The organism is Cellulophaga fucicola, assembly GCF_900119145.1.
GTDB lineage: Bacteria > Bacteroidota > Bacteroidia > Flavobacteriales > Flavobacteriaceae > Cellulophaga > Cellulophaga fucicola.
In genome coordinates this window covers 450,656-508,326 of the sequence record NZ_FPIY01000003.1, presented here as the reverse complement: position 1 = coordinate 508,326, position 57,671 = coordinate 450,656, and the positions used below count along the sequence as shown (strand labels likewise).

General features: G+C 32.8%; 55 protein-coding genes (2 of these 55 running past the window's edge). 35 read left to right on the top strand and 20 right to left on the bottom strand.

What is annotated here, in order from left to right:
- From BT107_RS12885 to BT107_RS12840, 10 genes are all read left to right on the top strand, one after another.
- Nucleotides 1–34, top strand: partial view of an NAD(P)H-dependent oxidoreductase gene (locus BT107_RS12885; protein WP_072304220.1) — the final stretch only. Its footprint begins 545 nt before the window's first position; only the last 34 of its 579 coding nucleotides appear in the window; its start codon lies beyond the left edge, outside the window; its stop codon occupies nucleotides 32–34.
- Nucleotides 35–392: 358 nt separating this feature from the next.
- Nucleotides 393–1,373 carry a hypothetical protein gene (locus BT107_RS12880; protein WP_072304219.1) on the top strand — a complete coding sequence of 327 codons (981 nt, stop codon included), beginning with the start codon at nucleotides 393–395 and terminating at the stop codon, nucleotides 1,371–1,373.
- 119 nt (nucleotides 1,374–1,492) lie between these two features.
- Nucleotides 1,493–1,993: a hypothetical protein gene (locus BT107_RS12875; RefSeq protein WP_072304218.1), complete on the top strand. Its 501-nt coding sequence runs from the start codon at nucleotides 1,493–1,495 to the stop codon at nucleotides 1,991–1,993.
- Nucleotides 1,994–2,249: 256 nt separating this feature from the next.
- A complete protein-coding gene (locus tag BT107_RS12870; protein ID WP_072304217.1) occupies nucleotides 2,250–2,903 on the top strand; it encodes a sterol desaturase family protein in 654 nt (217 codons plus the stop codon).
- Nucleotides 2,904–3,076: 173 nt separating this feature from the next.
- On the top strand, nucleotides 3,077–3,610 hold the full coding sequence (locus BT107_RS12865) for a hypothetical protein (RefSeq protein WP_072304216.1): 534 nt from the start codon (nucleotides 3,077–3,079) through the stop codon (nucleotides 3,608–3,610).
- 18 nt (nucleotides 3,611–3,628) lie between these two features.
- Complete coding sequence (locus BT107_RS12860) at nucleotides 3,629–4,462, top strand: helix-turn-helix domain-containing protein (RefSeq protein ID WP_072304215.1); 834 nt, start codon at nucleotides 3,629–3,631, stop codon at nucleotides 4,460–4,462.
- A gap of 189 nt (nucleotides 4,463–4,651) precedes the next feature.
- A complete protein-coding gene (locus BT107_RS12855) occupies nucleotides 4,652–6,154 on the top strand; it encodes an aldehyde dehydrogenase family protein (protein WP_072304214.1) in 1,503 nt (500 codons plus the stop codon).
- A 195-nt stretch (nucleotides 6,155–6,349) separates the two neighbouring features.
- Nucleotides 6,350–7,114 carry a hypothetical protein gene (locus BT107_RS12850; protein WP_072304213.1) on the top strand — a complete coding sequence of 255 codons (765 nt, stop codon included), beginning with the start codon at nucleotides 6,350–6,352 and terminating at the stop codon, nucleotides 7,112–7,114.
- 22 nt (nucleotides 7,115–7,136) lie between these two features.
- On the top strand, nucleotides 7,137–8,351 hold the full coding sequence (locus BT107_RS12845) for an SH3 domain-containing protein (protein WP_072304212.1): 1,215 nt from the start codon (nucleotides 7,137–7,139) through the stop codon (nucleotides 8,349–8,351).
- Between the two features lie 51 nt (nucleotides 8,352–8,402).
- A complete protein-coding gene (locus BT107_RS12840; protein WP_072304211.1) occupies nucleotides 8,403–8,909 on the top strand; it encodes a GNAT family N-acetyltransferase in 507 nt (168 codons plus the stop codon).
- Nucleotides 8,910–8,913: 4 nt separating this feature from the next.
- Here BT107_RS12840 and BT107_RS12835 read toward each other — a convergent pair whose 3' ends face one another.
- The 5 genes from BT107_RS12835 to BT107_RS12815 form a co-directional block, all read right to left on the bottom strand.
- On the bottom strand, nucleotides 8,914–9,669 hold the full coding sequence (locus BT107_RS12835) for a LytR/AlgR family response regulator transcription factor (RefSeq protein ID WP_072304210.1): 756 nt from the start codon (nucleotides 9,667–9,669) through the stop codon (nucleotides 8,914–8,916).
- Nucleotides 9,670–9,755: 86 nt separating this feature from the next.
- Nucleotides 9,756–11,072 (bottom strand): RagB/SusD family nutrient uptake outer membrane protein, encoded by a 1,317-nt coding sequence (locus tag BT107_RS12830; RefSeq protein ID WP_084639233.1) that lies wholly within the window; start codon nucleotides 11,070–11,072, stop codon nucleotides 9,756–9,758.
- Between the two features lie 12 nt (nucleotides 11,073–11,084).
- The gene (locus BT107_RS12825) at nucleotides 11,085–14,423 is read right to left on the bottom strand and encodes a SusC/RagA family TonB-linked outer membrane protein (protein ID WP_072304209.1); all 3,339 of its coding nucleotides are present in this window, start codon (nucleotides 14,421–14,423) and stop codon (nucleotides 11,085–11,087) included.
- Nucleotides 14,424–14,444: 21 nt separating this feature from the next.
- Nucleotides 14,445–17,021 carry a zinc-dependent metalloprotease gene (locus tag BT107_RS12820; protein WP_072304208.1) on the bottom strand — a complete coding sequence of 859 codons (2,577 nt, stop codon included), beginning with the start codon at nucleotides 17,019–17,021 and terminating at the stop codon, nucleotides 14,445–14,447.
- A 91-nt stretch (nucleotides 17,022–17,112) separates the two neighbouring features.
- The gene (locus BT107_RS12815) at nucleotides 17,113–18,684 is read right to left on the bottom strand and encodes a histidine kinase (RefSeq protein WP_072304207.1); all 1,572 of its coding nucleotides are present in this window, start codon (nucleotides 18,682–18,684) and stop codon (nucleotides 17,113–17,115) included.
- A 236-nt stretch (nucleotides 18,685–18,920) separates the two neighbouring features.
- On the opposite strand from BT107_RS12815, the gene BT107_RS12810 reads away from it, so the two are divergent.
- From BT107_RS12810 to BT107_RS12800, 3 genes are all read left to right on the top strand, one after another.
- Nucleotides 18,921–19,640: a 3-ketoacyl-ACP reductase gene (locus tag BT107_RS12810; RefSeq protein ID WP_072304206.1), complete on the top strand. Its 720-nt coding sequence runs from the start codon at nucleotides 18,921–18,923 to the stop codon at nucleotides 19,638–19,640.
- Between the two features lie 98 nt (nucleotides 19,641–19,738).
- Nucleotides 19,739–20,110 carry a hypothetical protein gene (locus BT107_RS12805; protein WP_072304205.1) on the top strand — a complete coding sequence of 124 codons (372 nt, stop codon included), beginning with the start codon at nucleotides 19,739–19,741 and terminating at the stop codon, nucleotides 20,108–20,110.
- A gap of 3 nt (nucleotides 20,111–20,113) precedes the next feature.
- Nucleotides 20,114–20,506, top strand: coding sequence for a VOC family protein (locus BT107_RS12800; protein ID WP_072304204.1), 393 nt, complete (start codon nucleotides 20,114–20,116; stop codon nucleotides 20,504–20,506).
- 5 nt (nucleotides 20,507–20,511) lie between these two features.
- On the opposite strand, the gene BT107_RS12795 is transcribed toward BT107_RS12800, so the two are convergent.
- On the bottom strand, nucleotides 20,512–20,874 hold the full coding sequence (locus BT107_RS12795) for a DUF983 domain-containing protein (RefSeq protein ID WP_072304203.1): 363 nt from the start codon (nucleotides 20,872–20,874) through the stop codon (nucleotides 20,512–20,514).
- A gap of 95 nt (nucleotides 20,875–20,969) precedes the next feature.
- Here BT107_RS12795 and BT107_RS12790 point away from each other — a divergent pair, with 95 nt between their 5' ends.
- The 3 genes from BT107_RS12790 to BT107_RS12780 all read left to right on the top strand — a co-directional run bounded on the left by BT107_RS12790 (nucleotide 20,970) and on the right by BT107_RS12780 (nucleotide 23,751).
- Nucleotides 20,970–21,845: an AraC family transcriptional regulator gene (locus BT107_RS12790; protein WP_072304202.1), complete on the top strand. Its 876-nt coding sequence runs from the start codon at nucleotides 20,970–20,972 to the stop codon at nucleotides 21,843–21,845.
- A gap of 21 nt (nucleotides 21,846–21,866) precedes the next feature.
- Nucleotides 21,867–22,751, top strand: a complete 885-nt coding sequence (locus tag BT107_RS12785; protein WP_072304201.1) for a LysR family transcriptional regulator — start codon at nucleotides 21,867–21,869, stop codon at nucleotides 22,749–22,751.
- Nucleotides 22,752–22,827: 76 nt separating this feature from the next.
- Nucleotides 22,828–23,751, top strand: a complete 924-nt coding sequence (locus tag BT107_RS12780) for a YeiH family protein (RefSeq protein ID WP_072304200.1) — start codon at nucleotides 22,828–22,830, stop codon at nucleotides 23,749–23,751.
- A gap of 28 nt (nucleotides 23,752–23,779) precedes the next feature.
- On the opposite strand, the gene BT107_RS12775 is transcribed toward BT107_RS12780, so the two are convergent.
- Nucleotides 23,780–24,676 (bottom strand): LysR family transcriptional regulator, encoded by an 897-nt coding sequence (locus BT107_RS12775; protein ID WP_072304199.1) that lies wholly within the window; start codon nucleotides 24,674–24,676, stop codon nucleotides 23,780–23,782.
- Between the two features lie 100 nt (nucleotides 24,677–24,776).
- On the opposite strand from BT107_RS12775, the gene BT107_RS12770 reads away from it, so the two are divergent.
- The 4 genes from BT107_RS12770 (at nucleotide 24,777) to BT107_RS12755 (ending at nucleotide 27,181) form a co-directional block, all read left to right on the top strand.
- The gene (locus BT107_RS12770) at nucleotides 24,777–25,370 is read left to right on the top strand and encodes an NAD(P)H-dependent oxidoreductase (protein ID WP_072304198.1); all 594 of its coding nucleotides are present in this window, start codon (nucleotides 24,777–24,779) and stop codon (nucleotides 25,368–25,370) included.
- Between the two features lie 4 nt (nucleotides 25,371–25,374).
- Nucleotides 25,375–25,662 (top strand): putative quinol monooxygenase, encoded by a 288-nt coding sequence (locus BT107_RS12765; protein ID WP_072304197.1) that lies wholly within the window; start codon nucleotides 25,375–25,377, stop codon nucleotides 25,660–25,662.
- A gap of 147 nt (nucleotides 25,663–25,809) precedes the next feature.
- Nucleotides 25,810–26,373, top strand: coding sequence for a TetR/AcrR family transcriptional regulator (locus BT107_RS12760; RefSeq protein ID WP_072304196.1), 564 nt, complete (start codon nucleotides 25,810–25,812; stop codon nucleotides 26,371–26,373).
- A gap of 61 nt (nucleotides 26,374–26,434) precedes the next feature.
- A complete protein-coding gene (locus BT107_RS12755) occupies nucleotides 26,435–27,181 on the top strand; it encodes an SDR family NAD(P)-dependent oxidoreductase (protein WP_072304195.1) in 747 nt (248 codons plus the stop codon).
- A 124-nt stretch (nucleotides 27,182–27,305) separates the two neighbouring features.
- On the opposite strand, the gene BT107_RS12750 is transcribed toward BT107_RS12755, so the two are convergent.
- Entirely contained in the window at nucleotides 27,306–27,815 is a 510-nt protein-coding gene (locus BT107_RS12750; protein ID WP_072304194.1) for an acyl-CoA thioesterase, read from the bottom strand.
- 60 nt (nucleotides 27,816–27,875) lie between these two features.
- A complete protein-coding gene (locus tag BT107_RS12745) occupies nucleotides 27,876–28,823 on the bottom strand; it encodes an HU domain-containing protein (protein ID WP_072304193.1) in 948 nt (315 codons plus the stop codon).
- Between the two features lie 104 nt (nucleotides 28,824–28,927).
- Here BT107_RS12745 and dprA point away from each other — a divergent pair, with 104 nt between their 5' ends.
- Both dprA and bamJ read left to right on the top strand, forming a co-directional pair.
- Nucleotides 28,928–30,031 (top strand): DNA-processing protein DprA, encoded by a 1,104-nt coding sequence (gene dprA / locus BT107_RS12740; protein WP_072304192.1) that lies wholly within the window; start codon nucleotides 28,928–28,930, stop codon nucleotides 30,029–30,031.
- A gap of 280 nt (nucleotides 30,032–30,311) precedes the next feature.
- A complete protein-coding gene (bamJ, locus tag BT107_RS12735; protein ID WP_084639232.1) occupies nucleotides 30,312–31,067 on the top strand; it encodes a BamJ family beta-barrel-assembly machinery protein in 756 nt (251 codons plus the stop codon).
- A 32-nt stretch (nucleotides 31,068–31,099) separates the two neighbouring features.
- On the opposite strand, the gene trpS is transcribed toward bamJ, so the two are convergent.
- Nucleotides 31,100–32,068 (bottom strand): tryptophan--tRNA ligase, encoded by a 969-nt coding sequence (trpS, locus tag BT107_RS12730; RefSeq protein ID WP_072304191.1) that lies wholly within the window; start codon nucleotides 32,066–32,068, stop codon nucleotides 31,100–31,102.
- A 144-nt stretch (nucleotides 32,069–32,212) separates the two neighbouring features.
- Between trpS and BT107_RS12725 the strand changes: the two genes are divergently transcribed.
- A complete protein-coding gene (locus tag BT107_RS12725) occupies nucleotides 32,213–32,971 on the top strand; it encodes a lysophospholipid acyltransferase family protein (protein WP_072304190.1) in 759 nt (252 codons plus the stop codon).
- Between the two features lie 74 nt (nucleotides 32,972–33,045).
- Here the strand turns inward: BT107_RS12725 and BT107_RS12720 are convergent, their stop codons facing one another.
- The 5 genes from BT107_RS12720 to recA all read right to left on the bottom strand — a co-directional run bounded on the left by BT107_RS12720 (nucleotide 33,046) and on the right by recA (nucleotide 37,477).
- The gene (locus BT107_RS12720; RefSeq protein ID WP_072304189.1) at nucleotides 33,046–33,633 is read right to left on the bottom strand and encodes a hypothetical protein; all 588 of its coding nucleotides are present in this window, start codon (nucleotides 33,631–33,633) and stop codon (nucleotides 33,046–33,048) included.
- A 97-nt stretch (nucleotides 33,634–33,730) separates the two neighbouring features.
- Nucleotides 33,731–35,269 (bottom strand): outer membrane beta-barrel protein, encoded by a 1,539-nt coding sequence (locus BT107_RS12715; RefSeq protein ID WP_072304188.1) that lies wholly within the window; start codon nucleotides 35,267–35,269, stop codon nucleotides 33,731–33,733.
- A gap of 27 nt (nucleotides 35,270–35,296) precedes the next feature.
- Complete coding sequence (locus tag BT107_RS12710) at nucleotides 35,297–35,866, bottom strand: RNA polymerase sigma factor (RefSeq protein WP_072304187.1); 570 nt, start codon at nucleotides 35,864–35,866, stop codon at nucleotides 35,297–35,299.
- A gap of 35 nt (nucleotides 35,867–35,901) precedes the next feature.
- Nucleotides 35,902–36,327 (bottom strand): hypothetical protein, encoded by a 426-nt coding sequence (locus tag BT107_RS12705; RefSeq protein WP_072304186.1) that lies wholly within the window; start codon nucleotides 36,325–36,327, stop codon nucleotides 35,902–35,904.
- Nucleotides 36,328–36,469: 142 nt separating this feature from the next.
- Nucleotides 36,470–37,477: a recombinase RecA gene (recA, locus tag BT107_RS12700; RefSeq protein ID WP_072304256.1), complete on the bottom strand. Its 1,008-nt coding sequence runs from the start codon at nucleotides 37,475–37,477 to the stop codon at nucleotides 36,470–36,472.
- Between the two features lie 292 nt (nucleotides 37,478–37,769).
- On the opposite strand from recA, the gene trhO reads away from it, so the two are divergent.
- The 8 genes from trhO to BT107_RS12660 all read left to right on the top strand — a co-directional run bounded on the left by trhO (nucleotide 37,770) and on the right by BT107_RS12660 (nucleotide 45,970).
- On the top strand, nucleotides 37,770–38,801 hold the full coding sequence (trhO, locus tag BT107_RS12695; RefSeq protein WP_072304185.1) for an oxygen-dependent tRNA uridine(34) hydroxylase TrhO: 1,032 nt from the start codon (nucleotides 37,770–37,772) through the stop codon (nucleotides 38,799–38,801).
- A gap of 284 nt (nucleotides 38,802–39,085) precedes the next feature.
- Nucleotides 39,086–40,318: a PSP1 domain-containing protein gene (locus BT107_RS12690; RefSeq protein ID WP_072304184.1), complete on the top strand. Its 1,233-nt coding sequence runs from the start codon at nucleotides 39,086–39,088 to the stop codon at nucleotides 40,316–40,318.
- Entirely contained in the window at nucleotides 40,305–40,784 is a 480-nt protein-coding gene (locus tag BT107_RS12685) for a gliding motility lipoprotein GldH (protein ID WP_072304183.1), read from the top strand. Before BT107_RS12690 ends, BT107_RS12685 begins: the two co-directional genes overlap by 14 nt.
- Nucleotides 40,785–40,792: 8 nt before the next feature.
- The gene (locus tag BT107_RS12680; RefSeq protein ID WP_072304182.1) at nucleotides 40,793–43,135 is read left to right on the top strand and encodes a penicillin-binding protein 1A; all 2,343 of its coding nucleotides are present in this window, start codon (nucleotides 40,793–40,795) and stop codon (nucleotides 43,133–43,135) included.
- Nucleotides 43,136–43,151: 16 nt separating this feature from the next.
- Complete coding sequence (locus tag BT107_RS12675) at nucleotides 43,152–43,853, top strand: CoA transferase subunit A (RefSeq protein ID WP_072304181.1); 702 nt, start codon at nucleotides 43,152–43,154, stop codon at nucleotides 43,851–43,853.
- An 18-nt stretch (nucleotides 43,854–43,871) separates the two neighbouring features.
- Nucleotides 43,872–44,210 carry a hypothetical protein gene (locus BT107_RS12670; protein ID WP_072304180.1) on the top strand — a complete coding sequence of 113 codons (339 nt, stop codon included), beginning with the start codon at nucleotides 43,872–43,874 and terminating at the stop codon, nucleotides 44,208–44,210.
- Between the two features lie 61 nt (nucleotides 44,211–44,271).
- Entirely contained in the window at nucleotides 44,272–44,925 is a 654-nt protein-coding gene (locus tag BT107_RS12665) for a CoA transferase subunit B (RefSeq protein WP_072304179.1), read from the top strand.
- Nucleotides 44,926–45,427: 502 nt separating this feature from the next.
- Nucleotides 45,428–45,970 (top strand): thioredoxin family protein, encoded by a 543-nt coding sequence (locus BT107_RS12660; RefSeq protein WP_072304178.1) that lies wholly within the window; start codon nucleotides 45,428–45,430, stop codon nucleotides 45,968–45,970.
- A gap of 81 nt (nucleotides 45,971–46,051) precedes the next feature.
- On the opposite strand, the gene BT107_RS12655 is transcribed toward BT107_RS12660, so the two are convergent.
- From BT107_RS12655 to BT107_RS12645, 3 genes are read right to left on the bottom strand one after another with little or no spacing between them, the layout of a single operon-like run.
- Nucleotides 46,052–46,798, bottom strand: a complete 747-nt coding sequence (locus BT107_RS12655; protein WP_072304177.1) for a succinate dehydrogenase/fumarate reductase iron-sulfur subunit — start codon at nucleotides 46,796–46,798, stop codon at nucleotides 46,052–46,054.
- 10 nt (nucleotides 46,799–46,808) lie between these two features.
- Entirely contained in the window at nucleotides 46,809–48,824 is a 2,016-nt protein-coding gene (locus BT107_RS12650; RefSeq protein ID WP_072304176.1) for a fumarate reductase/succinate dehydrogenase flavoprotein subunit, read from the bottom strand.
- A gap of 14 nt (nucleotides 48,825–48,838) precedes the next feature.
- Nucleotides 48,839–49,516 carry a succinate dehydrogenase cytochrome b subunit gene (locus BT107_RS12645; RefSeq protein WP_072304175.1) on the bottom strand — a complete coding sequence of 226 codons (678 nt, stop codon included), beginning with the start codon at nucleotides 49,514–49,516 and terminating at the stop codon, nucleotides 48,839–48,841.
- A 164-nt stretch (nucleotides 49,517–49,680) separates the two neighbouring features.
- Here BT107_RS12645 and BT107_RS12640 point away from each other — a divergent pair, with 164 nt between their 5' ends.
- The 4 genes from BT107_RS12640 (at nucleotide 49,681) to BT107_RS12625 (ending at nucleotide 55,363) form a co-directional block, all read left to right on the top strand.
- Complete coding sequence (locus tag BT107_RS12640) at nucleotides 49,681–50,571, top strand: RimK family alpha-L-glutamate ligase (protein ID WP_072304174.1); 891 nt, start codon at nucleotides 49,681–49,683, stop codon at nucleotides 50,569–50,571.
- Nucleotides 50,549–51,520 (top strand): succinylglutamate desuccinylase/aspartoacylase family protein, encoded by a 972-nt coding sequence (locus tag BT107_RS12635; RefSeq protein ID WP_072304173.1) that lies wholly within the window; start codon nucleotides 50,549–50,551, stop codon nucleotides 51,518–51,520. The genes BT107_RS12640 and BT107_RS12635 overlap by 23 nt, the downstream gene beginning before the upstream one ends.
- Before the next feature lie 366 nt (nucleotides 51,521–51,886).
- Complete coding sequence (locus BT107_RS12630; RefSeq protein WP_072304172.1) at nucleotides 51,887–53,461, top strand: hypothetical protein; 1,575 nt, start codon at nucleotides 51,887–51,889, stop codon at nucleotides 53,459–53,461.
- Nucleotides 53,462–53,539: 78 nt separating this feature from the next.
- Nucleotides 53,540–55,363: a cytochrome-c peroxidase gene (locus tag BT107_RS12625; protein ID WP_072304171.1), complete on the top strand. Its 1,824-nt coding sequence runs from the start codon at nucleotides 53,540–53,542 to the stop codon at nucleotides 55,361–55,363.
- Between the two features lie 14 nt (nucleotides 55,364–55,377).
- Here BT107_RS12625 and BT107_RS12620 read toward each other — a convergent pair whose 3' ends face one another.
- Together BT107_RS12620 and BT107_RS12615 are read right to left on the bottom strand one after the other, a co-directional pair.
- Nucleotides 55,378–56,220 (bottom strand): hypothetical protein, encoded by an 843-nt coding sequence (locus tag BT107_RS12620; protein WP_072304170.1) that lies wholly within the window; start codon nucleotides 56,218–56,220, stop codon nucleotides 55,378–55,380.
- 145 nt (nucleotides 56,221–56,365) lie between these two features.
- A protein-coding gene (locus tag BT107_RS12615; RefSeq protein ID WP_072304169.1) for a VPS10 domain-containing protein crosses the window boundary here: on the bottom strand, nucleotides 56,366–57,671 show its 3' end. 1,547 nt of this gene lie beyond the right edge of the window; 1,306 of the gene's 2,853 nt are visible here — the last part of the coding sequence; the start codon falls outside the window, past its right edge; its stop codon occupies nucleotides 56,366–56,368.

Here is a 57,671-nt window from a genome sequence, read left to right as displayed (position 1 = left end):
AAAGGTATCTGTTTTAGGAGAAGCATTAAAATAACTACTACCAATACAGAACTCAAAATAAAAAATTAATAAATTATTCCTTAATTTGGGGTATTATTACAGCTAGTTCTTAGGTTGTAAAAACTAGTTTTTTACTTGCTATGTTTAAACATAAAACCACAGGCTACAATACACACAAATGAACAAATTAAAATTACTGTTAATCTGAATTGTATTAATTTCTTGCAATAATCAAAAAAGGAAAAAACTAGATAAAGGAACTTTAATTAACGGAAACAGAACTATGAAAGTTTATGATATTCACAGTAAACTTGAAGAGGTTTTAAAATTTATAAACAGAGAATATATTGAATACCATTAGCTAACAAATAGCTAAGATAAAGCAACCACAAATGAAAACACCTATTAAGCTATTCTTGTTACTGCTTTTTACTCTTTCTAGTATAAATTGTCTTTCTCAGAAAATAATTGACTATTATGAGCCTGTAAAAAATGACAGTCTAAGAGTTGGCCCTGGAGAAAATGATTTTTTACCTTTTATTCAGAAAGGTTATACGCTAATGCTTCCTGAAAATAAAGAAATTAAAGGTGTACTTATTTTCCTAGAGGACTCTATGTACGACAAGAAAAATAGGAGTTCAAAACAAATGTATAATCAAGCATATAAAAAAAACTTTGCAGTACTATCTGTTTCAACCGAAATTCCTCTTGACTTTTATTTTTCTAAATCATCTATGGTTTCTGCGCATAAGCTAATACATAAAGCCTTTACCACGTACAATTTGCCAAATAAAAATGTTTTCTTCTTGGGAGCTAGTTTAGTTGGGCATAGAGCTATGCGGTATATTAAATTTATGAAAGAGAGTCAATCTCAATTTCAACTTAACATAAAAGGTATTGTCATTTGCAATTTTACGTTAGATTTTACAAGAAAATGGCACCAACATAAGCGTGATATTAGAATTAACAGAATTGACCTTTGGGAACCAAAATTTATAAATTATTTGTTAGAAACACATTTAAAAGGCACACCCAAAACCAATCCAGAGAGTTATAAAAATTTCTCATCATACAGTTACTTTGATGAAAAAAACAAAAATGTAACCATTTATAAAAATTACGCTATTAGAGCCTATATAGAACCTTCTATAAAATATAAGTTAACAAAGCAGCTAAGAACCTTGTACGAGAATAACGCTACAGATATAGTTAGTTTTTTAGCTGAGTTAGAACTACAGGGAAATAAAAACACCGAATTAATTGTTTTACAACCTGAAGATAATACATCGTTAAAAAAGAATACCCAGTCTACCTGGGATGCTTTAAATAAAGATGAACTTATAGATTGGGTTTTAAAGCAAACGGAAAAGTAACTATAAAACAATGGTTATAATCAACACAAAAAGATAAAACAAAATTCTTATAAATTATTAATTCATAGTTTGTTACCTTTAATTATACCATTAACCGTTGCCATGAGCTTGTACTAATTATGAAAAACTTAATATACATTTTAGCTTTAGTCCTGTGTTTTTCTTCTAAAGCGCAGAACAAAGATTTAAAAACAGAAAAAAATAATGGCTTAGAAATTGACGGTAAATTGCTCTACAAAAATATTTTAGGAAACAACCAAGTTGCAAATTTTACAGGTATTGGAGCAAAAGACAATAAGACTTTAACAAATGCTTTATTAATAAAATCTATAGATAGCAGCTCTATTGAGTACCGAATTGAAACCTTAGTAGACTGGAAGTCACAAAAAGATAAAAAAGGAATTGCTGTTTTAGATACGTCATCACTTAACAGCGAAAAGTGGAAAATTAAAAACAAAGATGGAGGTTTAGAACCTGTCTTTAGATTTGTAGATAAAAGAAGTAATTGTATAATAGAGATTTTAATATCAAAAAAAGATTACAAAAACTCAATCTCAATAGTAAACCAAATTTGTAACGGTAAATCTACCTTACTAACCGCGAAAATGAGGTATAAATAAAAAGCTTGGTCCAAGTTATTAATTCATAGCTTATTACCTTTAATTTATGAAACTAACCATTGCCGTAACCTTGTACTAATTATGAAAAACTCTATTTCCAGAAGTCTAAACAATGGAATTTAGCTTTATTTAAAGATCAAAATAATAACATTGGTTATATAGATCGTAACGGAAATAAATAGTACAAATAACCTGCTAAGACTTATAAAAAAGCGTTCTTAGCAAACAATTTATAAGCTATAGAATTAAAATAGTGATGAATTTAAAAGAACCTTATACCTTTTTCTCTTTAGTAGTGTTCCTAAATATAGTTGCCTATCTAGCAAACATAGGTATTAGCTATTTTTGGAATAAAGCTTTTAAACACCAAACAACTATTAATAAAAAAGAAGTTTTATCTTCTTTACTTACCCTATTTATAAATATTGCAATTGCTATTCCTGGTTATATATTATGGACAAAGAATATAATTACATTTTCTAGCTTAAATATGTGGCTAACTTTTATACTACTTTTTATTGTTATGGATCTTTTAATGTATCTTTTGCATTGGGCTTCTCATAACATACCTATTTTAAAAAAAATTCATTTAAAACACCATGAACATACAGAGAGTTTTAATTGTGTAAGCTTGTATTATATGTCTCCTTGGGAGTCTGTTTTGTTTGGTGTATTGATAACCGTAATTGCAATTGTATTGCCAGTATCTATTTATGGCTTTATAATATTTCTTATTTTCAATTGGTTTTATGGCGTTGTAACACATTTAAATAACAGTGCTAACAATCCGTATTTCTTAATTTTTACAACTAATAATTTTCATAAAAATCATCACCATTTATTTTTTAAAAATTATGGCTTCTATACTTTTTTTTGGGATAAACTGTTTAAGACAGAAAAGAAAGATTAATATCTAAAAATAAGAGATGATTAAACTGTTTTCTAATATCTTAAAATGGATTTTGATTATACTATTTTTTCCGTTGTCATTAATTTTTATAGCATATTATAAGCAGAAAAAAGAAAAGAGTACTTATTGGGAAAAAGAAGAACCTAAATAAAATATAACCTACTACTATTAATATGAAAATTTTTAAAATACTATTACTTATTTTAGTCACATTCTCTAGTAGTTGTATTTCTATAAAATCTACTGCAACTGAAGATGTAATAGAACTTAATAATGCTACTATTAATAAAATTAACGGGACTTACTCTAATGTAGCAAAAAATAAATTAGAAACTGAATACACTTCTTTATGGAAACAAATGAAGTTTTTAAAAAAAGATACCATACCCAACTGGGAAGATCATAAAGTAGAATTAAAAGCAAAGAACAAACATAGAATAGAAGCCAAATTATGGTATAAAAATGTTCTAGTTTCCCAAAGAATGTTAAGAGGCAGAATTAGAGACAATCATTTCTCTGTAAAAAGACAAATTAAAATAGTTGGTGTTCCTTTTATATTCTTTTTTACAAAAGATAATAAGTACAAGATAGGACTTACAAAAGACAACCAATTATTACTAAACAGAGCAACAGATGATATAGGGATGATATTTCTTATGTCTGCCGGAAAATCTGAGCAATTTAACGCTCTCTACACTAAAGAATAATACAAAATAGATTATTAAATGCCTATAGATAACATACCTGAAATTTACTTTGATACACCATTAAAAAGCAAAGACATTTTTGTGTACGATTTTAAAATGACTAACGATGTTGTAAAAAGCAAGGTCAATTTAAGTATGAATATGTTTAGCTTTCTCCAAGTAGGAAAAAAACAAGTGCATTTTGCTAATACCTCTAAAGCAGTTAATAGCGAACAGTCTTTACTTTTAAAAAAAGGGAACTGGCTTTGGACAGAGTTACTAGATACAGAAACTATTTACTATTGCAAATTGTTTTTTTTCTCTGAAAAAAAACTAACCGATTTTTTAAGCAAATACACCAAAGACGTTAAGCCGTACCAAGAAAAAGTGCCTTATTTTGTGATTGAAAACGATGATTATATTGCATCATTTATAAGCTCTTTATCTTCTAAATCTTTTGAAGATAGTAGGTATTGCGACGCAATGCTAGCTTTAAAATTTGAAGAAATACTACTTTATTTACTAGATAAATATGGTAGTGTGTTTGAGCATTACTTGCACGCCTTAATATCTAAAGAGGTTTCACCATTTAAAAGTATTGTAGAAGACAATGTACACTCTAACTTAAAGCTAGAAGAGATTGCATTCTTGTGTAATATGAGCTTATCTACCTTTAAAAGACATTTTACTGCAGAGTACAAAGAAGCCCCAGGAAAGTGGTTAAAAGATAAGCGCCTGCAGAAAGCAAAAGAACTTTTACAAAGTGGCGACTTAAAGGCTTCAGATATTTATTTAGATATTGGCTATAACAACCTGTCTAACTTTAGTATAGCCTTTAAAAACAAGTTCGGAATTAGTCCAACAGATATTTAAAAAATTACAAATACACGTAAATACCTGATTATCATTAATCTAAAATAAGTTAGAAATTAAAAAGAGTTATTTTGAGCTTTTTTCATAAGTTTTTGAGCCATATCAATAAATAAGAAGCTTCTACTCCATTATACATTTGCATCATAATTACAAACGCTTGTTTTATCAGGCATTTAAAAAAATATATTTATGGCAAATGTAACTAAACCCGAATTTAAAGCGAAGTATGGTAACTTTATCGGAGGTAAATTTGTTGACCCAATAAAAGGGCAATATTTTGAAAACAGATCTCCAGTAGATGGTAAAGTATTTACCCAAGCTGCCCGCTCTACACAAGAAGATATAGACCTTGCTTTAGATGCAGCACATGAGGCGTTCCCTGCTTGGAGCAATTCTTCTGCAACAGAACGTAGCAATGCGTTATTAAAAATTGCTCAGGTTATGGAAGATAACCTTGAGTATTTGGCTACTCTAGAAACTATAGACAATGGTAAACCAATTCGTGAAGCCCGTGCAGCAGATATTCCTTACTGTATAGATCACTTCCGTTATTTTGCAGGTGTTATACGTGCAGATGAAGGTAGTATTTCTGAACATGATAAAGATACTGTTAGTATTGTATTACACGAGCCTGTTGGGGTTGTTGGTGAAATTATTCCTTGGAATTTTCCAATGCTAATGTTAGCTTGGAAAATAGCACCTGCATTAGCTGCTGGTTGTACAGCTGTTGTTAAACCCGCAGAACAAACTCCTACAAGTGTTATGATGTTAATGGAACTAATTGGTGATATTTTACCAGCTGGTGTATTAAATATTGTAACTGGTTTTGGTAAAGAAGCTGGTGCTGCTTTAGCAACGTCTAAACGTATTGCAAAATTATCGTTTACAGGTTCTACAGAAACAGGCCGTACGGTATTACACAATGCAGCAGAAAACATTATTCCAGTAACTATGGAATTAGGTGGTAAATCTCCTAACATTTTTCTTCCGTCTGTAGCAGACAAAGATGATGAATTCTTTAGCAAAGCAATAGAAGGTGCATTAATGTTTGCCTTAAATCAAGGTGAAATATGCACGTCTCCTTCACGTATTTTAGTACACGAAGATATTGCAGATCGTTTTGTAGAAAAAATGCAAGAACGTTTAAAATTAGTTAAAGCCGGAAACCCGCTAGATCCAGAAACAATGATTGGTTCTCAAGTATCTAAGGCACAATACGAAAAAATACTTAACTATATTAAAATTGGTATAGAAGAAGGTGCAACTGTATTGGCTGGTGGCGATGCTGGTAATTATGAAGGTGAATTATCTGAAGGTTACTACGTACAACCAACAGTTTTAAAGGGTGATAACAAAATGCGTGTTTTCCAAGAAGAAATTTTTGGCCCTGTTGTAGCATTAACAACTTTTAAAACTACGGAAGAAGCTATTGCTATTGCAAACGACACACCTTACGGTTTAGGTGCTGGTGTTTGGTCTAGAGATGCACATGAATTATACCAAGTACCACGTGCTATACAAGCAGGTAGAGTTTGGGTAAACCAATACAACACCTATCCTGCACACGCTCCTTTTGGTGGTGTTAAGGAATCTGGTTTTGGTCGTGAAAACCATAAAATGGCATTAGATCATTACCGTGTTGTAAAAAACATGCTAATCTCTTATAATAAAAAACCAATGGGTTTCTTTTAATTAAACTTTTTTAATTAATAAATATAAGGCAGGTTTCAGTTTTTACTGAGACCTGCCTTTTTTAATACGACATCAAAATAAAACCAGAAGGTCATAAATTTTTCTTCACGAATATACATTCCCACCTTTAAAATATACAATGCCAAATACAGATGAAGTCAAGTATTTCTATCTTAGTGAAAATAAAGATTTTTTATGAGGATGAATAAAATTTTAACGACTCTAGTTTTGGCCATCTTATGTACAGCCTGCACAAAAAAAATAGGAAAAGACAAATTAGATTTAGAAAACTTTAGCCTAAGCTTTAATGTAGATGATTTTTATGCTGATGAAATAGCAAAAGAAAAAACGTACGAGTCACAAATAGTTCAAATTTATAACGATAAAAAAAAAGAAGAAGACTTTGGAGATGACTTAGTAACTATGTGGGATTTTTTTTCAATAACTACGGATACAATTCATATAGGTCATTTTTATGACGATGAAAAAAATGATATTGTTGGTATAGATTATACTATGGGATCTTGGCGTGTTAACGATAGCCTAGCCTATTACAATAAAATGTATTTTGAAAAAATTAATATAATGAAAACTTCTGATGATGATTTTATTGCTTTAGCTGCTACAAATGAAAGTTATGGCGTTGAAAATTTTGAAAACTTATTACACTATATAACCAGTAAGCACGGAGAACCTAAAATAACTGAAGATAAATTTTATGACGATTATTATTTGTACTCTTGGTTAATAGATAACAATTTAGTGGCTATAACATCTACACACGATAATAAAAATAATACATTAAACCTGGATCTTATCATAAACAAAGGTAATGCTAACCCTGACACGGTAAAAAAACCAACAGTGAATACAAGATTGTTTGTAGTAAATAAAAAATACAAAGACTCTATTACTGGACAACAATGGAGTGGAGATTGGATCTATCTAAAGCTAAAATAACCAATACGCAACTCTAATAAATATGAAAAACAGAATAAAGATACTACTGTTAATATTACCTTATTTTCTATTTAGTTTTTCTACACAAGAAGACGTGTTAAGCTATTTTGTCACTGCTAAATCCGGACTTAATTACCGAGATGCTGCAAACGGAAAAATACTAGGCAAACTACCTTATTTAGCAGAAGTAAAAATTGTTGCTTATACAGGTATTTTTGATGAAATTAAAGATGAAAACAAGCTCATAAAAGGAGAATGGGTTGGTGTACAGCAAAACAACAAAACCGTTTATGTTTTTAATGCATTTTTATCTACATCTAAAATAGAGGTTACCCAAGAACAAAACACTATACTAAACAAAGATCAAGAAAATTTATATGCAGGGTTTAAGGTGTTTGATCTAACTAATAATAGTGATATAGAAAACTCACCAGGCTTTGTAAATCTATCAGAATTATTAGATTACGAAGAAGAACAAGGTGTGTCTATGGTTCCTGAAAAATATTTAGAGAGCATTAGTATAGAAGAATCTAGAAGTTATTTAAAAATAGAAGACACTTACAGAGATTACTTTTTTAAAAACACAAAAATATCTAAAACTGATAAATTGTTTATTTACAATTATAAGTTAGATGTACTTTTAACGTTTAATCTAAAAGATTTAGATGTTGTAATTTATTTAAGCCCGTACGAAGGTCACACTAGCGGAATTACCGATAGTGATTACATGTATGGTTTTAAAATTGATGCAAAACACATTAAAAACTGGGGAAAGTATAGCCTTAATTCTTTTGTATATTTAGGTAAAGAAAACCCATTTACAAGAGGCAAAATGAAACCTATGATTTGGACTAAAATTCCTCCAAGTCAATTTCCTTTAGATTTAAAAAGCTATAGCGTTACCATAGACCAAAAACTTAAAGGTTTATATACATTTAAAAATGATGATTTAACGTATTACTATTCAGATTATGGGCATTTAGTTGTTTTAGATGCTGAAAAAAAAGTGAAACTTAACGAAATTCTATACCAAGGAGAGTCTGCTAGTTTAGCTCCAATTTCTATAGTAGGAGAAGAAAATTCTGAAACAGAAAAGGAACAATGGGCAGGCACATTATTTAAAGACAAATCCTCTGTGTTATTTGGTTTTCATTACGTATCGTTTGGTTGCCCGCATATAAAGGTTATAAGTAATGAATTTAATTATATTCCGATTCTTTGCGATAACAGACATTAGCAATACCCTTACACAAATTACAGTTTAAAAATAAAGTTGTATTTTACTAGAATGTTACAAAGTCAAAGAATACAATTTAAGCCCTTAAGTATAACCTACAAAAAACCATTAGAAGACTTGTTTTGCAAAAATCCACTTGTAATGCAAAATACGCTAAAAGGGCGCGTTTTAACTGCTAACGAACTACAAAAAATAGTTGAAGATGATTTTATTACCTCAACAGATGAAACTGTTGGTTTCTGGTGCTTAACCAATAAAGAAGACAATACATTTATTGGGGTTTCGGGCTTATTAAAATGCGATTATTTAGGTAAAGAAAGTTATGAATTTGGTTTTATATTAGACGATAATTTTTGGGGAAAAGGCATTGCTACAGAAATAGGAGAATTCTGGATAGACTATGCCAAAAACCAACTTAAACTAGATGAAATCTTGGCTACGGCTAGCCCAGAAAATCACGCATCTAGGAGAGTATTAGAAAAGTTAAATTTACATATGGTACGCCAGTTTACATCAAAAGAGCGTGGAGCTAGACTATTGTATAGTAAAAAACTATAGAACCTTATTTATTTAACCACGTTTTAAAACTTTTAAGAGCAAACTTACTAACGAGTATGGGTTTTGTGCTTGCGTGGGCAACCTTTAAATGCAGTTCTATTTTTTGCGGACTGTGTTTTACTATTTCCTTAATGGCACTTATGTGTATAATATAGTTTCGGTTTACCTTAAAAAAAGTTTCTGTATTTAGTTTTTCAGAAATATCACGCAAGGTGTCTTTATACAAGTAGTTTTCTGAATTAGTTGTAAACAGAAATAAATTTTTTCCTTCGCTATAAAAAAAAGCTACATCTACACTTTCTATAGATTTTAAATGATGTCCAGAATTTACCAAAAAGCGTTCTTGCAGCGTTTTACTCTCTAATGCCTCTATTGACTTTGCCGTATTGTAAAATGAAAAATTCTCTTTTATCTGTGTATACTTTTGTAAAGCCATAATTACATCTTGAGACTCAAAAGGCTTTAATAAATAGTCTATTGTAAAGTGTTTAAAGACCCGTATGGCATAATCATCATAAGCAGTAGTAAATACTATAGGAGCTGTAATATTTGTTTGTGTAAAGGCCTCTAAACTTTTGCCATCACCCAAATGAATATCCATAAAAATTAAACTTGGTTGTGTGCTACTAAAAAAAGAAATCATTTCTTGTACAGATGTTAAATGCTTTATTTCTGTGATAGGAACAACGGTCTGCTTTTTTAATAAACCAATTAGATATTCTGCTGCCAAATCTTCATCTTCTACAACAACTACAAGCATATTCTTTTTTTATCAAAAATAAAAAAACCCGATAGAACTATCGGGTTTAATTGGGCAAATATTGCCCGTCGACTAACTCGTGAATACTATAATTCCGGGTTATTAAATCTTGCTGCCTCTGGAAAAGGCAATGTATATCTTGGATCGTTTTCTATAAGTATAAAATCTTCTCCGCTTATTGTATGTGTTATTGTTTTTTGATTGCTTCTCCTTAGATCAAACCAACGGTGACCTTCTAATGCCAATTCTCTTCTTCGTTCTTTATACAATTCTGATAAAAACGCTGTAGCAGACATACCACTTATAGATGCTGTTAAGCTAGCCATATAAGAGGTTTGGTATCTGTTTTTAACAAAACCTAACAATGTAGTTTTGGCAGCGTCTAAGTTGTTTAATTTAGCTTCTGCTTCTGCTTTTAACAATAGTAATTCTGACACTCTAAACGAGCATTTAAATTCTTGCTCACCACCTTTAGCTGCTTTGTAACTACTACCATCTGCTGTAAAATACAATCCAAATCTTAAATCGTTTGTAGTATCATAAACAGCCAATAAATCTTCAGAAATAGTAGAGCTGTTTCTAACTCTAGAGTCAAACACATCTTCTAATGCCATAATAGACTCCACAGATGTGTATAAATTTGGTAGTTCTGGTGTCTCATTTAAATTTACAATAGAATTGTTTAGTGCTAAAGCAGCATTAATAGCTGTTAAAGCAGCCTCGCTGTTATTCATATACGTATGCACCCTAGCTTCTAAAGCTAAAATTGCTGTTTTAGTAAATCTGTAATTTAAACCAGCATCAAACTTTGTAACGTTTAAAAGTATTTTTGCCTTTTCTATATCCTTTAATACTTGGTCATAAACCGCTTGTACAGAAACTGGTATAAAAACCTGTTCTAAATCTATTTCTAAAGCCAAAGGCACAGCTATGTCTGTAGTTGCTGTTGCCGCATTGTATGGTTTACCGTAAAGGTTAACAAGATCAAAATGTGCATAAGCACGTAATGCATAAGCCTCACCAATTAACTGATTTTTTTCTTGTGATGCTTCAATTTTTTCTGCACCATCTTCTATAACGTGGTTGGCATAGAAAATAGAATTATACATTTGTATGTAAGGATAAGGTGTTGTTTGCGGATCTGGATTCGCATCTTTCCAAGAATAAATATCCTTGTAATCAGAAAAATTGAAGCTATTCTCATCTAAAACCAACTCGTCTGCTCTATAGGTAACTACAGATTTTTGTTCAGGAAAAACTCTATATCCGGTTGTCAAAACAGCTCTAAATTCTTCTAAGGTTTCTGGTATAACTTTTCCTTCTGGTTCTATTTCCAAATAGTCATCACAACCTACCACAAAAAGGGTAAGTAAAGCCAGTATATATGTTTGTATGTCTTTCATAATTTAATTTTTTTAAAAAGTTACATTTAAACCTAAGGCAACTGTTTTTGAAATAGGCTGCGCGTAGATATTTCCGTAAGTTTCAGGGTCAAAATAGCCATCATAATCAGATCCAAACACCAGTAAATTTCTTCCTTCAAGACTTAAACGAAAACTGTTAATGTTCAACTTAGAAGTTAAAGATTTAGGGAAACTGTAGCCTACGCGCATACTATTAATTCTTACATAACTCATTTCTTTTACCCAAGTATCTAGTAATGGCATTGTTTCTATTGGGTTTATACCTCCAAACCATTTGTATGCCATCCAAGAATCTCCTGTTCCAGAAGTTTCACCTACAACAGCTGGTAAATTACTAGCAGTATTTGTTGGCGACCAAGCATCTAAAATTCTTGCAGAGTAATTTTGTCCACGATCTGTTTGCGTACCATTGTATGGCTGGCGCTCTACAACAGTTTGCTTTAAGTTAAAGTTGGCTGCAACTGTAAAGTCTAAGTTTTTAAACTTAAATGTGTTTATTACACCACCACTAAACTTAGGATCTCTATCGCCTACATATGTGAACAAGTCTCTAAACTCCTCATTAGTTAGCTCAGACTCTGTTAAAAATCCAGGGAAAAAATCTGCCCAAGGATCTTTTAATTTAAAAAGCTCTACAGCAGAAACTACCTCATCTCCACGTTTAAATAATGGGTAGCCATTTTCATCTATACCAGCTGTTTTTAAAGCAAACACAGAGTTAACAGGCAAACCTTCTCTAGATGGTAAAAAACTATTTTCTCTAACTTGTATATTATCTACAGTACTCTTATTATGAGAGATATTAATGTTTGTAGTCCAAGAAAAATCTTTGGTTACAATGTTTCTGGTAGACAGGCTAATCTCGTACCCTTTATTAGTAACCTCTGCCCAGTTAAGGTTGGTAAACTCAAAACCATTTTCTAATGGCACAGAACGTAAACCAATTAAATCTGTACTGTTACGCCTATATAGATCTGCAGCAATATTAATTCTGCCATGAAACAAACCTAAATCCATACCTACATTGGTATTGGTTGTTTTCTCCCAACGCAATTTTGCGTTTGGCGGAGACGTTACCACAATTGTTTCTTCAGATGTTCCTGGTAAAATGCTAGTTTTATCGTACTCACCAACAACAAACGGAGATGTATTACGGTCTATATTACCTTGCAAACCATAAGATGCTCTAAAACGCAAGTTAGATACAACATCACTAGTCTTTAAAAAATCTTCCTCACTAGCCAACCAAGATCCAGAAACAGACCATAATGGCAAGTATTTGTATTTAGGATCTACACCAAATAAGTTAGACCCATCATAACGTACACTACCAAAAAACGTGTATTTACGATCGTACGTATAAGAACCTGTAGCGTAAAAAGATGCATATGCATTCTCTGCTGTAGATTTTTCATACATTTTATATGTACTCTCATTAGCAACACTTTCGTTAGGAAAAATAATAGGTGTAGTAGTTAAGGTGTTGCTATTATACCCAAAACCACGACTCATAATACTAGTATATTTAGAACGTCTAAATTCAGACCCTAACAAACCTTCAATTTCGTGCTTACCAAAACTAGTGTCATAGGTTAGCAATGATTTCCAGTTGTACTGAAAAAAGTCATCATTCCAGTTTTGTATAATTCCACCTTCTGGCAAAAAGTAATAATAGTCGCTTATACTAGAATCGTACAGTCTACTCTTCTCGCGTTCTTTTCTAGAAAAATAAGTTTCTTCTGCAGCATATTTCTCTGTGCTTGTTTTATCAAACTGTAACCCTAATTGTGTAGAAAGTGTTAGGTCGTTTGTAATTTTATAAGCACCATCAAAAATAGCTTTTATAGCCTGATTTTTTAAATCGTAAGACGTGTTTTGACGCTCTTCTAAAAAGTTAAATGGCACATATCTACCATCTGTACCTTCTATATCTTGATCGTAATTAAAAGAGCCATCTTCTGCATATGGCATAAAATAAGGATTTACATTTCTACTATAATTTGCAGGATTTGTAAATGCATCTGTACCCGTTAAGTACGACTCTTTTTTAGACTGAGAAAGAAAGATAGAAGCACCAGCGCTTAAACGATCGCTGATATCAAAATTGTTTTTTAGGGTGATGTTGTAACGCTCTAAACCAGTACCAATAGTAGTACCCTCTTCATCATAATACCCAAAAGAAAAGTAATAATCAGATGTGTCTGTGCCACCAGAGATCCCTAAACTATATTGTTTGTTTGCACTAGATTGATATAATAAATCTCCCCAATTAGCATTGTTATTCTTAAGCGAATTTATAGCTGTTTGTGTACCTGCACTTAATGAAGAAAAACCGTTAGTCTGGTAAGTTCCTAATTCACCTGAAGCATTTAAAATACGTGCAACTTCTCCTTTATTAGTTCTGTAATCTAAATCTGTACGTGCAGCCAAGCCTAGCTCAAAATCTACTTTCTGCTGAGCATTCATTAGATTTAGCTTATCAAAATTTGGCTTAGAAGAAAAGAAAGTATTAGCCGAAAAATTAACTCGCATTTTACCACTTTTACCTCTCTTAGTTGTAACTACTATAACACCATTTGCAGCTCTAGCACCATAAATTGCAGTAGCAGCGGCATCTTTTAAAATGGTAATATCTTCAATATCATTAGGGTTTAAACCCGCAATTGCATAATTACGCAATTGGTCTATATTATCTTTATCGCTAAAATCTGGTACATCATTACCCTCTAAAGGCAAACCATCTACAACCCATAAAGGATCTTGCGGACCAGATAAAGAGGCTGTACCTCTAATTCTAATTTTAGCTGGCGCACCAGGCGCTCCTGTTTGTGTAGTAGCAACCACACCAGCAACTTGCCCTTGCAATAATTGGTCTACACTAGCAACACCAATTTGCTCAATATCTTCCATTTCTATTTTAGCAACAGAAGAAGTTAGTTTTCTTTTCTCTACCTTTTGGTATCCTGTTAGTATAACCTCATCTAAACTATCTACATTTTCACTCAAAGAAATAGAATAGCTTGTTGCACTAGTTAAGTTTATTGTTTTGGTTTGATAGCCTAAATAAGAAACCGTTATTTGTGTTACAGCAGCTGGTAATTTTAAAGAAAATTTACCATTAAAATCTACAACAACACCAATAGATGTGTTTTCTATTACACCAGCAACTCCGGTTTCATTGGCAATCATATTTTTAGAGACGTAAACCGATGCTCCAGGCAGCGGTAAACCATCCTCTGCTCCTATTACCTCTCCGGTAATTGTTCTCGTATCCTGTGCCCATACTGCGGTAACAGCAAGGAAGAATAACGTAAAAAGGAATTTATTCATAAAGTTGGTTTTGGGTTAAAGTTAAAATTTTAGAGTGTTTTTAATGCGATATATTAAATCATTATAATGTGCCTGCGTATTTGCATCACCTTTACGCTTCTTTTTTTCTAGTAATTGCAATACATTTTGCAACTCTTGTCTTTTGTATGATGTTATCTCTGAAGTACGCTTCATAGAGGTATAATTAATATTACGTGCCTGTTTTTTTTCGTTTAAAGCAACCGAACAAAAACTACCATCTAAATGAAAATCTAGTGTAGCACTATTTTTAACTGTAGTTTTCTCCATGATCTTTTGTGTTCCAACAAGCAATACATCTACGTAATTTTTTTGTGTCATACGATCTACCAATTCAAGCGACTTGCCTTTTTTAGTATTTCTAAAAATATGTGAACGCAAATCTGTAAATAAGTTTTGTACAGAGTAACGTGGTTCATTTTCTGGATTGTACAATTTAGCTTCTACCAAGCGTAACAAACGTTCGTCTTCTAAAAGGTTGTATAAAGCATCATACTGCAATGCTCTTGCTAAAGTATATGGTGTTTGCTCAAACGGACCAAGAGGGGAATCTTTTATAGCGTAGGTATGTTTTAAAACCGGATTAAAAAACAACCACTCTGGTAATGTAAATACATTTTTACTTAAGTAAGCTACGGCATCTTTTTGTAGTTGATAAGAAACTGGCTTGTAACTCTCCTTACCGTCTCCGTGCTGTATGGTGTTTAAATATACACCACCTACATTGTTTGTTACGTGCGCATTGTACATATTCCACTGCCCAATAACTCCCAAATACAGTTTACCTGTTTTGTAATAGTCTTCACCTTCTTGGTAAGTCCATTTTTCAAGATTATTAGTTACTCGCTTTAAATTTTTTAATCCGTATGTGCTTGCAAGCATTGCATTATCTCCTAAATCTTCAGATTGTGACCTAGGATCAACCGTATTTTTATAAGATTGTTGTTCACCGTAAAAATAAAGCGGATCGTTATTATGACTATTTACTAGTTTTTGAAGCTCGCGTTTTTCATCAACCTTATTTTTAAACCATTGGTATCCCCATTGAATAGCATATGTATCATAAACTCCAATTTTTGGTGTAATTGCCGTAACATTATCCTCTGGTTGTGCAACGTAATTGTAACGTGCATAATCCATTATTGATGGTGCAGTACCACCCATTTTATCTGTAAATGTTTTAGAGCGAAGAGAATCTACAGGAAAACTATATGAAGCTCCCATATTATGTTTAAGTCCAAATGTATGCCCTACCTCATGAGAAGACACAAATCTAATAGCCTCTCCCATATGCGCATCATTAAAAACATTACCTCTAGACTTGCTATCTATGGGTCCTGTTTGTATACGCATCCAACTTTGTAAAGATGTCATTACATTATGCCACCAAATAATATCGGCTTCTATAATTTCTCCACTTCTTGGATCTACAACAGATGGCCCCATTGCATTTGCTTTAGGTGATGCTGCATATGTAATTACCGAATAACGCACATCATCTACATCAAAATCTTTATCATTTGCATCCGGTTCTTTTGCTGTAATTGCATTTTTAAAACCTGCTTTTTCAAACGCAACCTGCCAATCTTTAACACCTTGTATAATATAGTTTCTCCATTGCTTAGGTGTTGCAGGATCTATATAATATACTATTGGTTTTTTTGGCTCTACCAATTCACCTCTTGTATATTTTTCTACATCTTCTGCCTTAGGCTCTAAGCGCCATCTGGTAATAAGCTCTTGCTCTTTCATAGCTTGTTGCTTATCATTAAAAGACCAATGTTTTTCTGTAAAAAAACCAACACGTTTATCTAACTGTCTCGCTTGCATTGGTACTTTTGGTAACAATACAATATTACTTGTTACACCCAACGTTATATACATTGCTGCACCACCCTCACTAACCGTTGTTGTTAATTGCGACTTAATAACCACGTTTTTAGGAAAGGTTTTAATTTTTTCTATGTATGATAAATCGCTTTTAACACTACCGCCTAAACCAATGTTATTTAGCACGTCGTTAAAGCTTTTCTCTTTACCATTAAAAACTTTATTCACCTTAATTAAAATGGCGTTTGTTTTAGTGTTGTAGCTTTCAATATCAAATTTTTCTATAATAGATTCTGCAAAATTATCTTTTACAGACAATGTAATTGCATCCTCTTCTGGAGAAGAAACCATTGGTTTGCTTGTTTTTACCCAAATTGCTTTAGAAATACTGTCTTTATGAAACGTAATTAACTTATTTTCATAGTTCATCCCTTTATTAAGACCAGTCTCATTTATAGCTAAAGGAACCTGAGATATTTTATTTACTACCAAAAATTCTCTCGCAAAAAGGCTATCCGGAATTTCAAAATAATAATCGTTTTCAGATTTAATTATAGAAAACAAACCTTTAGTTACTGTTGCTTTTTCTATAAGTTTATCATAATCCTTGTACCCTTTACTTAGGCTATCTTTAGGTTCTTCCTTAACTTTTTTACTAGTACTTTTCTGAGCAGAAACAGCCAAAGTACTTCCTAAGAAAAAAACAAACAGTCCTATTTTAAGAATAGAAACGAACTGATTTTTACGCATAATAAGATTTTTATTTTGCCTAAAAATCTAGATTTTAGAAGATACTAACAAAAAAACAAGAGTGAGTGGATATTATTGCGGAGTGAATGGTTTATTTAACAACTATGTAAGGCAAAAAACATATATATTGCTTATTTTTCTGATAATTTGTGAAATTAGTTACATTATAAAATTTATAGATGTGTTTTAAATAATCTATACCAAAATGATTGCTTTCTTGTAGTTTTGCAATTGGCTGGTAGTTATTTACGACTTCTATACCGTCTTCTTTTAAAGTCACCGTAATTGTTAATGGTTTTGTCTTGGTTACTTCATTATGCTTAATTGCATTCTCTACTAAGCTTTGCAAGGCCAAAAACGGAATGTAATAATTTTTTACCGCGTGCTCGTCTCCCAAGATAACAACAACCAAACTCTTATTAAATCGTGTTTGCTGCAAGTAAATGTATTCATTTAATAGGGCAAGTTCTTTTTCTACTGGCGTAATATTATTTGTTGGCGGAGATATAAAATACCTGTATAATTTAGATAGCTTTAAAGCAAAGACTTTAGACTTTTCTTTATTAATGTCTATTAGCATATATAATGCATTTAGAGCATTAAATAAAAAATGTGGATTTATTTGCTCTTTTAATTGTTGTAGCTGAAGAAAAGTACTTTCTTTTTCTGAAATTTGATTTTGTACAATAAGATTATTTTTCTCTTTTAATAATCGTTCTTTTTCTATGTATTGATTTTTTATTCTTCGGTTAAAAAAGTAGAACACAAACACCAATAGCATTGTAGAAATACCATAGATTAAAAAAGTATACTGTCTTATTTTAGTAACATTTTCTTCGCTTATATTTTTAGGTGAACTCACAGCAATATACCAAGATGCTTGTTTTAATTTTAGCGGCTGCAAATACCTTATTACATCTAATTCTAGATATTCCGATTTAACAACAACTGCTTTTTCTGTACCAGTAGTAATACCAACAGTATCTTTAGGGGTTATAGAATTAAAAGAAAACACACTTTTACCTAACAACTTTTCATCTGGATGAAGAATACACAAGCCTTCTTTGTTAAAAACATAGGCATAGCTGGCCGACTTAGAATCTACGTTTGTAAAATACTTTTGTAAATCTTTAAGTGCAATATCATACCCTAAAAACAAACTGTCTTTTTTAGGTGTAACCAATGTAAGTTTATTGCGCCATACATAACCTTTTTGTACAGGCACTAAAAAGCTTTGTTTTTTTACAACTGAAAAAAAATGACCCTCTGTATTTAATGGTAAAATTGTGTCTTGCAAAGTAGTAATTGCTGGTAATGGTTCTAGATTTTCTAATGCAGATAAATGTTGCCAAGTAACCAAAGAGTCTAATTGTTGTGGTTGAAAAGAGGTCCAAGTTTTAAAATTATTTTGCAACTCTGTTACCGAGCTAGACGTTTCTACTATTTGTTCTATTCTCCCTAAAAAACTCTCTAATCTGGTAAGTTCCGCATTTGTACCATCGTATTTTTCCCTAAAATTACGTTTAGCAATATCCTCACTAACTATAGCAATTTCACCACTAATTAAGTAACTCAAAGCCAAAGTACTAAGCACTGTTACAATTACCATAACAAGCACCAATGTAGTGTACTTTATTTTAGAAAAAAAGATTTTAAAACTCATATCGCAAATAGTAGTTGTCCTGCTTAATTGTGCAAATAAACAAAATTGAGTTTCAGTAAAAAAAATATTATGCGAAGCAATTGTAAGCTTTTTTTACTTTACAAAAGACACCTCTAAAAATCTTAACAAAAAACCAACACTGTAAGTTATTACAAAAGCTAGATGTTCTATATTTTTGCAACACTACTAAACCTGAAATAGTATTATTTTTATTTCAGTATAACACATAATATATAATGGAAAACATAAAAGGACAAAAAGCACTTATTACTGGTGGTAGCAGAGGACTAGGAAAAGCAACTGCTTTGGCTTTAGCTAAAGAAGGTGTAGATATTGCTATTACTGGCAGAAACAAAGAAACATTAGAAGCAACAGTTACAGAAATTAAGGCCTTAGGCGTAGATGCAACTTATGCTGTCTTTGATGTTGGCAACCAAGCTGAAGTTAAAAAAGGAATTAAATCTATTTTTGATGCTTTTGGAAGCATAGATATTTTAGTAAACAACGCTGGTATTGCTGCTTTTGGATCTTTTAACGATATGGAAGCAGACCAATGGGCACAAATTATGCAAACTAATGTAATGGGAGTTTACTATGTAACTAAAGAGATTTTACCTCATTTAATAGAGAAAAACTCTGGTGATATTATTAATATTTCTTCTACTGCTGGTTTAAATGGTAATGCTAATACATCTGCATACTCAGCATCTAAATTTGCTGTTATTGGTATGTCTGAATCTTTAATGAAAGAGGTACGTAAAAACAACATTAGAGTTTGTACATTAACACCTAGTACTATTGCATCAGACATGTCTATCGATTTAGGAATAGCAACTAAAGATTCTGAAGATAGCGTGTTGCAACCTGAAGATTTTGCAGAGCTTATTGTTGCTGGTTTAAAACTGCCTAGAAGAGCTATGCTTAAGAACGCATCTTTATGGTCTACAAACCCATAATAAACGCTTATAACTACAGCACACTACTTTTGCTTTTTAAGTATAAAGTAGTGTGTAAATAACCTTATTAGCACTTAACTTAACAAGCCAACCAACCAATGACTCTAGAGAAAAACGATTACAAACTTGAGTCTAAGAAAGCCTTTCTAGAAAAGATAGAAAACCACTACAAACCAATAACTGATGAGAAAATACCAGAAAGTATATTCTCTGATCTGTGCAAGTACTTAGCACGTTCGCTGCACAAATCTTATAAGACATTAAGAAAAAGACATCCACAGTCTAAAGAGCGGTATTCTTCATTTAAAATTAAAGACCTACAATATCCTTTTACACAATATTGCATTACCAATTTTTTAAAAGAAAAAGATGCTATAAATTACTCCAAGTATTCAAAAATTATTTTTCAAATGACAGAAAATGAATTTAAAGATTACGAAAAACAAAAACACGCTTACGAAACTAAATAGACTATGACACACGCTATAAAAAACGCCACTCTTTTAGTTCTTAATTACGATGATGCTATTACATTTTATACTCAAAAATTAAATTTTATTTTGGTTGAAGATGTACAACTTGGTGATGGCAAAAGATGGGTTACAATACAAGCAAAAAATCAACCCGATTTTGGTTTAGTACTATCTCTAGCTAGTTCTGAGTTGCAAAAAGCAACTGTAGGTAAACAAGCTGGTGATGGCGTTGCATTTTTTATGCAGACTAGTGATACCAAAAGAGACTATACCCTTTTTAGTAAAAACGGGGTTGTATTTATACAAGAGCCTACAGAACAACCTTATGGCATTGTTGCTATATTTAAAGATTTGTACGGAAATAAATGGGATTTAATTCAGCCTACAGCATAGTACACTTAAGCCTTCTTTTCTTTATAAAATAGATAAATCCATATTATTCTAGAATACTTGTAATTGGTTGTACTTAGTAAAAGTGCAAAGAATATTACACCAAAAAACGTATACAATATTGGGAAGTGAAGTATAAAGTAAAAAACTACTGCAAACGCTACAAACTCTGCTACTGCCAAAGCATAACTAACAAACATAGCCCCAAAAAAAAAGCCAGGTTCCTTCTCATATTTAAAATTGCAATTTTTACACACCTGATCCATCTCTGGTATAGACAAAAAGAACAATCCCTGAACAGTATTAAAAATGCTTCTTTTTTTACACTGCGGACATTTCCCTTTTAACAATGATAAGAATTGTGATGCCATAATTTATTTTTTTAAGCAAATGTACAGTGATTCATCAATAAAAAAATCATACAAAATTCGCCATTTTTTGTACTTTTAGGACATATTAGATTAAAATGAAGAATATACCGGTATTAGATATAGAGCAATTTGAACAAAATGTACCACTATCCGACTTTTATAGCAATGACTTAAAGTCGCACTTAATAAAAAATGAGTCGGTTATAAACAAACCACACAGTCACAACTTTTATCTATGCGTTCTGTTCACAAAAGGCGATGGTATACATGAAATAGATTTTAACAGCTATACCGTTACAACTGGAAGCGTATTTTTTCTAAAACCAGGACAAACCCACTATTGGCAATTTACCAGCGAACCAGAAGGCTATATCTTTTTTCATACTCAGGATTTTTATGAACTTCATTTCTCTAAAAGTAAATTAGAACAGTTTCCGTTTTATTACTCTCATAAAAATGCGCCAGATATAGTTTTGGAGCCTAATAAACTAAATAGTATAGCTACTATATTCTCTAGTATTAACAATGAATATTACAACGACTTGCCTTATAAAAAACAGAAGATAGCCAGTCTTATACACACTGCATATATAGATTTAGCTAGACAATACGGAAATAGCAAAATATCTACAAAAGCAACTTCTACCACCTATATTGAAACTTTGCGCGCACTAGAAAAAGAAATAGAATTGCATTATAAAACAGAAAAGTCGGCACAATTTTATGCAGAAAAATTACATATAACACCAAAGCATTTAAATCGTATTTGTAAAGCAACACTAGGCAAAACAACTACAGACATAATTACAGAACGTGTACTGTTAGAATCTAAACGGTTAATTGTGCATTCTAAAAACACATTAGCTAGTATTGCAGATATTTTAGGCTTTAAAGATTATGCTTATTTTTCTAAAATATTTAAGGCAAAAACCAATCTTACACCGCTTCAGTTTAAAAAAAGTTATCAATAAATAATATGTAATTTAGTGGTAATGAAAAATAAGTTACACATATTTAAAAGCGTTGCGCAACACGCAAGTTTTACCAAAGCTGCAGAACAACTTTTTATCTCTCAGCCAGCTGTTTCCAAAGCCATTAGAAATTTAGAAGACGATTATAAATGTGCTTTTTTTATTAGAAAAAGAAACTCAATAGAGCTTACAGACAACGGCAAAGCTTTTTTAGTTTACGCAAACAGAATTTTAGACATCTACTCAGAAATAGACCAGCAATTTTTAGACAAGGAAAAAGCTTTTCCGGATGAGATAAGCTTTGGTGTAAGCACTACTATTGCCAATTATATTATACCCAAAGTAATAGCCAAATTTAGAACGCAGTTTCCTAATACAAACTTTAAAATTGATAGTGAAAATTCTGATGAAATTGAAGAGCTAATTTTAAATCAGCAACTAGATTTTGGCATCACCGAAGGTAAAAACACAAACCCTAAACTACAATTTAAAGAATTTATTAAAGATGAAATTGTTTTGGTTACCAATGCTAAAAATACAAGTTATAAAAAAGGAATAATACCGTTAAAAGAACTAGAAAGGCTACCCGTAATAGCTAGAGAAATGGGATCTGGAACAAGAGAAATTATACAGCAATTTTTATTAAAAAATAATATTAAAAAGCTAAACACCGTAGTAACTCTTAACAGCACAGAAGCCATTAAAAACTACTTATACCACGCTAATAGTTACGCTTTACTATCTATTAATGCAGTTACAGAAGACTTACTTAATAACAAGCTAAAAGTAATAGACATTAAAGATTTTACCATAGAACGTTGGTTCTATTTTGTTTCTAGAACAGGCTACCAGTCTAAGACTATGGATACTTTTGAAAAATACGTACGCAATAACTATAACTTATAGTTATACTAGATAGCTTTTAAATTCGCTTAAAAGTTATACATCTAATTTACTTTTGTATCAAAATAATCTAATTGATATGAAAAATTTAGGACCAAAATTAATCTATCTAGGTATAGTAATAGCAGCAATGCTAGGAGTAATTAATAGCCCCACCGCACTAGTTTTGGGTTTTGTATTTACATTATTTTTAAAAAATCCGTTTAAAACATATAGTCACAAGGCAATACATTACTTTTTAAAAATATCTGTAGTAGGTCTTGGTTTTGGAATGTTTCTAAAAGAGACAATACAAACAGGTAAAGAAGGGCTAAGTCTTACCTTTTTCTCTATTGTACTAACTGTAAGTTTGGGCCTTATACTAACTAGATTATTAAAAATAGATTTAAAACTAGGACATTTAATAACATCAGGAACATCTATTTGCGGTGGTAGTGCCATAGCTGCAATTGCACCTGTAATAAAGGCTAAAGGAAAAACTATTAGTATTGCATTGGGCATTATATTTCTATTAAACTCTATAGCTTTATTTGTATTTCCGTTACTAGGTCACGCATTAGATTTAAGTCAGACTCAATTTGGACTTTGGTGTGCTATTGCCATTCACGATACCAGCTCTGTAGTTGGCGCAGCATTGGGTTACGGAGATGAAGCTTTAAAGATTGCTACAACAGTAAAATTATCTAGAACTTTATGGATTATACCGCTTTCTATAGTATCAATGTTTATTTTTAAAACTAAAGGAGAAAAAATAAAAATACCTTATTTTATTTTACTTTTTGTGGCTGCAATTGTAATTAACAGTTACCATATTTTGCCAGCTTTTGTTACAACAAATATTGTTTTATACTCTAAACGCTTGTTAGTACTAACTCTTTTTATTGTAGGTACTACAATCTCTATTAAAGATCTAAAAAATACAGGCCCAAAACCTATAATACTAGCTGTTAGTTTGTGGGTTTTTATCTCTATTTTTTCTCTCTTGTATATTACAAATATGTAAAAAATAACGATTGGTATAAATATTTAAATTATACCATAACCTTTCTAAAAAGACCTTTAATCAACTCAATTTCGGAGCTATAAGATGTTTTGGTTCTATTGGCAAAATACAAGGTATTGGTCAGTTTTTTATGGCCTTTCCAAAGCAATTTAACCTTACCTTCTTCTATCTCTTTTTTGCATAGAAAATCTGGAATTACGGCCAAGCCTTTTGCACTACTTAAACACCTAAGTATAGAGTTTAAGTTGGGCACAATATAGTTGGGTCTAAAATCTGGTTGATGCCCAAAATTGTATTGCCAAAATCGAAACAAATGTTCCATATCTCCTGTAGTTCCGTACCATTTTTCTTGCTTTAAACAGTTTTCAGCTTCGGTATATTTTTTAGCCCTTATCAATTGCTGAAAATTAGCATCATTTACTTCACTACCACCTACCAAAACAATAGTTTCAGAAGAAAATGCTTCATAACTAATGCTTGCAGAATTTCCTTTTTGTGGTGATATAATTAAATCAAGAATGCCTTTATCTAAGTTATCCAACATTTCTTGGTATTCGCCAAACCTAATAATAACATTAAAGGGTAAAGTAGAAATGTACTGCTCTAAAGTAATCTGAAAAGTTTCAAAACACATTCCAATACTAATTGTTGGCGTATGCTTCTCTGTACTTTGCTTGTAATTTTTTTCAGCTTCCTCTAAAATGTGTAATCCTTCAGAAACTACATTATATAATATCTTTCCACGCTCTGTAGGTATCATTTTTCGTCCTGTACGATCAAAAAGCTTATAACCAACATAACTCTCTAAAGAACTTAAATGTAGACTAACACCTGGCTGAGAAATATACAAAGCATTTGCTGCGCTTGTAAGTGTTCCTGTCTTATATATTGCCTTAAAAGTTCTATACCATTCTAAGTTTACCATAGCTAAACTATTATAATTATAATACAAAGGTATAATTTATACTATTTTAATAATAACATTTAACCCTATAACTTTGTCCTATAGTAAAACAAGAGAAAAAATGAAACACATATTTATAATAAATGCAGGACAAAACTTTGGACACTCTAGCGGCCAGTTTAATAAAACAATAACAGACACAACAGTTGCTTTTTTTAACAAGATGTCTAACGTAGAAGTAAAAACAACCCACATAACAGATGGCTACAATGCGATTGAAGAGGTAGAAAAATTTACTTGGGCAGACGTAGTTATCTACCACACTCCTATCTGGTGGTTTCAGGTACCGCACGACTTTAAAAAATATATAGATGTGGTGTTTACAGAAGGTCACAACAAAGGCATTTACCACAGTGATGGTAGACGTTCTGCAAACCCAGATATAAACTATGGTACAGGTGGATTAATGACGGGTAAAAAGTATATGGTAACCTCTAGCTGGAATGCACCTGCTACCGCTTTTACAATGCCAGGGGAGTTTTTTAATGAGACTAGCGTAGATGATGGACCTTTATTTGGTTTTCATAAAATGAATGCTTTTACAGGGATGACACCTATTAAAAGTTTCCATTTTCACGATGTAGAAAAAAATGCAAATATAGATAGGGATATGATCATTTATTCGCAACATTTGCAACATCAATTTAAATATTAGAAATATGAAAATTTATGTAACCGCAATAGTAAAAAGTAAACCAGAGTATACTGAAGAAGTTAAAGCTGCTTTACAAAATATGGTAGTTGAGACTTTAAAAGAAAAGGCTTGTATTAAATACGACTTACAACAGGGCTTAACAGATAAGACTACTTTTGTTTTTCATGAAATATGGGAAAATGAAGAAGGATTAGATTTACACGGAAAACAACCTTACATAACTGAATTTAAAGCTTTGGCTGCTACTAAATTTGCTGAAAAACCAGTAGTTTTAAGAACGCAACTTATATAAGCTAAAAAAAGAATATCATTTTTTACAAAAAACTACAAGTACATTTCTTTAATACACAAAGAGCGACGAAACAACAACGTTGCTCTTCTTTTTTGCAAAAAATAGACAGACTTGTCTACTTTAAATAAAATATACTATATTTGCCGTGTGAAACATTCAGAGATCAAACAAAATATAATAGAAACAGCATCTATCCTATTCTATAGAAATGGGTATAACTCTACTGGTATAAATGAAATTATAGCTGAAGCTGGAATTGCAAAAGCCACGCTTTACAATCATTTTAAATCTAAAGAGGATATTTGTTTGGCTTACCTAGAATTTATGAATGTTACTTTTATAAAAGATATAAAAAGCTTTTGCGAACGTAAACCTAAAGGAGAGCAGCGTGTTCTTGCCTTGTTCGATTTTTTAGACGTATTTTTTCTTCAAAAAGATTTTAATGGTTGTTGGTGTATAAAAACGGTATCAGAAATACCAAAAGACAACGAACGTATTAGAAGAGAAATACAAAACCAAAAGAAAAATTTTATAGCCTTAATTTCTAATTTAATTGCTGATAATTTAGAACTTAAAAACAACAAAAGCCTTGATAGTTACGCAAGGCAAATATACCTATTGTATGAGAGTGCAGTTGCAGAGAGCCACTTACACCAAGACAATTGGCCTATAAAAGAAACAAAAAATATATGTTCGCAAATCATAACATAAAAAAATTTGCTTTAAAAAAGACAGACTTGTCTGTTCGTAATTAACAATAAAACATAAAAAAATGGAAGATTTAAAAAACAAAGTAGCCATTGTAATTGGTGGTACTAGTGGAATTGGAAAAGCTACAACAGAAGAGTTATTAGCTAATGGAGCAAGTGTAATTGTAGTTGGTAGAAATACCGATAAAATAGAAGACACTCCAAAACTATTTAAAATAAAGGCCGATATTACCAATAGTGAAGACTTAAAACAATTGGTTAGTTCTATTGATGCTTTAGAAGATGTAGATTACTTAGTTAATGCTTCAGGTATATTTAATCCAAAACCTTTTTTAGATCATAATGAAGAAGATTACAACTCGTACTTAGACCTAAACAGAGGCTTTTTCTTTTTAACTCAGGCTGTGGCTAAAAAAATGAAAGCTACCAAAGGTGGTTCTATTGTAAATGTGGGTTCTATGTGGGCAAAACAAGCAGTAAAAATGACTCCTTCTTCTGCTTACTCTATGCAAAAAGCAGGTTTACACTCTTTAACGCAGCATTTAGCAATGGAATTAGCAGATGATAACATTAGAGTTAATGCAGTATCACCAGCTGTCGTTGATACACCAGTATATCACGGTGTTTTTGGCGGTAAAGACGAAGCTAAAAAAGCATTAGAAGGTCTTAATGGCTTTCATCCAATTGGTCGTACTGGTACTCCGCAAGATGTTGCTAATAGCATTGTATTTTTATTATCTAATAAAGCATCTTGGGTTACAGGTGCAATTTGGGATACAGATGGCGGCGTAATAGCTGGTAGAAATTAAAACATATATTAAACCAAAAAAAAATCGATTTAGAAAATTATCTAAATCGATTTTTTATATACCCATTAGTATATATAACAATAACACCTTTTAAATTAAGAGGTTAAAAAAAATATACCAATTATTATTTATCTACAAATAAAGCTTTAAGTTCTGTTGCTTCGTTGGGTTTTAATTTCCCTGCCAATACTAAACTTAATTGCTTTCTACGCAAAGCAGCTTCAAAACGTTCCACTTCTAATGCTGTTTCAGGAATTAGCGCTGGTACTTCTGTAGGTTTTCCTGTATCATCTACAGCAACAAAAGTATATATAGCCTCGTTAGCTTTTGTTTTCTCGCCACTAAACCTATCTTCTATCCAAACATCTATAAAGATCTCCATAGAAGTCTTAAAAGCTCTAGAAACGGCAGCTTCTACAGTAACAACACTACCAAGAGGAATAGATCTATTAAAAGCTACGTGGTTTACAGATGCAGTTACAACTATACGTCTACTATGTCTACGTGCAGCAATACTAGCAGCTCTATCCATACGAGCTAACAGTTCGCCACCAAACAAATTGTTTAGCGGATTGGTCTCACTAGGGAGAACCAAATCTGTCATAACTGTTCTACTATCTTTAGGTGTATGCATTTCTTCTTTTTTAAATTTTGCGCAAAGATACTGTGCTTTTACTTTAAAAAAGAAAATATTTTACTTTACAGAAAGCATCCAAGCATCTGCAGACACAGTTGTTTTTATCTTGTTAAGAAATTTTAAGCCTTCGTTTACCTCACTAAAACTAGCATAAGCAACTTGGTGTAAACCATATTTGTTTACGCCTGCGTAACTAGCATTGTAACCTTCTTTTTTAAGCTCTTCTATTTTTCTGTTTGCGTTTTTTTCTATTCTAAACGCTCCGGCAATTACAAAATGCTCTTGAGAGGCTGGTTTAGCAATAATATCTAAAGATAAAGAAGGTAATTCTAATGGTGCTGTATTAAAAAATGTTGCCTCTTGTATACTTCTAGATATTTGCTCTTGGGCTTCTTGCTGTGCAATTTCTTGCATAGCAACAGTAGTATTATAATAACGCAAACCTGTTAATCCTGTAGAAATAGCCAATAATGCTACTGCTGCATATTTTAACAATGGTCTAAATGTAGTTTCTCTTCTTCTTTCCGGAGTTATAATAAACGGAACTTCTTGCTCTAAGGTAACAACTTCCTCTTTTAAAACTTCTCTGGTTACTGGTGATGCAACAACAGACGACAATCCAAAAGAAGTAGTAAGGTAATTTACTTTGTTTGCAGGTATAAATTCAATTTTATCATCTTGATTTAAAGACAATTCACCTACAGATCCAAATTTTATTTTTTGACCAAGTTTTAGCATTCTATTCCAATGCTCTACTTCTTTTGTCAACTCTTCTAAAACTACTTCGTAAGTAGATTTTTCTGCAGTTGCTATGTAAGTTACTAACAAGCCATCGTTAGATTTTACTTGCTGGTTAAATGATACTACTTTACTTGGAGGCGTAAATGTGTTGGTGTTTTCATCTAGTTGCGCAGCTCTTTTTTGCGTTAAAAAAGCCCCAAACGCTGGTATTACAACACAGTTGTACCTATATAATAATTCTTCAATATAATGTTCTGTTCGCATTGTGACAAATATTGTAAAAAATCATCATGCTTTAAACACTTTGTCTAACTTTTTATTAACATTTTATTTATTGTATTTTGCACCTAACTATAGAAACCACCTAAATGACTACTACAGAATTAATTGCGACACTTCGCTTACAGAACATACCAAACATTGGCAGCGTAACTGCAAAAAAATTAATTTCACATTGTGGTAGTGCTTCCAATATTTTTACTGCTCCAAAAGAACAACTTTTAAAAATAGACGGTATTGGCACTCTAAAACTGAAGAACATTTATGACACATCACATTTAGAAGCTGCTGAAGAAGAATGCCAGTTTATAAAAAAGAACGACATTGAAGTAATTTATTTTACTGATGCCGATTATCCAGATTATTTAAAACACGCTATAGATGCTCCAATAATTTTATTTAAAAGAGGAAATATAGATTTAAAGAACAGAAAAATTATTAGTGTTGTTGGCACGCGTAAAATTACAAGCTACGGCACTGCCTTTTGCGAAAAATTTATCGCAGACATTGCACCTTTAAACCCTGTTATCGTTAGTGGTTTTGCATACGGTGTAGACATCTGTATACAAAAAGAAGCAATAAAACACGGATTACAAACAATTGGTTGCTTGGCACACGGATTAAACCAAATGTACCCAAAGGTGCACAGCAAATACAGTTTAGATATTGAAAAAAATGGTGGATTTTTTACTGAATTTTGGAGTTCTAGCACTCCAGAACGAGAAAACTTTTTAAAACGAAATAGAATTATTGCTGGCCTAAGTGAAGCAACTGTAGTTATAGAATCTGCAGAAAAAGGAGGAAGTTTAGTTACGGCAGACATTGCACATAGTTACAATAGAGATGTTTTTGCTGTTCCTGGAAGAACTGAAGATAAGTACAGCCTAGGTTGTAATAATTTAATTAAACAGCAAAAGGCACATATGCTTACATCGGCGGCAGATTTAATTTACTTACTTGGCTGGGATACCCAACAGAAAGAAAAACAAAGTGTGCAAAAACAACTATTTGTAGATTTAGACGATACAGAACAGAAAATACATAATTACCTACAAGCAGAAGGCAAACAACTATTAGATAGTATTGCGCTAGCTTGTAGTATTCCTGTTTTTAAAACCTCATCTACTTTATTACAAATGGAAATGAAAGGTGTAATTAGACCTTTACCCGGAAAACTGTTTGAAGCTTTGTAAACACCTAAAACCTTACAAATTCTATAATTATTACTAAAAAATTACGTGTTATAAAAAGACTAGTCAGTTTGCTAATAGTGATTTACCAGTCGTGCATTGTGTAAACACAGGCATTTACCCATTAAACACAACAATACACCTACCAAACAGCCCTTTTTACTTCGCTTTTAACTTACATCACAAACTAAATGGTTTGTTTTATGTTTTTAGAGTATAGAAACGCACAAATGTAAGAATCCTACAGATTTTAGTTATTTTCGCATTAAATTATATATCAAAAATGAAAAAATTATTAGTTGTAGCAATAGCACTTTTTATAGGTGTTGCTGGTTTTGCTCAAAAAAAGAAGGATTTAATTAAAGAAGTTGCGGCTTTAAAAACTGAAGCCACTTCGCTTAAAAACGAATTAAATCAAATTAAAAAAGCCAAAGAAGTAAATTTAAATGATAGTATACACAAGTTTAGCTATGCTTTTGCTGTTGAAATAGGAAATAGCTTAAAACAAGTTGGAGTAGAATCTATAGACTACAACATTTTTGCCATTGCTTTACAAGAAACATTGGAAGGAAACGAACAAATATCTAAAGAAGACGCACAGTCTTACATACGCAAAAGCATTACAGAAATAAAAGAAAGAGAGGCAGAAAGGTTAAGTGCAGAAGGCAAACTCTTTTTAACTGAAAATGTAAAAAAACAAGGTATTACAACTACAGAAAGTGGTTTACAATACAAGGTTTTAAAGATGGGTGATGGTAAAAAACCAACTGCAGACGACAAAGTAGAAGTGCATTACGAAGGAAAACTTATAGACGGAACTGTTTTTGATAGCTCTATAGAACGTGGAGAACCAATAGTTTTTGGAGTTTCTCAAGTTATAAAAGGATGGACAGAAGCTTTACAACTTATGCCAGTTGGCTCTAAATGGAGAGTTTACATTCCGCAAGACTTAGCCTATGGAGAAAGAGGAGCAGGAGGCCAAATACCTCCTTACGCCACTTTAATTTTTGATGTTGAGTTACTATCTATTGAAAAGTAATTTACTTAACAATAAGGGAGTAGGATCTAAAATTAATATCCAATTTTAGATCTTACTCTTTCTAATACCCCATTTGCTACAGCACTAGCTTTTGCAGCGCCTATAGCTAAGGCAGCATCTATCTCTTCTAGATTATTCATATAATAATCATATTTTTCACGAGCATCAGCAAATTTAGCTACAATAACCTCGTATAAAGCTTGCTTTGCGTGACCATAACCATAATTACCACCTTTGTAATTAGCACGCATTTCTTCAACTTGTTCTGGAGTTGCTAATACTTTATACAATTCAAACACGTTATCACCTTCTGGCTCCTTAGGATCTTCCATTGGAGTACTATCTGTTTGAATACCCATAATTTGTTTACGCAACTTCTTATCAGTCTGAAACAAATTAATTAAGTTCCCTTTACTTTTACTCATTTTATCACCATCTGTACCCGGAATAAACTTAGCTTCTTCCTGTACTTTTCCCTGTGGCAAAACAAATGTTTCTCCAAGTTGCGCGTGGAACCTAGATGCAACATCTCTTGTAATCTCTAAATGCTGCATTTGGTCTTTACCTACCGGTACAACCTCAGCATCGTATAACAATATATCTGCAGCCATAAGCATAGGATACGTAAACAAACCTGCATTAACATCGTCTAACCTATCTGCCTTATCCTTAAAAGAATGTGCCAAGGTTAACCTCTGGTACGGAAAAAAACAACTTAAGTACCAAGACAATTCTGTGGTTTGCGGAACATCACTCTGTCTGTAAAAAACTGTTTTATCTATATCTAAACCAAAAGCAAGCCAGGTAGCAGCAACTGCGTAAGTGTTGTTACGTAATTCTTCTCCGTTTTTTATTTGCGTTAGCGAATGCATATCTGCTATAAAAAGAAAAGATTCGTTTTTAGGGTCGTTAGCCATTTCTATAGCTGGCATAATTGCTCCTAAAATATTACCTAAATGTGGCACTCCTGTGCTCTGTACTCCTGTTAAAACTCTTGCCATTTTGTTTAAAATAATTGTAAAAATCAAAGGTAGCACAAAATAGAATAATAGACCAAGATTTGACTTTTGGTTTTATATCATCTTTTTTACGTAAAAAGTAAACTTTTTTAACCTTAGTTTTATTTAATTGCTATTTTTGAACCTATGCTAACCTTTTTTAAAAACATTGGACACTTATTATATCGTATTTGGTTTTACATTCTTGTTGCTTTACCTATAATATTGTTTTTCCCCTTTCTATTTCTATTCTGTATTAAAGAAAAATGGTACCCCTATTTTTTTTGGTTGGCACGTAACCTTTGGGCTAGACCAATTTTACTAGGTATGGGTTGCCCACAACAAGTAAAAAGAGAACAAAAAATAGAAAAAAACAAAAGCTACATGCTAGTCGCAAACCACACAAGTATGTTAGACATTATGCTAATGCTACGCGTAAGTAGAAATCCGTTTGTTTTTGTTGGCAAAAAAGAGTTGTCTAAAATTCCAATTTTTGGATTCTTTTACAAACGTGTTTGTATTATGGTAGACCGAAGCGATACAAAAAGTAGAACTGGTGTTTATATGCGTGCACAAAGAAGATTAAAACAAGGACTTAGTATTTGTATTTTTCCTGAAGGCGGTGTGCCAGAAGAAGACGTTATATTAGACGCTTTTAAAGATGGCGCTTTTAAAATGGCAATTGCTCACAAAATACCAATTGTACCAATGACATTTTTAGATTGTAAAAAACGATTTTCTTTTACTTTTTTTAGCGGAAGCCCAGGCTTACTACGCGTAAAAATTCATTCTTTTTTTGAAACCAAGGAGTTAGATGAAGAACATAAAGCAACATTAAGAGAAGACGTGCGAAACGTTATACTTAAAGAGCTGCAAAGCAAAAAACCAACTGGTATATCATTTTAGACAGATATATCACTAACATATAAATTTTCATCTCTTTTTTAAGCAGAAAGGGTATAGTAACAATAATACTATTTTTAATAGTATTCAACTTCAATAGTTTTTTCTATTTGAATTTCATCATTAATAATCTTATAAATAATAAACTCATTAATCCAAGAATCCATATTAAGCAGTAAATAATGATAAACAATATACCTATTGGAACTAATTTCTATAGGGTCAGAAAATGAATGACATCTGCCAGATACAGATTCTTTATCATAAGCAACAATACCCTTGTCTTTTAAGTCTATTATATTATGAATACTATTTTCTGGTATGCTTTTAATTACCTTAGTAACAATCTCCTTGGACAAGTACTTTGCTAACCTATTATTATTTTTAGAATCCATCTCTAAATAATACCTAAAAGCGTCATTATCTGCCTTTTTAAAAACCCTCAATTCTAGCGACTTTTTTTGCGCTGCATAAGCAATACTATTCTGCTTAGTTATTACACCACTTTTAATTTTATTAGACAATGCAATGCCCTCAAGCTTATTTACTAATGTATCTTTTGCTACAACATAAGAAATAATGTCTTTTGCTTCATTGCTATTCTTTTGAGCATAAGAGCCCCAAAAAATAAGTGCAAATAGTAAAAAGCTTAAAAGATTTTTCATATTGATAATATTTAAGAAATGTTAAAATATAATATAAAAATAAGAATAAACCTACATAAAATACCTTTGATAAGGTTTTTATATTCTATAAAAGAATCTAAAACTTAAAACTAAGACCACTATAAACGCCCATAGAAAAAGGCTGAAAATCTCCCGAGCTATTAGAAAACGTATTTAACTGATATTTAAACATTGGCTCTATATTAAATCTAACTTTTTTTGTAAAGTTATAATTAAGACCAAAGCCAACATTGGTACTAAAGTTTAAACTATTAATAGTACTAGACTCCCCTATTTTGGTTTTTAAATTATCTGACTCTAAAGAAATAGAATCATCTACCAAAAACAAAGAACTAACACCCCCAATTAAATTAACTCCAAACTTACCCTCTGTAAGCGCATAATTAAGTTCTAGCGGAATTTCTATATATCCAAATTGCTGCACCATTGTACCTTCTCTAGAAGTACTCTTAGCAGCGTAACTATACTCTTCTGACTTAATATTTTGCGGAGCAGAAAGCGCGTCGTTATTAGTTTCTACAACAATACTTTCTGCACCAGCATCATAATCTATAGTACTAACCATACTGTTATGTTCTGGACTAAAAGTAGATTTAAAAAACACATTATTGGTATTAAAACCATAATCTACTTTATGTACACCAGACCTAACACTTAGTTTTTTACTTACCGCATACGCTACAGTAACGCCGTAACTCATATTAACATTACCCGATTTAGAATTAGACACAAAGCTAGGATCTACAGGAGACCCATCTTTTAAAGAGTTAAAGTACACAGGTGCTACATTAGCCCCAACCGACCATTTATTAGCTTTATTAGCCACTATAGCATCTTCTTCTTCATTCTCCCTTATTTCATCATAGATAGATTTTTTAACAATTGTATCTTGCTTCACCACAGCTCCACTTTTGTTCTTATCTAAGATTAGGTCTTTATTTTTTTGTAAGATTGATGATTCTTTAGAATCTACATTAGAAGCAACGTCTTTATGCAAAGCTCCATTCTTATTTATTTCTTGATTAAAGATTGATGCTACCCCAACAGTATCTTTATACATTGCCATATTGGTTGATGAATTTTTACTGCCGCCAACATTGTTTTCACCTGAAGAATTCATAATAGTAGTTAAATCTATAGTAGAGCTTACAGCCATACCATTTGTTAAGCTATTATTAGATATACTTGCTTCTTGTTTTAAAGATTTCCCAGCACCAATCTTTTCTTTATCATTTTTAGTTGTAGCAATTTCTATATCATCTACACTTTCTATTACCCCTGAACCTGTAGCATCTTCCTGTGGTTTTTCTTCTGTTTTTATTTTAGGTGCCACATACTCCTTAACCACCTGGCCATCTGTGTTTAATTCTATCTTTTCTGTATCTGTAATCGCAGGCGCTACATTCTCCACTTTTTCAAAAGGGTTAATTACAAAAAACAACAATGCAAGAGCAGCAGCTATTCCTCCAAGCTTCCACCAAATAGGAATAACCTTCCTATTTTTTTTCTTTTCGTCTAAAGACGCCTCTAGCCTTTGCCAAACTTTGTCGTCTGGCAATTCTCCAAAGTCCTTAAACTTTTCTTGGAACAGCTTATCTAAATTATCTTTACTCATTCTATATTTTTAAACTACCTACAACCATTAATACAATTGTAGTAAACAAAATAGTAGTACTGTTACCACTATTTTTAGCTTTGTTTTACTTATTTTACTCTTTAAAATTTGTCTTGCTCGTGCCAAATTAGATTTAGACGTACCTGCGGTAGTACCCAACAACTCACCTATTTCTTTGTGCGTGTAACCATCTAAAACATACAAGTTAAATGTTGTTCTATATTTATGCGGCAACTCTTGTATACAATTTAGCAATGTGGCTAGTGACGGGGAATTATCTGCTACATCTAACTCTACAGTTTCTTCTTCTATAGCTTCTTCTACTAAAGAAACATAAGCCTCTTTTCTATATTTTTGTAATACGGTATTTACAGTAATTCGCTTTAACCAACCGTCAAAAGAACCATTAAACTTAAACTGACCAATTTTATTAAAAATAGTCATAAAACTATCGTGTAAATTATCTTCGGCTTCTTCTTTGTTTTTAGAGTACTTTAAACAAACCCCATAAAGCATAGGAGCATAATGGCGATAAAGTTGCTCTTGCGCAGCTCTATTCCCTTTTACACAATCATGTATAGTTTCGTTTAAGTCCAAAAACTGTAAAGTTGGTTTATAAAATGCAGCTTACCTTAGTTAACAGGTACAACAATTTCTAAGTATTCATCTTCGCCATCTGCATTTTTACCTGTCCAAAATTTAAACAAGTAATCTTCCTTATAAATTACTTCAAAATCAAAAGAAACTTCTACCTCTTCTGTACTTTCTTGACAATCGCTATTACTACCAACTAACTCTGTACCTATTGGGTAAACTTCTCTTTCTGTTAACTGATGCTTATGTATATCAAAACCTTCAAAATAAGTACACGTATTTGGATTAGCATACGTTACATTAATGGTATACTTTTCTCCAAACTCAAAAGTCTCAGGAACATCTGCACTTAGTACTTCTAAATTTACGTATTTAAAATTAGTATTATCATCGTCATCTAAAGAACAAGCTGTAAAAGAAAAACTTGCTACTACAAGCATCAAAATACTCAACCTTTTTTTCATCTCTTTTTAATTTTATTATTTACTAGATAGATGAGAGCTAAACGGTAGGGTTGCGTTAAAAACGACAAAATCCCGAAAAAATCGGGATTTTGTATCTATTTCTTCATTTTAACAAAGAAACAATAGTATTTAAAAGTAACTTTTAAGCCATTAATGCCTTAATAGCTTCTTTAATTTTCACTTCTAACTCTTCAAGTAATTCTGGGTTATCTGCTAAAATACTCTTAACAGCATCTCTACCTTGACCAAGTTTTGTATCTCCATAACTAAACCAAGATCCACTTTTCTTAATTATTTCGTACTGTACTCCTAAATCTAAAATTTCTCCAACTTTAGAAATACCCTCACCGTACATAATATCAAACTCCGTAGTTCTAAAAGGCGGTGCTACTTTATTTTTCACAACCTTAACACGTGTTTTGTTACCTAACACATCACCGTCCGTGCTCTTAATTTGCGTAGATCTTCTAATATCTAAACGTACAGAAGCATAGAACTTTAATGCATTACCACCAGTTGTTGTCTCAGGGTTACCAAACATAACACCAATTTTTTCTCTTAACTGATTAATAAATATAACCGTACAATTAGTTTTACTAATAGAACTAGTTAATTTACGTAATGCTTGCGACATAAGTCTTGCGTGTAATCCCATTTTAGAATCACCCATTTCACCTTCAATCTCACTCTTAGGGGTTAATGCTGCAACTGAATCTATTACAATAATATCTATAGCACCAGATCTAATTAAATTATCCGCAATTTCTAATGCTTGCTCACCATGATCTGGCTGAGAAATAATTAAATTATCTATATCTACTCCTAATTTTTCTGCGTAAAAACGATCAAAAGCGTGTTCTGCATCAATAAATGCTGCAATACCACCTGCTTTTTGAGCCTCAGCAATAGCGTGCAACGTTAATGTTGTCTTACCAGAAGATTCTGGTCCGTATATTTCTATAACTCTACCACGAGGATAACCACTTACACCTAAGGCAATATCTAAACCTAAAGATCCAGAAGAGATAACAGCTACATCTTCTACAACTTTATCACCCATTTTCATTACAGCACCTTTACCGTAAGTCTTATCTAGCTTGTCTAAAGTTAATTTTAACGCTTTTAATTTTGCTTCTTTTTCGTTGCTCATTTCTAATAGTGTTTGTAGCGCTAAATTACCATTTCTTTTGTCATAATACAATGCCCACGCAACCTTTTTAAAAAAGCTGCATCTACAAGGTGTGTTTACCTTCTATCTAAAAAAGAAGGTGCTTCAACTTTCTACAATGTTGAGGCATAATTACTTTTTTTCAGCTTTGTTGGTTAAGCAGAAAAAAGTTTAAAAAGGGTTTTAACTTATGTTAAGACCCTTTTTTGTTGGGTATAAATGTAATATTATCTAATTTTGCAGCTATTCTTTAACTTAATAAATTTAGTATAGCATGCAACTGTACAATACATTAAGCGCAAAAGAGAGAGCAGCCCTTATTGAAGAGGCTGGTAAGGAACGCCTAACCATTTCTTTCTATAAATACGCGCACATTGGCAACACATCTTTATTTAGAGATCACCTATTTATTACTTGGGACCAAATGGAAGTTCTAGGTCGTATATACGTAGCTACAGAAGGCATTAATGCCCAACTATCTGTACCTGCAGAAAACTTTAATGCTTTTAAAGAACATTTAGACAGTATTACATTTTTAGAAAATGTGCGACTAAACATTGCCATTGAGCAAGACAATATGTCCTTTTTAAAGTTAAAAGTAAAAGTCCGTAACAAAATTGTTGCAGATGGTTTAAACGATGACTCTTTTGATGTAACAGACAGAGGCATACACGTTAATGCTGAAAAATTTAATGAGCTTATTGAAGATCCAAATACTGTTTTGGTAGATATGCGTAACCACTACGAGAGTGAAATTGGTCATTTTAAAAATGCTGTTACGCCAGATGTAGATACTTTTAGAGATTCCCTAGATATTATAGAGAACGATTTAAAAGACCACAAAGAAGACAAAAAATTAGTTATGTATTGCACCGGAGGTATACGTTGCGAAAAAGCCAGTGCATATTACAAACACAAAGGCTTCAAAAACGTTTACCAATTAGATGGTGGTATAATTGAGTATACCAGGCAAGTAAACGACAAAAACTTAGAAAATAAATTTATTGGCAAAAACTTTGTGTTTGACCATAGACGTGGCGAGCGTATAACGGAGGACGTTATTGCAAATTGCCACCAATGCGGAGAAGCTTGTGACGAGCACGTAAATTGTGCCAACGAGGCTTGCCACTTATTATTTATACAGTGCAAAAAATGCGCAGCAACAATGAACAATTGCTGCTCTACAGAATGTAAAGAAGTGCATGAGCTTCCGTTTGAAGAGCAGAAAGCCCTAAGACGCGGCAAAACTGTAAGTAATAAGATATTTAAAAAAGGAAGATCAGAAGTTTTAAAATATAAGAAATAAAACACATTTTAAATCTAAAAATAGATTATCAAAAGCCTTTGAAACTTAAAAATTTCAAAGGCTTTTTTTATACCTAAATAAGCACAAAAAACAACTAATTTATCAGTTAAAAACAAGCAATTAAAACTGTATTACTTTTACTTTACAGCTTAAACGCATTACATTAAACATCTCACTTATTATTTTCAACTTAAAAATAGTATCTTTACCGTTAAGTAAATTAATATGAACCTTTTTTGACAAAAAAGCAGCTTTGCTTTCAGAGTCAAATCAATATATATAATATGGGTTGTAGCAGTTGTTCAACTGGTAAAGACGGCCAACCAAAAGGATGTAAGAACAATGGTACTTGCGGAACAGATGGCTGTAATAAATTAACGGTTTTTGATTGGCTTTCTAATATGTCATTGCCAAATGGCAGTGAGCCTTTTAACTATGTAGAAGTACGCTTTAAAAATAGCCGAAAAGAATTTTTTAAAAACACAGATAAATTATCACTTTCTATAGGTGACTTAGTTGTAACCGAAGCAAAATCTGGTTTTGACGTAGGTATGGTAACACTAACAGGTGAACTTGTAAGAGTTCAAATGAAAAAGAAAAAAGCCATTATAGACGGTGAAGAAGTTTATAAAATACACAGAAAAGCACACCAAAAAGATGTAGATACCTGGCAAAATTGCAGAGATCGCGAAGAAGAAATTAAAAAGCGAGCTAGAGAAATTGCAATTGCCCTAAAACTACAGATGAAAATTTCTGATGTAGAGTTTCAAGGAGATGGCTCCAAAGCTACATTTTACTACACTGCAGAAGACAGAGTAGATTTTAGACAACTTATAAAAGATATGGCAAAAGCATTTTCTATTCGTATAGAAATGCGCCAAATTGGATACAGACAAGAAGCACAGCGTTTAGGCGGTATTGGATCTTGCGGTAGAGAACTATGCTGCTCTACTTGGTTAACAGATTTTAGATCTGTAAGCACAGCAGCGGCACGCTACCAACAATTATCTTTAAATCCGCAAAAATTGGCTGGCCAATGTGGTAAACTTAAGTGTTGTCTTAATTACGAGTTAGATGTCTACTTAGATGCTCTTAAAGATTTCCCTAACCAAGACACTAAAATATTTACAGAAAAAGGCGTTGCTTATTGTCAAAAAACCGACATTTTTAAGGAGATGCTTTGGTTTTCTTATAAAGATGATGCCGCAAACTGGCACATGCTTAGCAAGCACCAAGTAAACGAACTTGTTGCACGCAACAAAAACAAGGAGAAAATTACCAGCTTAGAAGACTACGCTATAGAAAACGTGGTAGAAGAAAAAGCAATGGTTTTTGAAAATGTTGTTGGTCAAGATAGTTTAACTCGTTTTGATAAGCCAAAGAGCTCAAACAAAAAGAAAAGAAACAATAACAAAAAAAGAAACAACAACAACAACAACAACAACAACAACAACAACAACAACAACAACAACAAGAGTAAAAACAAAAAAAGACCCGTTAAAAATGCTAAGAAATAGCTTTATCATTTTTTTACTTATTGCCCTTAGCTCTTGCAATTCTAACATTGTAGAAACTGAGTACAAAGCAACTAAAAATGGCGTTTGGAATAAGGATGAAGCCGCTGCGTTTTCATTTAAAGCTCCAGACACAATTAATAGATATAATATTTTTATAAATCTTAGGAACGATAATACTTTTCCGTACAGCAACTTATTTTTAATATCAGAATTAAGTTTCCCAAACGGCACAATTATAAAAGATACCCTAGAATATCAAATGGCTCTACCAAATGGCGAGTGGCTTGGCAAGGGTAATGGCTCGGTTAAAGAGAATAAACTGTGGCTTAAAGAAAACATCGTTTTCCCAGAAAATGGCGTATATACACTAGACATATCACAAGCTATGCGCAAAAACGGTAATGTAGATGGTGTTGTAAATTTAGAAGGCATCACTGATGTTGGGTATCAAATAGAAAAAAATTAAGAGTAGCAATGGCAAAGGCTGTAAAGAAAAAAGAAAGTAAACCATTTTTTAAGTTTGTAAAATGGTTTTGGATATTATTTTTAGTAGGTATTATCTCTGCTGTAATGGTATTTTTATTAGCATCTTCTGGTGCTTTTGGGGATTTACCAGATTTTGAACGTTTAGAGAATCCTCAAACAAATTTAGCTAGTCAAATTATTTCTTCTGATGGAGAATTACTAGGTAAATACTATTTAGATGACAACAGAACAGATGTTGCTTATGACCAGTTACCAAAACACTTAGTAGATGCCTTAGTTGCTACTGAAGATGCTCGCTATTTTGAGCATTCTGGAATAGATGCTCGCGGTACACTTAGAGCTTTTTTCTATTTAGGTAAAAAAGGTGGTGCAAGTACAATTTCTCAGCAATTAGCAAAACAATTGTTTACAGGTTTAGCTGCTAGAGGATGGCAACGTTATACTCAAAAAATTAAAGAATGGGTTATTGCAACTCGTTTAGAGCGCCAGTATACCAAAGAAGAAATTATAGCAATGTACTTTAACATTTATGATTTTGGTAACAATGCAGATGGTATACGTTCTGCGTCTCGTATTTATTTTGGTAAAGAACCTAAAGATTTAGATGTTAAAGAATCTGCTATGTTGGTAGGTATGTTTAAAAATTCATCTTTATACAACCCTACCCCAAACAGAAACCCAAAAGGGACATTAAATCGTAGAAATGTAGTTTTAGCACAAATGGCTAAATATGGCTACATTGCTCAAAAAGAGAAAGATTCTTTACAAAAAATACCGCTAAGTCTAAATTTTTCTCCAGAAAACCACCGAGAAGGTCTTGCAACTTATTTTAGAATGTACCTACAAGGTTTCATGAACGATTGGGCAAAGAAAAATCCAAAACCAGCACTAAAAGGAGAACGCGACAAATGGAATTTATTCCTAGACGGATTAAAGATTTACACGACTATTGACTCTAGAATGCAAAAAAACGCAGAAGTAGCAGTAGAAAAACATATGACAAAGCTACAGGCTGAGTTTTTTGTACAGAATACTCCTGAACGCAATAAAACTGCTCCGTTTTTAGATATTAATAAAGAAGAAATAAATAGAATTATGGAGCGCGGTATGAAAACATCTGACCGCTGGAGAGAAATGAAAAAAGCTGGTAAATCTGAAAAAGAGATTAGAGCTTCTTTCACAAAGGCCATTCCAATGAAAATCTTTAGCTGGACGTCTAAAACCAGAAGTAAAGACACTGTAATGACTCCACTAGACTCTATTAGATACCACAAATCTATTTTAAGAACAGCAATGATGTCTATGGAACCACAAACAGGACACGTAAAAGCGTGGGTTGGCGGCATAAACTATACTCACTTTCAGTATGACAATGTATATAGGGGAACCAGACAAGTTGGCTCTACTTTTAAACCATTTGTATATGCTGCAGCTATAGACCAATTACGTAAGTCTCCGTGCGATCATATTATGGATACACAACACTGTATTGCCGCTGGAAAACACGGAAACACAGATGCCTGGTGTCCTAAAAACTCTAACGGCAAGTATTCTGGTGAAATGATGACTTTAAAAGAGGCATTAGCAAACTCTGTTAACTCCATTACAGCTAAATTAATAGACGAAGTTGGCCCAGAACCAGTTGTTGCTATGGCAAAAAGATTAGGTATTACAAGTGATATACCTGCTGTACCATCTATAGCATTAGGAACAACAGATGTTAGTGTATACGAAATGGTAGGTGCCTATGGCGCTTTTGCAAACCAAGGCGTATATGTTAAACCAGTAATGGTTACAAGAATTGAAGATAAAAACGGTACTGTATTATACGAATACACTCCAGAAACAAGAGATGTAATGAGCAAAGATGTTGCTTACGCAATGGTAAACCTTATGGAAGGTGTTACCCATGGCGGTTCTGGAACGCGTTTAAGAACGTCTGGGGCAAACAGCAATATGTACAAAGAAATTATAACAGGATACCCTTACGGATTTAAAAACCCCATAGCTGGTAAAACAGGTACTACACAAAAACAAAGTGACGGTTGGTTTATGGGTATGGTGCCTAACCTAGTTACTGGCGTATGGGTTGGTGGCGAAGAAAGAGCAACTCACTTTAAAAGTGTTTTATATGGTCAGGGTGCTTCTATGGCATTACCTATTTGGGGATTATATATGAAATCTAACTACGAGAACAAAGATCTTGGCATATCAGACAAAGCTTTTACCAAACCTAAAAACTTGTCTATTAACGTAGATTGTGCAAAAGTAAATCAAGAATTAGAAGAAGAGAATAATCCTGCAGATGATTTAGACGATCTAGATTTTTAATTAATTCTTATATAAAATGATTAGAAAAACAGTAGCTAATGTTAAAGATGCTTTAAAAGGCGTAAAAGACAATATGACTTTTATGGTTGGGGGCTTTGGCTTATGCGGTATTCCAGAAAATGCAATAGAAGAATTAGTAGACCTAAATGTAACAGGTATAACTTGCATATCTAACAATGCTGGTGTAGACGATTTTGGTCTTGGTCTTTTACTTCAAAAACGTCAGGTAAAAAAAATGGTGTCTTCTTACGTTGGTGAGAATGATGAGTTTGAAAGACAGATGTTAAGTGGAGAGTTAGAAGTAGAATTAACGCCACAAGGTACTTTAGCAGAAAAATGTAGAGCAGCACAAGCAGGTTTTCCAGCCTTTTATACTCCTGCTGGCTATGGTACAGAAGTAGCAGAGGGCAAAGAAACAAGAGAGTTTAACGGTAAAATGTATGTTCTAGAAGAAGCTGCAAAAGCAGATTTTGCTTTTGTAAAAGCTTGGAAGGGTGATGAAGCTGGAAACCTTATATTTAAAGGAACAGCTCGCAATTTTAATGCAGTTATGTGTGGCGCAGCTAAAATCACTGTTGCAGAAGTTGAAGAGCTTTTACCAGCCGGAAGTTTAAACCCAAATGAGATTCACGTTCCTGGAATTTTTGTACAACGCATATTTCAAGGAAAAGATTATCAAAAAAGAATAGAACAGCGCACTGTTAGAAAAAAGGAGTAATTACTTTAATATTAGTGTATGAAACTAGAGTATAGATGTCCGTCTTGCAAAGCCACAAATTACTACACGCCAGTAATTGCTACAAGAGGTGACTTACATATGAAGATTGGCGATAATTTTGACGCCAATTGCAGAAGTTGTAACTCTAAAGAAAAAGTACACATTAATAAAATTACAGCAGTACAAAATAAAAAGTTAATACTAATAGGTGCTGCAATTGGTCTTATAACAGCAGTTATTTTATGGTCAATTTTTGGTGCTATTGGTACAGTTGCCTTGGGTATCCCTATACTTTTTATGACTGTAGAAAGCAGTGCAACAAATTCTTTTAACAAGTATATGATAAGACGCAGGTAACTTATCAAATTAAAGCAGGTAACTTATCAAATTAAAAATATTCAATTTTATAGTAAACATTATGCTAGATAAAAACGGAATAGCAAAACGAATTGCAAAGGAAGTACAAGATGGTTATTACGTAAATTTAGGTATTGGTATACCTACATTAGTAGCTAATTTTGTAAATAATGATATAAATGTTGAGTTTCAAAGTGAAAATGGTGTTCTAGGAATGGGACCTTTTCCTTTTGAAGGCGAAGAAGATGCAGATATTATTAACGCAGGAAAACAGACTATAACAACACTTCCTGGAGCTTCTTTTTTTGATTCTGCCACTAGTTTTGCTATGATTAGAGGACAACACGTAGACCTTACTATACTTGGCGCTATGGAGGTATCTGAAACTGGCGATATTGCCAATTGGAAAATTCCGGGGAAAATGGTAAAAGGTATGGGTGGCGCAATGGACCTTGTTGCATCAGCAGAAAATATAATTGTTGCAATGATGCATACAAACCGTGCTGGGGAATCTAAATTACTAGATAAATGCACATTACCATTAACAGGTGTTGGTTGTGTAAAAAAGATAGTAACTAACCTTGCTGTTTTAGAGGTCACAAAAGATGGCTTCTTATTACAAGAACGTGCACCAGGTGTTACTGTAGAAGAAATTAAAAACGCTACAAAAGGAACATTAATTATAAACGGAGATGTACCAGAAATGGACATTTAAAGCCTATTTTTAACTTTCACAACAAATTATTCTTTTTTCACAACAAAAATTTAAATAGTAAGCATTCCGCTCCTATATTTACAATGTATTAAAAGTTTAACCCCAAATTACAACTTTAAACAACCTAAAATTATGAATGCCCAAATTTACCCAACATCAGAAAAAGTAATCTACAAAAGAAATTTCTTTTCTGGGATTATTAGCCTAACGAAAAAACTATTTATGCTTTCATAAATGAGTTTAAAGAAAAAAACAAAAGGAGCTACATTTTACAAAATGTAGCTCCTTTTTTAGTTCCACTTGTTTCTGCATCCCTACCGCATCAAAAGAAATAAAAGCAACCAAGAAACCAACTACACATACGCCTTAATATATCAATTTAAAGACTCGTAAAACTCTTTCTCTTCAGATTAAGTGTATAACTCGGTTTTATCATAAAAAAGGCTTAAAACTCTTTAAAAAACAAAATAAACTAGATAACTTAGTGTAAAAATTACTTTCAATGAAGACATACACAAATACAATTCAACTTCTATTTTTACTATTATGCTCTTTAACAGCAATAGCACAAGTTTCAAAAGACCATAATAACAGAGAACGCTTATTAGGTGAAATTAACAAAACAGACTTAACTCAAAATTCTTTTGCTAATTGGTTTACTCCAAAATACGACAACTACAAAGTAGATACAGAAACATTAAAGACAATAGAAAGCAAGCTTAAAAACTACAAAATAGTTGCCTTTATGGGTACGTGGTGCGGAGATAGCAAAAGAGAAACTCCACCTTTTTACAAAATATTAGAAGCTGCAAATTTTCCTATGGAAAATTTTAAATTGGTAGCAGTAGATAATGCAAGAAACAATTACAAGAAAAGCCCAGGTGGCGAGGAAAAAGGACTAGATATTACACATGTACCTACATTTATCCTATACAAAGACGGTAAAGAAGTAAACCGCATAGTAGAATCTCCTATAATTAGCTTAGAAAAAGATTTACAAGCTATTGTTAATGATGACACTTACATTCCTAATTACACAGACTAAACTCTAGATAAAAACATAAAAAAAATCCCAAACTGTATCTACAGTTTGGGATTTCTTAATTTATAATAAAAAGCGTTATGCTTATCCTTTAATATTTGCGCTTAAGAATTCGCGATTCATACGTGCAATGTTCTCTAAAGAAATTCCTTTAGGGCATTCAACTTCACAAGCACCAGTGTTAGTACAGTTACCAAAACCTTCTAAATCCATTTGAGCAACCATATTTTTAACACGGTCTGTAGCCTCTACTTGACCTTGTGGCAATAATGCATATTGAGATACTTTAGCACCAACAAATAACATAGCAGAAGAGTTTTTACAACTCGCCACACAAGCACCACAACCAATACAAGTTGCAGCATCCATAGCCTCATCTGCTGCGTGTTTAGAAATAGGGATAGCATTAGCATCTTGCGTATTACCAGAAGTGTTTACAGAAATGTAACCACCTGCATGTTGTATACGATCAAAAGCTCCTCTGTCTACAACTAAATCCTTTAATACAGGAAAAGCTTTAGCTCTAAATGGCTCTATTGTAATAGTATCACCATCTTTAAACATACGCATATGCAATTGACAAGTAGTTACGCCCCTATCTGGACCGTGAGCCTCTCCATTAATATACATAGAACACATACCGCAAATACCTTCACGACAATCATGATCAAAAGCTACTGGTTCTTCACCAGTGTTAATTAACTGCTCGTTTAAAACATCCATCATTTCTAAGAAAGACATATGTTCTGAGATTTCAGTCACTTTATAATCGACCATTTTACCCTTCGACTGAGCATCTTTTTGACGCCAAATTTTAAGTGTTAAATTCATAATGTCTATCTTATTTGTATGAACGTTGTTTTAATTCAATTTCTTTAAACTCTAGCTCCTCTTTATGTAAAACAGCATCACCAGGTTCTCCTTTATATTCCCAAGCAGAAACAAAAGCAAACTCTTTATCGTTACGCTTAGCTTCACCCTCTTGTTCACCATCTAACTCAACAGATTCTTCTCTAAAGTGTCCTCCACAAGATTCTTCTCTCTCAAGTGCATCTTTAGCAAAAAGCTCTCCCAATTCTAAGAAATCCGCTACACGACCTGCTTTTTCAAGCTCAGCATTTAACTCATTAGCAGCTCCAGGAACACTTACATTTTTGTAGAAGTCTTCACGTAAAGCTTTAATTTCTACCATCGCCTCTTTTAAACCTTTTGCATTACGAGACATACCACACTTGTCCCACATAATCTTACCTAATTTCTTGTGGTAATAATCTACAGAGTGAGATCCTTTATTGTTTACAAAGAAATCTATTTTATCAGTCACTTCTTTCTCAGCAGCATCAAACTCAGGAGTATCCGTAGGGATTTTTCCTGTTCTAATCTCATGAGATAAGTAATCACCTATTGTATAAGGCAACACAAAATAACCATCTGCCAAGCCTTGCATTAAAGCAGAAGCTCCTAATCTGTTTGCACCGTGATCAGAGAAGTTTGCTTCACCAATACAGTATAAACCATCTACAGTAGTCATTAAGTTATAATCTACCCAAACACCACCCATTGTGTAATGTACCGCCGGGTATATCATCATTGGAGTTTTGTACGGATCTTGATCTACAATCTTCTCATACATTTGAAAAAGGTTACCATACTTTGCTTTCACAATAGCAGCACCTAATTCATATATTTTATCTGCAGAAGCATTTGCTATGTTATGAATTTTAGCTTGCTCTTTACCATAACGTTCTATTGCAGAAGCAAAATCTAAATAAACAGCTTCTCCTGTTGCATTAACACCATAACCAGCATCACAACGCTCTTTTGCCGCTCTAGAAGCAACATCACGAGGCACTAAGTTACCAAACGCAGGGTATCTTCTTTCTAAGTAATAATCTCTTTCATCCTCAGACAAATCTGTTGGCTTTTTCTTGCCTTCACGAATTGCCATTACATCATCCATATTCTTAGGAACCCAAATACGACCATCATTACGCAAAGATTCTGACATCAATGTTAATTTAGATTGATAGTCTCCTGAACGTGGAATACACGTTGGGTGAATCTGAGTATAACAAGGGTTAGCAAAGAATGCTCCTTTTTTATGTATTTTCCAAGCAGCAGTTGCATTAGAACCCATTGCATTAGTAGATAAGAAATAAACATTACCGTAACCACCTGAAGCAATAACTACTGCATGGGCAGAGTGACGTTCTATTTCGCCAGTAACTAGGTTACGAGCAATAATACCACGAGCTTTACCATCTACCTTTACAACATCTAACATTTCATGACGATTGAACGGAGTAATTTTACCACGTGCAATTTGTCTGTTCATTGCAGAATAAGCTCCTAACAATAACTGTTGTCCTGTTTGTCCTTTTGCGTAAAAAGTTCTAGATACCAATACACCACCAAAAGAACGGTTATCTAATAATCCACCATAATCACGTGCAAAAGGAACACCTTGAGCAACACACTGGTCAATAATATTTGCAGAAACCTCAGCTAAACGATAAACGTTTGCCTCTCTAGATCTGTAATCACCACCTTTTACCGTATCGTAAAACAAACGATATGTAGAATCACCATCACCTTGATAGTTTTTAGCTGCGTTAATACCACCTTGAGCCGCAATAGAGTGAGCTCTACGCGGAGAATCTTGGTAACAAAAAGTTTTTACATTATAACCTAATTCTGCTAATGTAGCAGCAGCAGAACCACCCGCCAAACCAGTACCAACAACAATAACATCTATGTTACGTTTGTTTGCAGGGTTAACTAAATCTATATGGTTTTTATAATCGGTCCACTTAGTTTTAAGAGGGCCTTTAGGTACTTTAGAATCTAATACAGACATATGATACTATATTATTAATGATTAAAATGATGAAAAAGGGCTATAAAAATAAATCCTAAAGGAATTATTATAGCATAAGCCTTACCAAAAGCCTGAAGCTTTTGTTTTCTCATAGAGCTAACTCCAGAAGATTGAAACGCAGAACTAAATCCGTGCATAAGGTGTAAAGATAAAAACACAAATGCCAAGACATAAGCGCCAACTCTTAATGGGTTAACAAACTTGTGCGTAAGCTCTTCGTAATAACGAAAACCTTCGCCATCTGCCAATAATCCAGACATATCGCCTTGGATGTATTTAGTGTTTATTTCTGGTAACCAGAAATCGATAAAGTGAAGTACTAAGAAACCCAATATAGCCAAACCGCTATATATCATATTTCTACTCATCCAGCTAGAATTAGCTGCTCCATTGTTTTTTGCGTACTTAACTACTCTTGCTTGTCTATTTTTAAATTCAAGAATAAAGCCCATAATAAAATGGTACATTACTCCAAAAATTAGAACCGGTTGCAATAGATACTGCACTGCCCAGAATGTCCCCATAAAATGAGATGCCTCATTAAAAGCATTAGGACTAAAAACCGATAAAATATTAATGGCAAAATGTTGTAGTAGAAAAAACATTAAAAATAAAGCAGAAAGCGCCATTGCATACTTTCTACCAATTGAAGATTTAAAAAATCCGCTCATTTGTTGTTAGTTTTGATTACAAATTTACGACTCCTACTAGTTATCAACAAACTTTGCTATAAATATGTACAGTATTTAGAATAATTTTAAAGAAACCTTAAGTGTGCATTGTCGTATTCATTATTTTTGACCGATATTACATACTAAATTTTTAAGTTTAAAAAATGGATATTGGGTTACTTTCTGTTAGTTTGGGTGTGTATTCTACCCGTAGAATTGCTGAAGAAGCAGAAATACGTGGGCATTACATAGATTTAATAGACCATACCAAATGCTCTGTTAAATTAGGCTCGGACACACCTAAAATTTACCTGAATAAAGAAGACGTAACTAATGAGTTTGACGCTATTATTCCAAGAATTGGTGCTAAAGTAACCAAACACGGTGCTGCAATAGTAAATGAGTTTGAACTTAATGGTGTTTTTACAACTGCAAAGTCATCAAGTATTATAAAAGCTCGCAACAAAGTAAAGACGCTACAAATAATGGCTAGGTGCGGTGTTCCCATTCCGGAAACACTATTTTCCATTAACCCAGATAATATAGAAACTCAGCTTACATTATTAGGTGGTGCACCAGTAATAATAAAACTACAAGAAGGCACACAGGGCTTAGGCGTAATTTTAGCCGAGTCAAAAAAATCTGCAAAATCTATTATAGATACATTTTACAAAATGGATACTAGTATTTTATTGCAGCGATTTATAAAAGAATCTAACGGAGAAGATATTAGAATATTTATTGTAGGTAATAAAGTTGTTGCCTCTATGAAAAGAACTAGTGAAGCTGGTGAATTTAGATCTAATGTACATAGAGGCGCCTCTACCCTAGCTATAGAACCTACAGCCTACGAATGTAAAATAGCACTAAGAGCGGTAAAAGAATTAGATTTAGGTGTTGCTGGTGTAGATTTAATACGGTCTAAAAACGGGCCATTACTAATAGAGGTTAATGCATCGCCAGGGCTAGAAGGCATAGAAGATGCAACAGGAGTAAATATTGCTAAAAAAATTATAGAATACGTAGAAAAAAATGCATTTAAAAGACGAAAATAAAACCATTACTATTGGTGAAGAAAATGTGCGTCCAGGAGAAGAGAAACTGGTAAGCATAAAAATTGATAGGTTACCAACAGGTACTATTATAGATATTCCTATCTACGTATTTAACTCTAAAGTCCCAGGACCAACACTATTAGTGCAAGCTGGTTTACATGGCGATGAAATTAACGGTATAGAAATAGTACGTAGAATGCTAGACAAAAAGCATTTTAAAGTTACTAAAGGATGTATTATAGCTGTTCCTATTTTAAACATTTTTGGCTTTATTCACTTCTCTAGAGAATTACCAGATGGCAAAGATGTTAACCGTAGTTTTCCCGGATCAAAGCTAGGCTCATTGGCTAGCAGAATTGCATATCATTTTACAAAAGAAATTTTTCCACAGATAGATTTCGGAATCGACCTACACACAGGTGGCGGAAGCAGATCTAACTATCCGCAGGTACGCTATACCGCAACTGACAAAAAAAGCGAAGAACTTGCCGCTATATTTAATGCTCCTTTTACATTTTCGTCTGACTTAATTCCTAAATCATTTAGAAAAACAGCATTTAGCAAAGGCATACCAACTATTGTTTATGAAGCTGGCGAAAGTATGCGTTTTAATGAGTACGCTATAGAACAAGGAGTACAAGGTATATTAAACACATTACACCATTTTGACATGTTAGCCAAAACAGATGATCTTTTACCTGAAAAAGAAGAAACTGTTTACCTAACAAACAGAAGATGGGTACGCGCACCAACTGCAGGTATGTTTTTACCTAAAATTAAAAATGGGAGCGACATAAAAAAAGGAGCTGTTATTGGTATTGTTACCGATGCTTTTTCTAGAAGAAGCAAAGAGATTAAAGCACCTTTTAATGGGTGTGTTTTTTGTGTTAATCACCAAGCAGTAGTAAACCAAGGTGAAGCTCTTTTTCATATAGGAGAATTGGCCTAATTAAGACCAATTCTTCACTTTATAAGTTCCAAATCTTTAAAATATAATTTAGTTTTTACAAACTGAGTGGTTTGTTTTTGCGTTCTATTCTCTTCAAAAATGAACAAAAAGTGCATTTCATCGAAAAAAAGAAAAAAGTAAACTCCCATCTGCAATAAAGAAGGAAAACATCAACTTTAAAAAACAAACCAACTGGTCTTTTTAGTAGTTATTCCTATTAAGAATAATTACAATTATTAACCTTCTCTTAAAGTAGTAACATAAAGACAAAATTAACTTAATATAAAGACTATAATGTATTAACAGGCTTAGCAATGTTGGATGATATTTTTGTCCCGAGAAATAATAACCAACAACACTAAGAAAATGTACAAAAAATTAATACGTAAAGCATTTGTATTCTCTTTAATGGGAGCAAGTATTATTAGTTGTGATCCAGAAGATGGTATGGATGGCACAAAAGGAATTGACGGTATTGACGGAATTAATGGTCAAGACGGAAAAGATGGTGAAGACTACACTCCAGAACTAACAATGTTTGAAGATAAGTCTAACCTTAAACCGTTAGTTGCAATGGATCCACAGTTTAACTTTGTAGAAGCTTTTTCTTTAGTTAGCTCTAGCGATGTATTAAACTTTAATGGTTCGGATTTTAGAATTGGCGGTGGTGCAGATGGTGCTGGATTATTAAAAAACGGAGAAGGTTACGAGTATGTTGTAAACTTTGAAGATCATTTTGCTGTTGCTAGACTATCACTAGACAAAAACTTTAACATAACAGATGCAACTTACCTTTTAAACTCTAGTGTTGCAGATTTTGCACGCCAGTGTTCTGGTACTATGTGGGAAAAAGAAATTCACGGTGGATCCAAAGATTTATTCTTATCTGCCTCTGAAGCTTTTAATTATGATGTAAAAGCAATAGACCCATTAGTTGAAACACCAACACCTACTGCAGATTTTGGATTAGATGCATTAGGGGAATTTGCCTGGGAAAATGCAACACCACTACCACAAGGCGCATATGCAGGACAAACAGTTATAGTTGGTGGAGATGATGATTCTTCTGGTTCTGAAGGACAAGTTATTATGTATCATTCTACTGCTGGTGATGCAGACTTAACTGGTGGAAAAATATACGTATTACGTTTAAAGCAAATTTCTGACGGTGCAGATGGTGTACAAACTGCTGCTACAGATATGCAGTATGATGAAGGAAACTTAGATTTTCAGAAAACATACGACATAGAGTTTGTAGAGATTGTTGACGGAGCTAGCCTTACAGTCGAAGAAATGGAAACAGCATGTAATGATGTATTAGCATCACAATTTATGCGTGTTGAAGATGTAGACTACCAAAAAGGTAGTGATGCAAACGGAAGAAATGTATTTTTTGCTGTAACGGGTCGTGGTCCAGGAAGAGGAACTTATAACGACTGGGGAACAGTTTATAAATTAGAATTAGATGCTACAAACCCATTAGAAGGTAAATTAACACAGATTGTTAGTGGTAATACAGACACCAACAATATGGATGGTAATCTAGCCGAATTACAAAGTCCAGACAACTTATGTGTTACAGAAAACTACGTATACATACAAGAAGACCCTAACTCTTTCTCTAGAGGACACTCAGCTTATATTTACCAAGCAGATTTAAACGGTAATAACTCTAAAAAAGTAATGGAGTTAGTTGTTAGAAACGATTTAGCAAAAGATAAATCTACTGGTATAAGTGGCGAGTTTGGTTCATTAATAGATATTTCTGATAAGGTTGGTGAGCCAGGTACTTTTATGCTAGCGCTACAACCTCACTATTGGGAAAGTGATGAATTTGCAGGTGTAGACGGCGGTACACAGTCTCTACAACATCCATGGCTAGGAAATATGCCATACCTAGAAGGTTCGCAAATTGTAATACTTAGAGGTTTACCTAGATAAACAACAATATACTTTTTATAAAAAAGATCCCTGTAGCAAGTGTTACAGGGACTTTTTAATATAAATCTACATAACAAAATGCTTAAAAAAAGTTTAAGAGTTTTAGCTGTATTATTATTACTAGCAAGTGCTTGTAAGGAGAAGGAGAATTACAAAAAAACAATCACCAAGGACAATGTTAAATGGAAACTTGCTCAAGATTATTACCTTGAACATATTACAACAGCAACTAACTTGGTAGACTCTTTAGCACTTTTAAAAATTGAAGACTCAGCAGCTAAACCATTATTCTTTAAACTTAGAGCAGCATTTAAAAAGGCAGAACCTTATGCAGGGGTACTAAATTCGGCAGTAACACACAGAGCAAACGGACCAGCCTTGCCAATTTACAATGACGATAGCGGAAGAGTTGTTGCGCCAATTGGTCTGCAAAAGTTAGAAGAAACCCTATTTACAGAAGGAGCAACACAAAAAGATTACTTAAGGGAGCTGTATTACCAAAAAGGGTTTTTAACAAACCTTAAAGTAAATATTAAAGAAAAAAAACTTAACCCAAAAAGATTTTTTATTGGTACACACCAGCAATTAATGCGTATTACCAGCTTAGCATTAGTAGGTTTTGACACTCCAGCAACAGGAAAAAGCATTGCTGAAACAGCAATTTCATTAGAAAGTCTACACACCGTTTACAAACTATCTATACAACCATTAATTACACAAGAGGACAATAATTTAGATCTAAAATTTACTAAAAACATAAAAAATGCCATAGCCTTTATTAACAAAGATTCAGGTTTTAATACTTTTGATAGGTACACCTTTATTAGAGAATACCTTAACCCAATTACAAGAAACTGGGTTAAAATTAGACAAATAAGTGGTTTATGGGATGGTAAAACAAATGCATTTCCGTATAATTTTGACGCACCTACTTTTTTTGAAGAAGACAGTTTTAATGTAAATTACTTTTTAGATGTAAATGATAGAAATCCGTCTAAAGAAAAAATTGCACTAGGAGAAAAACTATTCTTTGATGAAAAACTATCGGAAACAGGCACTATGTCTTGCGCTACTTGCCACTTACCTGGTAAAGGATATACAGATGGCTTAGCCTTAAGTAAAGACAATAAAAACAACCTACAACAAAGAAACACACCTACGCTATTAAATAGTATCTATCAAAAAGCTTTTTTCTGGGACGGAAGAGCCAATACCATAGAAAACCAAATAAGTGCTGTTTTTAAAAACGACAAAGAGTTTAACACAGATGTACATCGTTTCTCTGGAAACATATTAAAAGACACCGCCTATATAACACAGTTTAAAAAAGTGTTTGGAACCATACCAAAAAGCAACAAAGAAACCGTTAGAGCTATTTCCGTCTACGTTTCTACTTTAAATGGTTTCAACTCTAAGTTTGATAAAGATATGCGTGGAGAAACTAACAGTTTTACTACTGAAGAAAAAAATGGTTTCAATTTATTTATGGGAAAAGCATTATGTGCTACATGCCATTTTATTCCGCTTACAAACGGCACTGTACCGCCTTATTTTAACGAAACCGAAAAAGAAGTAATAGGAGTTCCAAAAAATAGTAAAAACAAAGAAATAGATACCGACAGAGGTTTTTACTGGGTATTTAAAGAAAGTATACACGACAAAATGTTTAAAACACCAACAATAAGGAATATTGATTCTACCGGTCCGTATATGCACAACGGAATTTACAACACTCTAGAGGAAGTTATAAACTTTTATAATTTAGGCGGCGGTGCAGGACTAGGTTTTAACCTTGAACACCAAACATTACCTTTTGATGAGTTAAACCTAACAGAGAAAGAACAAAAAGAGCTAGTTGCCTTTATGCACACATTAACAGATACTGCTGTTTCTATAAACTAAAGTAAAAAGTATTATTACTTTTTACTTTTTTTATTTAAATTAATATAACCCCCAAAAACAATATTCCATTGAGAAAAAGCAAAGCTTTGTTTACCTCTATCAGAATCATTTGGTGTAGTAGTAATACTAGGCAAATTTATATAACCACCTTTTAGTTCCGATTGAATAAAAAACACATCGAAAAAGGTAACATTTAAACCTCCCGTTGCACCAACTCCATAGCCAGACAAATGAAACTCATCGTTTCTACCTCTATTTAAAAAATTAGAGTTTGTTTTAGGAATTACAACACCTGCATTAACACCTGCTAAAAGATTAAAATCTACACTACTTCCTAACTTTGCTATACGGTCGTTTCTCCTTAAAGCAACATTTACATAATTTAAACCATCTGTGTGTTCAAAACTTAAAAAACTATCACCGTCAATAACAATATTATCATTATCGTAAACACCATCATATGCCGTACCTGTATTCTCTATATAACCAGATATTTTTACTGTCTGCAAATTATTTACAACATATTTCATATGGTCAGTACCAATAGAAATATCCCAATTATCATCTAAAAAATACCCTACCCTAAAGTTAAACTGAGGAATGGTTAACCTACTTGGATTAAGGTGTTTACCAATTTTCCATTCTAAATCCGTATCTCTAGCCTTTACATTTTTTAATGTAAAATTATGATCATCTCCTTTAAATTCTATATCCGATGACGAATAGTTTGCCTTATTCCATCCCCAATAAAAATAAAGTTTTCCTTTTTTAGAACTTAAATTACTATTTATAGTCTCTTGACCAAAACCAACCCCAACTACACTTAATAAAAAGAATAGCGAAAAAAATATACGCATTTAACTAAATAAAAAAATTAATAAAAATAAAGAACTGCAAAATTAAGACTTTAAAAAACCACAAACTATACGTTCTATTATTTTAACATTAAAAAAAAGGGTCAGAACAAATGTTCTGACCCTTGAAAAAAAACTGTTTGGTATTTTATTTTATTTCAAATGTTGTGCTATCTGTAGCTGCATTTCCAGATAACTCTATTTTATACTTTCCTTTTGGCAAATATGTTTTACCATCTTTTGCCTGTGTTAACGCAACTTTATTCTTTTTTAAATAATTAGATTTTCCTGATTTAGAAAAAGCCACATCATAAGAAAGCACGTTAAAACCTTTTGTTGCATCTACAGTAACAGCACTAACTTCTGTATTATTCATTGTTAAAATTTTAGCCATAAAACTACCCTCTTTAGCAGCATAAAAATTAACGTCTATTCCTGGTGTGTTAGGTCTAAATCTTGTAGAAGGCGCATTACCCCATCTACTAGAATGTCTTATATCATCAGCTTTAAATAAGTGTAATTTTTTAGCCAATGTAGAGGAAGTCATTTCTTGTAACTTACTAATATTGGTTTTGTATACACTACGTCCGTGTGTGCCAACTAATAAATCTTTAGCCGTTGGTTGTATCACCAAATCATGCACTGCTACCGCAGGCATTCCGTTTGTAAAAAGCTCCCAAGATTCTCCCATATTAAAAGATACATACAAACCATTATCTGTACCAACAAACAATAAGTTTTCGTTTTCAGGGTCTTCTAAAATTACATTTACTGGAGATGCAGGAATTGTCTCCCCTATATTCTTCCAACTTTTTCCATAATCATTACTCATATAAACATAAGGTGTATAGTTATCCCAACGGTATCCGTTTAAAGTAACATACACTCGCTCTTGTTTATGCTTAGACGCAGCTACCCTAGTTACCCAAAGTTCTTCATTCTTAAGATTATCGCTTATTTTTTCCCAAGAACCTCCACCGTTTTTAGTAATTTGTATTGCACCATCATCACTACCCGTATATATCAATCCAAATTTAAAAGGAGACTCAGACACCGTAGTTAATGTACCGTAGGCAACATTTCCTTTTTTACCACCGTTTGTTAAATCGCCCGAAATAGTTTCCCAAGCATCACCTTGATTTAAGGATCTGTGCAATTTATTTCCGCCTAAATATAAAATATCTTGGTTGTGAGAAGATAGCAAAATTGGTGTTTGCCAGTTAAAACGATATGGACTCTCTCCCAAGTCGTGCTTTGGCTGAATGTATTTCTGACTGTTCTTTTCTCTATCAATTCTAAAATAGTTTCCAAACTGAAAACCCGTATACAAAACATTAGAATTTCTGCTATCTATTTGTATTTGCATACCATCACCCCCCATTAAACTCTTCCAAGGGTACTGACCTGTTTGTTGCCATCTACTGCTTTCTCTAGCATTATTTGCACCAACCCAA

Coding starts and splice junctions, on each gene's coding strand:
- BT107_RS12880 (WP_072304219.1), top strand. CDS start 393: ATGAAAACACCTATTAAGCTATTCTTGTTACTGCTTTTTACTCTTTCT.
- BT107_RS12875 (WP_072304218.1), top strand. CDS start 1,493: ATGAAAAACTTAATATACATTTTAGCTTTAGTCCTGTGTTTTTCTTCT.
- BT107_RS12870 (WP_072304217.1), top strand. CDS start 2,250: ATGAATTTAAAAGAACCTTATACCTTTTTCTCTTTAGTAGTGTTCCTA.
- BT107_RS12865 (WP_072304216.1), top strand. CDS start 3,077: ATGAAAATTTTTAAAATACTATTACTTATTTTAGTCACATTCTCTAGT.
- BT107_RS12860 (WP_072304215.1), top strand. CDS start 3,629: ATGCCTATAGATAACATACCTGAAATTTACTTTGATACACCATTAAAA.
- BT107_RS12855 (WP_072304214.1), top strand. CDS start 4,652: ATGGCAAATGTAACTAAACCCGAATTTAAAGCGAAGTATGGTAACTTT.
- BT107_RS12850 (WP_072304213.1), top strand. CDS start 6,350: ATGAGGATGAATAAAATTTTAACGACTCTAGTTTTGGCCATCTTATGT.
- BT107_RS12845 (WP_072304212.1), top strand. CDS start 7,137: ATGAAAAACAGAATAAAGATACTACTGTTAATATTACCTTATTTTCTA.
- BT107_RS12840 (WP_072304211.1), top strand. CDS start 8,403: ATGTTACAAAGTCAAAGAATACAATTTAAGCCCTTAAGTATAACCTAC.
- BT107_RS12835 (WP_072304210.1), bottom strand. CDS start 9,669: ATGCTTGTAGTTGTTGTAGAAGATGAAGATTTGGCAGCAGAATATCTA.
- BT107_RS12830 (WP_084639233.1), bottom strand. CDS start 11,072: ATGAAAGACATACAAACATATATACTGGCTTTACTTACCCTTTTTGTG.
- BT107_RS12825 (WP_072304209.1), bottom strand. CDS start 14,423: ATGAATAAATTCCTTTTTACGTTATTCTTCCTTGCTGTTACCGCAGTA.
- BT107_RS12820 (WP_072304208.1), bottom strand. CDS start 17,021: ATGCGTAAAAATCAGTTCGTTTCTATTCTTAAAATAGGACTGTTTGTT.
- BT107_RS12815 (WP_072304207.1), bottom strand. CDS start 18,684: ATGAGTTTTAAAATCTTTTTTTCTAAAATAAAGTACACTACATTGGTG.
- BT107_RS12810 (WP_072304206.1), top strand. CDS start 18,921: ATGGAAAACATAAAAGGACAAAAAGCACTTATTACTGGTGGTAGCAGA.
- BT107_RS12805 (WP_072304205.1), top strand. CDS start 19,739: ATGACTCTAGAGAAAAACGATTACAAACTTGAGTCTAAGAAAGCCTTT.
- BT107_RS12800 (WP_072304204.1), top strand. CDS start 20,114: ATGACACACGCTATAAAAAACGCCACTCTTTTAGTTCTTAATTACGAT.
- BT107_RS12795 (WP_072304203.1), bottom strand. CDS start 20,874: ATGGCATCACAATTCTTATCATTGTTAAAAGGGAAATGTCCGCAGTGT.
- BT107_RS12790 (WP_072304202.1), top strand. CDS start 20,970: ATGAAGAATATACCGGTATTAGATATAGAGCAATTTGAACAAAATGTA.
- BT107_RS12785 (WP_072304201.1), top strand. CDS start 21,867: ATGAAAAATAAGTTACACATATTTAAAAGCGTTGCGCAACACGCAAGT.
- BT107_RS12780 (WP_072304200.1), top strand. CDS start 22,828: ATGAAAAATTTAGGACCAAAATTAATCTATCTAGGTATAGTAATAGCA.
- BT107_RS12775 (WP_072304199.1), bottom strand. CDS start 24,676: ATGGTAAACTTAGAATGGTATAGAACTTTTAAGGCAATATATAAGACA.
- BT107_RS12770 (WP_072304198.1), top strand. CDS start 24,777: ATGAAACACATATTTATAATAAATGCAGGACAAAACTTTGGACACTCT.
- BT107_RS12765 (WP_072304197.1), top strand. CDS start 25,375: ATGAAAATTTATGTAACCGCAATAGTAAAAAGTAAACCAGAGTATACT.
- BT107_RS12755 (WP_072304195.1), top strand. CDS start 26,435: ATGGAAGATTTAAAAAACAAAGTAGCCATTGTAATTGGTGGTACTAGT.
- BT107_RS12750 (WP_072304194.1), bottom strand. CDS start 27,815: ATGCATACACCTAAAGATAGTAGAACAGTTATGACAGATTTGGTTCTC.
- BT107_RS12745 (WP_072304193.1), bottom strand. CDS start 28,823: ATGCGAACAGAACATTATATTGAAGAATTATTATATAGGTACAACTGT.
- dprA (WP_072304192.1), top strand. CDS start 28,928: ATGACTACTACAGAATTAATTGCGACACTTCGCTTACAGAACATACCA.
- bamJ (WP_084639232.1), top strand. CDS start 30,312: ATGAAAAAATTATTAGTTGTAGCAATAGCACTTTTTATAGGTGTTGCT.
- trpS (WP_072304191.1), bottom strand. CDS start 32,068: ATGGCAAGAGTTTTAACAGGAGTACAGAGCACAGGAGTGCCACATTTA.
- BT107_RS12725 (WP_072304190.1), top strand. CDS start 32,213: ATGCTAACCTTTTTTAAAAACATTGGACACTTATTATATCGTATTTGG.
- BT107_RS12720 (WP_072304189.1), bottom strand. CDS start 33,633: ATGAAAAATCTTTTAAGCTTTTTACTATTTGCACTTATTTTTTGGGGC.
- BT107_RS12715 (WP_072304188.1), bottom strand. CDS start 35,269: ATGAGTAAAGATAATTTAGATAAGCTGTTCCAAGAAAAGTTTAAGGAC.
- BT107_RS12705 (WP_072304186.1), bottom strand. CDS start 36,327: ATGAAAAAAAGGTTGAGTATTTTGATGCTTGTAGTAGCAAGTTTTTCT.
- recA (WP_072304256.1), bottom strand. CDS start 37,477: ATGAGCAACGAAAAAGAAGCAAAATTAAAAGCGTTAAAATTAACTTTA.
- trhO (WP_072304185.1), top strand. CDS start 37,770: ATGCAACTGTACAATACATTAAGCGCAAAAGAGAGAGCAGCCCTTATT.
- BT107_RS12690 (WP_072304184.1), top strand. CDS start 39,086: ATGGGTTGTAGCAGTTGTTCAACTGGTAAAGACGGCCAACCAAAAGGA.
- BT107_RS12685 (WP_072304183.1), top strand. CDS start 40,305: ATGCTAAGAAATAGCTTTATCATTTTTTTACTTATTGCCCTTAGCTCT.
- BT107_RS12680 (WP_072304182.1), top strand. CDS start 40,793: ATGGCAAAGGCTGTAAAGAAAAAAGAAAGTAAACCATTTTTTAAGTTT.
- BT107_RS12675 (WP_072304181.1), top strand. CDS start 43,152: ATGATTAGAAAAACAGTAGCTAATGTTAAAGATGCTTTAAAAGGCGTA.
- BT107_RS12670 (WP_072304180.1), top strand. CDS start 43,872: ATGAAACTAGAGTATAGATGTCCGTCTTGCAAAGCCACAAATTACTAC.
- BT107_RS12665 (WP_072304179.1), top strand. CDS start 44,272: ATGCTAGATAAAAACGGAATAGCAAAACGAATTGCAAAGGAAGTACAA.
- BT107_RS12660 (WP_072304178.1), top strand. CDS start 45,428: ATGAAGACATACACAAATACAATTCAACTTCTATTTTTACTATTATGC.
- BT107_RS12655 (WP_072304177.1), bottom strand. CDS start 46,798: ATGAATTTAACACTTAAAATTTGGCGTCAAAAAGATGCTCAGTCGAAG.
- BT107_RS12650 (WP_072304176.1), bottom strand. CDS start 48,824: ATGTCTGTATTAGATTCTAAAGTACCTAAAGGCCCTCTTAAAACTAAG.
- BT107_RS12645 (WP_072304175.1), bottom strand. CDS start 49,516: ATGAGCGGATTTTTTAAATCTTCAATTGGTAGAAAGTATGCAATGGCG.
- BT107_RS12640 (WP_072304174.1), top strand. CDS start 49,681: ATGGATATTGGGTTACTTTCTGTTAGTTTGGGTGTGTATTCTACCCGT.
- BT107_RS12635 (WP_072304173.1), top strand. CDS start 50,549: ATGCATTTAAAAGACGAAAATAAAACCATTACTATTGGTGAAGAAAAT.
- BT107_RS12630 (WP_072304172.1), top strand. CDS start 51,887: ATGTACAAAAAATTAATACGTAAAGCATTTGTATTCTCTTTAATGGGA.
- BT107_RS12625 (WP_072304171.1), top strand. CDS start 53,540: ATGCTTAAAAAAAGTTTAAGAGTTTTAGCTGTATTATTATTACTAGCA.
- BT107_RS12620 (WP_072304170.1), bottom strand. CDS start 56,220: ATGCGTATATTTTTTTCGCTATTCTTTTTATTAAGTGTAGTTGGGGTT.